The organism is Burkholderia sp. Se-20373, assembly GCF_017104705.1.
Taxonomy (GTDB): Bacteria; Pseudomonadota; Gammaproteobacteria; order Burkholderiales; family Burkholderiaceae; genus Burkholderia.
In genome coordinates, this window is record NZ_JAAGPH010000025.1 from 1 (window position 1) to 57671 (window position 57671).

Consider the following 57671-nt stretch of genomic DNA (forward strand, 5'->3'; position numbering starts at 1 on the left):
CGACGCCGTCGGCCGCACCGGCCCCGGCCGCCGAGCCGGCTCCGCCGCCCGCGCCGGCCACGACGGAAGCCGTCGAGAATCCGTACGGGCTCGGTGCGCTATGGAAGAACGGCGATTTCGTCGCCCGTTTCGTGCTGATCCTGCTGGTGATCATGTCGATGGGCAGTTGGTACATCATGATCACGAAGTTCCTGGAGCAATTGCGCGCCAATCGCCGCGCGAAGCTGGCGGATGCGCAGCTCTGGACCGCGCCGTCGCTGGCCGAGGGCGCCAAGCTGCTCGACGAGGCGTCGCCGTTCCGGTTCATCGCCGAAACGGCGATCGAGGCCGGCGAGCATCATGAAGACGCGCTGCTGGAAGCGGTGGACCGCAACACGTGGATCGACGTGTCGGTCGAGCGCTCGATCACGAACGTGTCGAACCGGATGCAGGACGGGCTCGCGTTCCTGGCCACGGTGGGCTCCACCGCGCCGTTCGTCGGGCTGTTCGGCACGGTCTGGGGGATCTATCACGCGCTGACGGCCATCGGCATCGCCGGGCAGGCGTCGATCGACAAGGTCGCGGGCCCGGTGGGCGAGGCGCTCATCATGACCGCGATCGGCCTCGCCGTCGCCGTGCCGGCGGTGCTTGGCTACAACTTCCTGGTCCGCCGCAACAAGTCGGTGATGGAGCGGGTGCGCAACTTCGGCGCGCAGCTGCATACCGTGCTGCTGGCCGGCAATCGGCGCCCGGTACGCGCGTCGTCGTCGCCGGCCGCGGCGTCGCTCGCGAACTGACCGGCTGACGGAGACGCGCGATGGCCATGAACGTCGGGCAGGACGATAGCGACGAGGTGATCGCCAACATCAACACGACGCCGCTCGTCGACGTGATGCTGGTGTTGCTGATCATCTTCCTGATCACGATTCCGGTCGTGACGCACACGATCCGGCTTCAGTTGCCGAAGGAGACGGTGCAGCCGCTGCAGACGACGCCGAAGAGCATCGAGATCGCGGTGAACCGCGATGGCGATTTCTTCTGGGGCGAACAGCTGGTGGATGCCACGACCCTGCTCGCGAAGCTGAAGGACGTGTCGCAGCAGCAGCCGCAGCCGAGCGTCCACGTGCGGGGCGATCAGAACACGCGTTATGAGTTCATCGGTCGGGTGGTCACGATGTGCGAGCGCGCGGGGATTGCGAAGCTGTCGTTCATTACGGAGCCGCCGGCGCGCGGGGGATAGTCGCGCAGCGGAATCGAGGGAAGCAGGGGGCTGGCGGCAAGTGGTGGAGCGCTGACGCTGGTCGACCGCGAAGCATGGGATCCGCGTAAGCGCTGAAGCGCTAACGTGGATCGACCGCGAAGCATGGGGCCCACGTAAGCGCTAAAGCGCTAAAGCGCTAACGTGGGTCGACAGGAGTCGACGATGGGAATGAATGTGCCTTCGGGCGGGAGCAATGCCGAACCGGAAGTGATGGTCGATATCAACACCACGCCGCTGATCGACGTGATGCTGGTGTTGCTGATCATGCTGATCATCACGATCCCGATTCAGATGCATTCGGTAAAGATGGACCTGCCGGTGGGGAATCCGCCGCCGCCGGCCGCGCCGCCGGAAATCGTGCAGATCGACATCGACTTCGACGGCACGACGACATGGAACGGCGCACCGGTGCCGGACCGCGCGGCGCTCGAGTCGAAACTGACCCAGGTGGCGGCGGAACCCGTGCAGGCGGAGATCCATCTGCGCCCCAACAAGCTGGTGCCGTACAAGGACGTGGCCGCGGTGCTCGCCGCCGCGCAACGCGTGGGCGCGACCAAGATCGGCCTGATCGGTAACGAACAGTTCATGCAATGACGACACGGACGAGCCGATGAACCCGCGACGACTGAAACGGATGATGGCGGTGACGGCGCTCGGCGCGGCGGCCCTGCTCGGACGCCCGGCGCTGCCGGCGGACGCGCTGCGGCCGGACGTGGCGAAACCGTTGGCGGCCGCGCAGGAGCTGTACCGCGCACGCAAGTATCGCGACGCGCTGAGCAAGATCGCGCAGGCGGCCGCCGTGCCGAACCGGACGCCATACGAAACCACCGTCGTGGAAGAAATGCGCGGCGCGGCAGCGATGGCGGCCGGCGACTCGGGTACGGCCGCGCAAGCGTACGAGAGCGTGCTGAACGCGGGGCGGCTCTCGGGCGACGACGAGCAACGGACCACGGCGGCGCTCGCCGGCATCTACTTCCAGCAGAAGAACTACCCGCTGGCGATCCGCGTCGCGCAGCGCTACCTGAAGGCGGGTGGCTCGGATCCGGAAATGCGCACGCTGCTCACGCAGTCTTACTACCTGTCAAACGATTGCGCTCCGCTCGTGAACCAGTTGAAAGCGAGCACCGACGCGCAGGCGAATGGCGGACACGCACCGGATGAAGGGCAGTTGCAGATGCTGGCGACCTGCGCGCAGAAAGTGAAGGACGGCAACGCGTATCGCAGTGCGCTCGGGCTGCTGGTCGCTTATCACCCGAGCCCCGCGTACTGGGACGAAATGGTCACGGCCATTCGCGGCAACCCCGGGTATCTGCCGACGCTCGACCTCGACATCTACCGGCTGCGGCGGGCGACGGGCTCGCTCACGACCGCCAACGCATACATGGAAATGACGCAGCTCGCGCTGGTGGCGGGCTCGCCCGCCGAGGGCAAGCAGGTGATCGACCAGGGGTTCGCATCCGGCGTACTCGGCAAGGACGCGCAGGCGGACCGCGAGAAGCGGCTGCAGACGCTCGCGGCGAAGCGCGCGCAATCGGGCGCAGACGCCACGACGCCGGCAGCGCCGATCGATGCGGGCATGAACCTCGTCTTCGAGGGTCATGCGCAGCAGGGGCTGCCGATGATGGAGCAGGCGATCGCGAAGGGCGGGCTCGAGCATCCCGACGCGGCGCGGCTGCGGCTCGGCGAGGCGTATTACTTGGCCGGCCAGAAGGCGCGTGCGGTCCAGGTGCTGCGCACGGTCAAGGGCACCGACGGTTCCGGTGATCTGGCACGGCTCTGGACGGTGGTGGCCTCACGGTAACGCAACGGAAGTACACGGCCGCGCGCAACGCGAGCGGTCGGAAAGCGGTGTGCCGCCGCGATCGCACCCATGCACGACGGGCAGGTCAGCCGATGGAAAGGGGAAACCTTGTTAATTAGTAAACCGAATGAAATGGGCGAGTGCCGCGCGGCCGCACGGCGCCGGTGCGCGGCCGCACCGCGCGGTGCTTGCACGTCGCGACAGCGTGCGGCGGGGGATCGTGCCGGGCCGGCTGCGTCACGGCATCGGTCGGGGCTTGACGACATCAAACCGATTTCGACTGCGAGGGACCGTCTTTCCATGGTTTTGCCCCCTGATGAGTCGGTGCTCGTCGCCGTGTCGCTCGGCAACAAGATCCGGGCGTTGCGCCAGCGCCTGAAGCTCACGCTCGACGAAACGTCGACGATCGCCGGCATTTCGAAGCCGTTCCTGTCGCAGGTCGAGCGCGGGCGGGCGACGCCGTCGATCACGTCGCTGGTGCGGATCGCGAAGGCGCTGGGCGTGACGATGCAGTACTTCATCGACACGCCGACGGAAGCGCGCTCGGTATGCCGCGGCAACGCGCTGCAGTATTTCCAGTTCACGAACTCGGCCAGCCGGTTCGCCAGGCTGACGAACCCGGTGGACAGCCGCAAGCTCGACGCGATTCTCGTCCGGATGCCGTCGGGGCAATTGCCGTCCGAGATGACGACGCATGCCGGCGAGGAGTTCGTCTACGTATTGCGCGGGCAATTGGCGCTGACGCTGGAGGATTGCACGTTCACGCTGAACGAGGGCGATACCGCGCATTACGAATCGACGATGCCGCATGCGTGGCGCAATACGGCCGACGAAGAGGCGGTGATCGTCTGGGTCGGCACGCCCAGGCTGTTCTAGCGAAGGTGGCCGGCAGGAAGGAGAAGTACCCGGTCGACGGAAGAGGGGGCGGTACGGCGCGCACACAGGTTCGCGTTGTACTAAACCCGCTGTTTGTCGAATCGGGAAGAAGCAGGCAATGCGCTCAATGTAGGTGCTTAGTATGACGAATCAAAATAGAACAAGACGGTGATGCTGAATGGCGCTGGTGCTACGAGGCCGATCCGTTCGAGTCGTGGCAGTCGATAGCGTGGCAATCGCGGGTTCCGGTACACGGGCACCCAGGACGCGCAAGGAATTCACAAGGTTCCGGCGCACAGCAGGTGGGGTCTTACTACGAGCGAGAGGGAACAAGATGAAGCAGAGAGTGTTGGCGTTGGCCATCAAGAGGATAGTCTGGGCGGAACTCGCGTTGACGGCCGTACTGGCGCCGCCGGCGTTCGCCCAGAGCCAGCCGGCGCCGGGCGCCGTCGCGATCGCGGATGCGGTCGCGAGCGGCGCGCCCGTGACCGTCGCACAGGCGGGCGACACGGCGGGCAGCGCCGCCGCACCGGACGCTGCGGCACCCGGTGCAGCGGCCGACGCGACGCCTGCCGCACCCGCCGCGAACGGGCAGGGCAAGGTCGCGCAGATCAAGCGGTTCGAAGTGACGGGCTCGCTGATCCGGCAAGCCGACAAGACGGGTTTCCAGCAGGTGCAGACGATCACGCCGAAGGAAATCCAGGCCAGCGGCGCGGTGACCGTCGCCGACTTCCTGCGCGATGCGGCAGCCAACTCGGCGAACAGCTGGGGCGAAGGGCAATCGGGCAACTTCGCGGCCGGCGCGGCCGGCATTGCACTTCGCGGCCTCTCGGAGAAGTACACGCTCGTGTTGGTCGACGGCCAGCGTGTCGCGCCGTATGCGTTCTTCTCGAACAGCGTCGATTCGTTCTTCGACCTCAACACGATTCCGCTCAACGACATCGAGCGGATCGAAATCGTGAAGACGGGCGCCGTGTCGCAGTACGGTTCGGACGCGATCGGCGGTGTCGTCAACATCATCACGAAACACAATTTCCGCGGCCTGCAGCTCGACGGCAGCCTCGGCAGCGCGATCAACGCCGGCAACGGCGACGGCACGATGAAATTCGGCGTGCTCGGCGGCTTCGGCGACTTGAACGCCGACCGCTTCAACGTGACGGCCGCGCTCAGCTACTACAAGTCGAACGGCTTCACGCTGGCCGATCGGGATTCCACGCGCAACCAGGACTTCACGGGCAAGCCGGGCGGCTTCTCGCTGCTCGCGCCGTCCTACTGGAACATGCCCGACGGCAGTGCGCAGGCGCTGACCGGCGGCTGCCCGTTCGGCGGCTCGGTTCATCCGGCCGCGCCGAATTCGCTGTCGGCCGGGTTGCCGGGCACCATCTGCGGGTACAACACGGCGGAAAGCACGTCGATCCTGCCGATGACCGAGCGCCTGAACGCGAAGCTCCATGGTGACTTCAAGATCGACGACAAGACGACCGCGTTCGCCGACTTCATGGAGAGCTACAACACGACCACGACCAACGACGGCCTGTGGAACAACGTGATCGGCAACTCGCAGAACCCGGCGCTCGTCTGGAATCCGCAGACGAAGCTGCTGTCGCCGTTCAACTACACGGTGCCGGTCAGCAACCCGTACAACACGACCGGCGCGGCCACGCCGCTCACCTATGCGTTTCCGAACACGGTCGCGCAAAAGACCTGGGCCAACTACTGGCGGGCGGCCGCCGGCATCAAGGGCTCGTTCACGTTGCCGTACGGCGACTGGGACTGGGCGACGTCGGTCAGCCATTCGCAGAGCACGGTGTCGAACGTGTTCACGAACCAGCTGAACGTGAACGCGCTGAACAACATCTACCAGAACGGCACGCTGAATTTCGCGAACCCGGCCGCGACGCCGAACGCATTCAACGGGCTGTTCCAGGAAGCGAACAACCTCGGCATCTCGAAGCTCGACACGATCGATGCGACGCTGTCGACGCCGAACCTGTTCCATCTGCCGGCCGGCGACGTCGGCATCGGCTTCGGCGCGCAGTTCACGCACCAGAGCGAAACGCTGACGCCGGGCTCCGAATACCTGAGCGGGGCCGTCGTCTCACCGGACCTCGAGACGGTGGATGGCCAGCGCAACGTCGCGGCCATCTATTACCAGATCAACATACCGATCATCGAGAACCTGACGTTCAGCCAGGCAGGCCGCTACGATCACTACACCGACGTGGGCGGGGCTTTCTCGCCGCGCTTCGCGTTGCGGTACCAGCCGATCAAGGCGCTCACGTTGTATACGTCGTACAACCGCGGCTTCCGCGCGCCGACCTTCGTCGAGGACAGCAAGTCGCAGACGCTCGGGATCCAGGTCGATCCGGCCACCGGCCAGAACTACACGTCGATCACCGTCGGCAACCCGAACCTCGCGCCGGAACGCACGCGCAACCTCAATATCGGCTTCCAGGTCTCGCCGAGCCGTTACACCGACCTCGGCTTCGACTGGTACAAGATCCGCATCGACAACGTGATCGGCCAGGGCAAGCCATCGCAGGTCGTGACCGACCCGACGACCGGCCAGTTGCTGTACAAGGTGATTCCGTACCAGAACCTCGGCTACCTCGACACGAACGGCTTCGAAGGCACGTTCCGCCAGGGCCTGCCGCTGAAGGGCTGGGGCACGATTACGCTGTCGGGCGACTGGGCTTACGTCAACAGCTACAAGATCGGCTTCCCGGGCGCCGCGCCGGTCAACGGCGCAGGCAACAACTTCACGATCACGCAGCCGTTCGGCGGCAGCTTCCCGCGCTGGCGCGGCAATACGACGCTGGACTGGAACTACCGGAAGTTCGATGCGGCGCTGACGTGGCAGTTCACGGGCCCGTACGCGCAGAACCTGATGCCCGAGCCGAGCAAGGTCGGTTCGTACAGCCAGTTCAACCTGATGGTGACGTACACGGGCTTCAAGAACTGGACGATCTACGGCGGCATCGACAACCTCTTCAACCGCACGCCGCCGTACGACCCGATCTTCGCGAACGGCACGCTGAGCCAGAGCGGGTACGACACGTCGGTGTACTCGTACATCGGCAGGTTCGCGCAGGTCGGCGCGACGTACAAGTTCTGATGGCGATCGCGATGCACTGACAGGTTTGGGACAGGCCGCTCCACGTCCACTACCCCCCTTTTCGGGGCGGCCTTTTTTCACCTGGCGCCACGACGGCCCGCAACCGGGACGCGCGGCGGTGCAGTTCATCCGATCGTGACCAGCACGAACCATCCGCGGGACGCGGCCGTATGCGGCGTCCGGCACGGGCATCGATTGCGTGCAGGCTTCGCACCCGCACGCTTCCGGACAGACTGACCATGAGACTGTTGAATGGGCGACGGGCACGCGTGCCGCGCCACTCGCACCTGACGCGCACGCACGGGCGGATGCGTACTGCCACGCGCGCCGCGCTGCTCGCGTGCGCCGTGTGGCTCGTGTCGGGCGGCGTCATGCCGCAGGCCGCGCTCGCGGTGCCGGCGATTTCGCAATACGACCATCCGAAGTATCCGCCGGGCTTCACGCATTTCGACTACGCGAATGCGGATGCGCCGGACAGCGGCACGCTCCGGTTCGAGAACTACGACGAAGCGCAGAGCTACGATTCGCTGAACCCGTTTCTCGTGCGCGGCGCGCCCGCACCGGACATCAAGAACCTGATGTTCGACACGCTGATGCAGCGCAGCTGGGACGAGCTCGCATCCGAATACGCACTGATCGCCGACGACGTCGACATCGCGCCCGACGGATTGTCGGCGACGTTTCACATCAACCCGGCCGCACGCTTCTCGAACGGCGACCCGATCACCGCGGCCGACGTCAAATATTCGTTCGACACGCTGTCGAGCCCGCAGGCGTCGCCGCTGTACAACGCGCAGTTCGCGATCATCAAGCGCGCGATGGTGGTCGACGGCCAAACGGTGCGCTTCGAATTCAAGCACGCGGAGCGCGACGCCGCGCTGATCGCGGGCGACCTGCCGGTGTTCTCGCCGAAGTGGGGGCAGCGCGCGGATGGCACGCGGCCGCCGTTCGACCAGATCGCGAACGTGCCGCCGATCGCGAGCGGCGCGTACCTGATCGACCAGCGCAGGAACGACAAGCAGATCAGCTACGTGCGTAACCCGCACTACTGGGCAGCGAACCTGCCGTCGCGACGCGGCATGTTCCGCTTCGCGCACGTGTCGTTCAAGCTGTACCTGGATCAATACACGGCGCTCGAAGCGTTCAAGGCCGGCGACATCGACGCGCGCATGGAATACAGCGCGACGCAGTGGGCGCGCAAGTACGTCGGCAAGAATTTTCGCAACGGCATGCTGACGCGCGGCGAGTTTCCCGACGGCCCCGCGCAGATGCAGGGTTTCCTGATGAACATGCGCAAGCCGATGTTCCAGGACGTGCGGGTGCGGCATGCGCTCGCGCTGGCGTTCGATTTCGACTGGATGAGCCGGATGATGTTCTACGGGCAGTATCGCCGCACCAACAGCTTCTGGGAGGCGAGCCCGTTCGCGGCATCGGGCATGCCGAGCGGGAAGGAGCTGGCGCTGCTCGAACCGTTCCGTTCGACGCTGCCGCCCGAGGTGTTCGGCCCGATGGTCCGGCAGCCGTCGACGCTGCCGCCGAACTCGCTGCGCGCGAACCTGAAGGAGGCGCGCGACCTGCTCGCGCAGGCCGGCTGGCATTACCGCGACGGGGCGCTGCGCGACGCGAACGGCACGCCGATGACGATCGAGATCATCGACGACCAGCCCGGCATGGACCGCCTGATCCTGCCGTACACGCAGGCGCTCGCGATGCTTGGCATTCAAGCCTACCTGCACGAGATCGACAGCGCGCTCTACCTGAAGCGGCTCGACAATTTCGAGTACGACATGACGACCTACATCTACCTGCCGGTGACGATTCCGGGTGCGGAGCTGACGCGCCGCTTCGGCAGTGCGGCCGCGTCGCAGCCGGGCTCCGAGAACTATCCGGGCGTGAAATCGAAGGCCGTCGATGCGCTGATCCGCGCGGCGCTCGCGGCCGACACGCTCGACGATCTCGAGACGGCCACGCACGCGCTCGACCGCGTGCTGATCAACCTGTACGCGCTGATTCCGCAGTATTACCTGCCGAATGCGCGGATCGCGTACAAGGCGACGCTCGGTCATCCGTCTATCGTGCCGGACTCCTATCAATACGAGGACTGGATCATCGACTACTGGTACGTGAAGCAACCGGCGGCGAAACCCGCGCCGGCCGCCTGACGGAGGAACGACGATGCTGGCATACATACTCAGGCGCTTGCTGCTGATGATCCCGACGCTGATCGGGGTGGTGACGATCACGTTCGCGGTCACGCAGTTCGTGCCGGGCGGCCCGGTCGAACAGGTGCTCGCGCAGTTGCGCCACGGCAGCGCGCGCGGCGGGGAGGCGGGCGGCGCAGGCGGCTACCACGGCAGCCAGGGCGTCGACCCGCAGCAGATCGAGCAGATCCGCAAGCAGTTCGGCTTCGACAGGCCGCCGCTCGAACGCTACGTGCTGATGCTGAAAAGCTATGCAACGTTCGACCTCGGCCAGTCCTATTTCGCGCACCGCAGCGTGTGGGCGGTGATCCGCTCGAAGCTGCCGGTGTCGATCACGCTCGGGATGTGGACGGTGATCCTCACGTACCTGGTGTCGGTGCCGCTCGGCATCGCGAAGGCGGTGCGCAACGGGTCGCGGTTCGACACCGTGACGAGCGTGCTGGTGCTGGCCGGCTACGCGGTGCCGGGCTTCGTGCTCGGCGTGCTGTTGCTGATGCTGTTCGGCGGCGGCACGTTCTGGCAGGTGTTCCCGATGCGCGGGCTCACGTCCGACAACTTCGACGACCTGACGCTGATCGGCAAGGCGCTCGACTATCTGTGGCACGTCGTGATGCCGGTGACGGCGTCGGTCGTCGGCAACTTCGCGATCGTCACGATCCTGACCAAGAACACGTTCCTCGAGGAAATCGGGCGGCAGTACGTGCTGACCGCACGCGCGAAGGGCGCGCCGGAGCGCGACGTGCTGTGGAAGCACGTGCTGCGCAATGCGGCGATCCCGTTGCTCACCGGGCTGCCGGCCGCGTTCGTCGGCGCGTTCCTGAACGGCAACCTGCTGATCGAGACGCTGTTCTCGCTCGACGGCATGGGGCAACTGTCGTACGACTCGGTGATCCGCCGCGACTATCCGGTCGTGCTCGGCTCGCTGTTCCTGTTCACGCTGATCGGCCTGCTGACCAAACTCATCGCGGATATCTGCTATGTCCTCGTCGACCCCCGTATCCAGTTCAACCGCCTGGACCACTGACCCGGCCTGCGCCGCGTGCGCGGCGTCGCCGTCGCCGTGGCGGCGCACGTGGCTGCGCTTTCGCGCGCAGCCGCTCGGCTACTGGAGCCTCGTGATCTTCGCGGTGCTGTTCGCGCTCAGCCTCGGTGCGGACCTGCTGTCGAACGACCGGCCGCTGATCGTGCGCTACGAAGGGCACTATGACTTCCCGATCGTGAAGGACTATCCGGAGACGGCGTTCGGCGGCGACTTTCCCGCGATGACGAACTATCTCGATCCGTATATCCGCACGAAGATCGAGTCGCACGGCAATTTCGCGATCTATCCGCCGAACCGCTATCGCTACGACACGATCGACTATTTCGCGTCGCGGCCGTATCCGGCGCCGCCGTCGTCGAGCAACTGGCTCGGCACCGACCAGTTCGGGCGCGACGTGCTTGCGCGGCTGCTCTACGGGTTCCGGCTGTCGGTGCTGATGGCGTTCGCACTGACCGTATCGGGCGTGCTGGTCGGCGTGCTGGCGGGCGCGCTGCAAGGCTTCTACGGCGGCCGCACCGACCTGGTCGGGCAGCGCCTGATCGAGATCTGGAGCGCGTTGCCCGACTTGTACCTGCTGATCATTTTCGCATCGATCTTCACGCCGTCGCTGTGGCTGCTGTTCATCCTGCTGTCGATGTTCGGCTGGCTCGTGCTGTCCGATTACGTGCGTGCCGAATTCCTGCGCAACCGCGCGCTCGACTATGTGAAAGCGGCGCGCACGATGGGGCTGACCAACGCACAGATCATGTGGCGCCACGTGCTGCCGAACAGCCTCACGCCGGTGATCACGTTCCTGCCGTTCCGGATGAGCGCGGCGATCCTGTCGCTGACGAGCCTCGATTTCCTCGGCCTCGGCGTGCCGCCGCCGACCCCGAGCCTCGGCGAGCTGCTGCAGGAGGGCAAGAACAACCTCGATGCGTGGTGGATCTCGGTCGCGGCGTTCGCGGCGCTGGTGGTCACGCTGCTGCTGCTCACCTTCATGGGCGATGCGCTGCGCAACGCGCTCGATACGCGCACGCGCGGTTCGGCATTCGGCGGAGGGCGGTGATGACGAGACCGTTGCTGCAGATCGACGGGTTTTCCGCGCATTTCGGCGCGAGTGCGGCCGTACAGGACCTGAGCCTGTCGATCGGCCGCGGCGAGCGCGTGGCGCTCGTCGGCGAATCGGGATCGGGCAAGAGCGTGACCGCACTGTCGATCCTGCGGCTCGCGCAGCAGGCGACGCTGTCGGGGCGGATGCTGTTCGACGGCGAGGACCTGCTCGCGAAGACCGAGCAGCAGATGCGCGGGATTCGCGGCGCCGACATCGCGATGGTGTTCCAGGAGCCGATGACCGCGCTCAATCCGCTGTATACGATCGGCAAGCAGATCGCCGAGAGCCTGCGGCTGCACGAGGGGCTGCGTCCGGGCGATGCGCGCGAGCGCGGGATCGCACTGCTGCGGCGCACCGGGATTCCGGAGCCGGAGCGACGCATCGACAGCTTCCCGCATCAATTGTCGGGCGGGCAGCGGCAACGCGCGATGATCGCCATGGCACTGGCGTGCCGGCCGCGGCTACTGCTGGCGGACGAGCCGACCACCGCGCTCGACGTGACGGTGCGCCAGCAGATCGTCGACCTGCTGATCGAGCTGCAGGAGCAGGAGGCCGCCGCACGCGGGATGGCCGTGCTGCTGATCACGCACGACCTGAACCTCGTGCGGCGCTTCGCGCAGCGTGTGGCCGTGATGGAGAAGGGCGTGCTGGTGGAGACCAACACGACCGCCGCGCTGTTCGCGGCGCCGCAGCATCCGTATACGCGCCGGCTGCTGGACAGCGCGCCGCAACGGGCGGTCGAGCCGGTTGCCGCCGGCGCGCAGACGATCCTCGACGTGCAGCACCTCGCGGTCGACTACCGCATCGCGGCAAAGGGCTGGCGCTCGGTGCTCGGCAAGACGACGTTCCGCGCCGTGCACGACGTGCAGCTGAGCCTGAAGCGCGGCGAAACGCTCGGGATCGTCGGCGAGTCGGGCTCGGGGAAATCGACGCTCGCGTCGGCCGTGCTCGGGCTGCAGCGGCCGGCGTCGGGCGGGATCGAGATCGATGGCATGCCGCTGGCGTCGCTGCGCACGACGCAGGGCCGGCGCACGCTGTACGGGCGCATGCAGGTGGTGTTCCAGGATCCGTTCGGCTCGCTGTCGCCGCGCATGACGGTCGAGCAGATCGTCGGCGAGGGGCTGGGCGTGCATCGGCCGCAGGTGGCCGGCGACGCGCGGCGGGCGCGGATCGCCGCGTTGCTGCAGGAGGTGGGCCTGCCGCCCGAGGCGATGCTGCGCTATCCGCACGAGTTTTCCGGCGGCCAGCGGCAGCGGATCGCGATCGCACGGGCGCTGGCTGTGGAGCCGGAACTGCTGGTGCTCGACGAGCCGACGAGCGCGCTCGACGTGTCGATCCAGAAGCAGGTGCTGAATCTGCTGACGAATCTCCAAAAGAAGTACAAACTCAGCTACCTGTTCATCACGCACGATCTGGCCGTGATGCGCGCGATGGCCCACCGGGTCATCGTGATGAAGGCGGGGCGCGTGGTCGAGGCGGGCGAGACGCTCGACGTGCTGCACGCGCCATCCCATCCGTATACGCGGGCGCTGCTCGCGTCGTCCATGCTGGCGCCTGAGCGCGGCCCGCAGGAGCAGCAAGAGAGAACCGATGATTGATGAGAACCGGGCGCCGGGTGCCCGAGCCGTGCAGGCGGCGCAGGGGTTGCGCAGCGACGCCGATTTCTGGTCGCTGCGCATCGTCGACGAGACGATTGACGAGCACGCGGTGCGCAACGACGTCGCGCAGCCGTTTTCGCGCACGCGCGAGCGCGGTGCGATGCTGACGGCCTGGGCCGGCACGGGCGCCGGCTATGCGGCGACGCCCGACCTGTCCCCGGCCGGGCTGCAGGCGGCGCTCGACATCGCGACCGCGCGGGCCCGGGCCAGCGCGCCGTGGGCGCTGGTCGATCATCGCCACGCTGCGCGTCCGCAGGCGAGCGGCACCTATGCGTCGCCCGATGTCGATGCGGCGCTGCCGTCGCGCGCGGAGTGGATCGAGCGTCTCGCGCACGAATGCGCGGCGGCAAACCTCGGCGCACGCATCGTCGAGCGTTCGGCGAGCGTGATGATCGTGCACACCGAGCAGTGTTACGTGACGAGCGACGGCGTACGGATCGACCAGCGCTTCCGCTTCCTGATGCCCGAGCTGCAGGCCGTCGCCCATGGCGACGGCGACACGCAGACGCGCTCGCTCGGCCAATCGGGCACGCTGGCGCAGGGCGGCATCGACGTGCTCGCGCGCTACGGCTTCGACGGCGCCGGCGCGCGCGTGGCCAACGAGGCGCTGCAGTTGCTCGCCGCGCCGAACTGCCCGACCGGCCGGCGCGACCTGCTGCTGATGCCGGATCAGATGATGCTGCAGATCCACGAGTCGATCGGCCATCCGCTCGAACTCGACCGGATTCTCGGCGACGAGCGCAACTTCGCCGGATCGAGCTTCGTCAGGCCGGAGATGGTCGGCCACTATCAATATGGCTCGCCGCTGCTGAACGTCACGTTCGATCCGGAGCCGACGGCCGAAGCCGCGTCCTACGCATTCGACGACGACGGCACGCCGGCGCGCAAGCAGTACCTGATCCGCAACGGCGTGCTCGAACGGCTGCTCGGCGGGGCGCTGTCGCAGCAGCGCGCGGGCTTGCCGGGCGTCGCCAACTCGCGCGCGTCGAGCTGGAACCGCGCGCCGATCGACCGGATGGCGAACCTGAACGTCGAGCCCGGTGACCAGTCGCTCGATGCGCTGATCGCGGGCACCGAGCACGGGATCCTGATGCGCACCAACACGTCCTGGTCGATCGACGACCACCGCAACAAATTCCAGTTCGGCTGCGAATTCGGGCGACTGATCGAGAATGGCCGGCTCACGCAGGTCGTCAAGCGTCCGAACTACCGCGGCATCTCCGCCCAGTTCTGGCGCAGCCTGCGCGCGGTCGGCGATGCCAGCACGTTCGGCATCTACGGCACGCCTTACTGCGGGAAGGGCGAACCCGCGCAGATCATCCGTGTCGGGCATGCCGCGCCGGCCTGCGTGTTCGCCGGCGTCGACGTCTTCGGAGGCGCGTGATGACGGGATTCGATCCGATGGCCCGCCAGGCCGGAATCGACTGGCACGCGTATTTCGCCCGGCTCGCCGACGACGCGCAGCGGCTGACCACGCCGACCGAAACTGTCCTGCTCGGCTTTTCCGGCGAAACGTCCGACTTCATCCGTTTCAATGGCGGCAGGATTCGCCAGACCGGGCGCGTCACGCAGGGGCGGCTGTCCGTGCGGCTCATCGACGGGGCGCGGCAGGCGCACTCGGCGCTGACCGTCTGCGGCGATCCGGCGGCCGATCTGCGCGAACTGGCGGACGCGCTTGCCGTGCTGCGTGACGGCCTGCGCGATGCGCAGGACGATCCGCATCTGCTGTTCGATACCGCGTCGTGGGTGCAGGAAACGCGCCGCACCGGGCGCTTGCCGAATGCGGACGCGCTCGCGCGAATCGTGGCCGAATGCGCGCGCGGGCTCGACTTCGTCGGCTTTTACGCGGGCGGCACGCTGGCGCGCGGCTTCGCGTCGTCGACCGGCAGCCGCGGCTGGTACGAGGTCGAGAATTTCAACTTCAGCTGGTCGCTGTACGACCCGAGCGGCCGCGCGATCAAGACCGTCTATGCGGGCGACGACTGGCGCGATGCGGCGTTCGCGGCGAAGGTCGACGCGGCCGCGGCGCGGTTGCCCGTGCTCGGCCGCGCGCCGAAGGCGCTTGCGCCCGGGCGCTACCGTGCGTATTTCGCGCCGGACGCCATTCACGAGATGACGAGCCTGCTCGGCTGGAGCGGCTTTTCGGCGCGCGCGGTGGCGAGCGCCCGCAGCCCGCTGCATCGCCTGTACGCCGGCGAGGTCGCGCTCGATCCGCGCGTGTCGATCACCGAGGATTTCTCGCTGGGGATCGCGCCGGCGTTCAACGCGGACGGCTACCGGCGCGACAGCGTGCCGCTCGTCGTCGAAGGGCGGGGCGCCGGGCAGCTCGTCTGCGCCCGCACCGCACGCGAGCAAGGGGGCACGCCGAACGGTGCGGACAACGCCGAAACGCCGCAGTCGCTGACGATCGCCGGCGGCACGCTCGCCGATGCCGACGTGCTGGCCGCGCTCGACACGGGGCTCTACGTCGGCAACCTCTGGTACCTGAACTTCTCCGACCCGATCGCATGCCGGATGACGGGGATGACGCGGTTCGCGACGTTCTGGGTCGAAGGCGGGCGCATCGTCGCGCCGGTCGACGCGATGCGGTTCGACGACAGCTTCTATCGGCTGTTCGGCTCGGAGCTCGAGCAACTTGGCGCGGCACCGGCGCTGCTCGCGAGCGACGACACGTACGGCGAGCGCGCCACCGGAGGCGCGCAGCTGCCGGGGCTGCTCGCGCGTTCGTTCGAGCTCACGCTGTAGCGCGTTCGCGGACCCTCGCCGATGCCGTCATTCTTCATCGACCGTCCCGTCTTTGCGTGGATCGTCGCGCTCGCGATCGTCGTGGCGGGCGTGCTGGCCATTCCACAACTGCCGATCGCGCAGTATCCGCGCCTGGCGCCGCCACGGGTCGTGATCACCGCGTCCTATCCCGGCGCGTCGACCGAGACGGTCGATGCCGACGTCGGCAGCATCATCGAGGAAAGCCTCGATGGCGCCGACGGGCTGCTGTACTACGAGACCAGCAGCGACGGCCACGGCAACCTCGAGATCGACGTGACGTTTTCGCCCAGCACCGATCCGGACATCGCGCTCGTCGACGTCAACAACCGGTTGAAGCAGGTCGAGCCGCGGCTGCCGCAGCAGGTCGTCCAGCAGGGGATCGGCGTGTTCAAGGCGGCGAACACGTTCCTGATGCTCGTCACGCTGACATCGACCGACGGCACGCGCGATTCCGCGCAGCTCGGCGACTACCTGAACCGCTACGTGCTGCGCGAGCTGAAGCGCGCGCCGGGGGTGGGTGCGGCCGAGCTGTGGGATGCCGACGAGGCGCTGCGGGTCTGGCTCGATCCGGTCAAGTTGCGCGAATACGATCTCGGCGCCGACGACGTGATCACGGCGATCAGCGCGCAGAACGCGACGGTCACGGCCGGCGCGATCGGCGATGCGCCGTTCGTGCGCGGCCAGCAGCTCACCGCGACGGTCGTGGTCAAGGGCCAGCTCACGTCGCCCGAGGAGTTCGGCAGGATCGTGCTGAAGTCGAAACAGGACGGCTCGGTGGTGCGTGTGGCCGATGTCGCGCGCGTCGAGATCGGCCGTGACGACTATTCGTTCTATTCGCGGCTGAACGGCCGGCCGGCTGCGACGGTCGGCATCCAGCTCGGCCCGCGCGGCAACGCGCTCGAAACGTCGAATGCAATCCGCGCACGGCTCGCGGAACTCTCGCGGACGCTGCCGCCGGGCGTCGCGGTCGAGATTCCGTTCGACGGCGCGCACTTCGTCAAGATCGCGATCCACGAAGTGGTGCTGACGCTGGTCGAGGCCGTGGTGCTGGTGTTCTGCGTGATGTGGCTGTTCCTGCGCGACCTGCGCTACACGCTGGTGCCGACCGTCGTGATTCCGGTCACGCTGATGGGCGCGTTCGTCGCGATGTGGGCGTTCGGGCTGTCGATCAACGTATTCACGATGTTCGGCCTCGTGCTGGCGATCGGCATCCTGGTCGACGATGCGATCGTCGTCGTCGAGAGCGTGCACCGCGTGATGGAGGAGGGCGTGTCGCCGCGCGACGCCACGCGCCGGGCCATGAAACGGATCGGCGGGGCGATCGTCGGCGTGACCGCGGTGCTGACCGCCGTATTCGTGCCGATGGCATTTTTCCCGGGCAGCGTCGGCGGCATCTACCGGCAGTTCGCGGTCGCGATGATCGCGTCGATGCTGGTGTCGTCGTTCATGGCGCTGTCGCTCACGCCCGCGCTGTGCGCGAACCTGCTGAAGCCGGTCGCGCGACACGATGGCGGCGCAGGCCGTGCGCGGCGACGCGGCATCGGCACGCGTCTGGCCGACCGGTTCGGTGCGGCTTTCGCGCGCGCCGAAACCGGTTATCGCCGCGTCGCCGTGTTTGCGGTGCGCCGCACCGGCATGGTCGTGGTGGTCTACGCGGCGCTCGTGGTCGGATGCGGGCTGCTGTACTGGATGATGCCGGGCGGCTTCCTGCCGACCGAGGACCAGGGGCAACTGCAGGTGATGATCCAGTTGCCGGCCGGCGCCACGCAGGCGCGCACGCTCGCGGTCGTCGAGCGGGTGGAGGCGATCCTGCGCGGGGAGCCGGCGATTGCGAACGTGACGAGCGTGATCGGCTGGAGTTTCGTCGGCAGCGGGCAGAACGTCGGGATGGCGTTCGTGGAACTGAAGGACTGGGCGAAGCGCGACGTCGATGCGATGGCGTTGCGCGACCGGCTCAACGGGCGGTTCAGTGCGATCCTCGACGGCAACGTCGAGGCGGCGCTGCCGCCTTCGGTGCGCGGCATCGGGCATTCGGACGGCTTCACGTTCCGGCTCGAGGATCGCGGCGGAGTCGGGCTCGATGCGTTGAAGGCGGCCCGTGAGCAGCTTGCCGAACGCGCGAAGGCGAGCCCGTTGCTCTCGGCCGTGCATTTCGAGGACCTGCCGGATGCACCGCGTATCGAGCTCGATGTCGATCGCGCGAAGGCGTATGCGCTCGGCGTGCCGTTCGAGCGGATCGCGGGGCTGCTGGGCGGCACGTTCGGCTCGAACTACATCAACGACTTTCCGGCGTCGGGCCGGATGCGGCGGGTGATCATCGAGGCCGATCCGGAGGCACGCGCGACCGATACGCAACTGATGGCGCTGACCGTGCCGAACCGTACCGGCGACATGGTGCCGCTGTCGGCCATTGCCGCGCCGCACTGGACGATCGGGCCGGTGATGCTGAACCGGTACAACGGCTATCCGTCGCTCGACATCAGCGGCCGGGCGGCGACCGGCACGAGTTCGGGCGCGGCGATGGCGGAGATGGAGCGGCTTGCCGCTGCGCTGCCGGCCGGGATCGGCTTCGACTGGGTCGATGCGGCGCGCGAGGAGCAGGTCGCCGCGCGGCAGACGCCGCTGCTCGTCGGGCTGTCGGTGCTCGCGGTTTTCATGGCGCTGGCTGCGCTGTACGAAAGCTGGACGATTCCGCTGTCCGTGCTGACGATCGTGCCGCTCGGCATGATGGGGGCGATCGCGGCGGCGCTCGCGCGCGGCATGCCGAACGACGTGTATTTCAAGGTCGGGATGATTACCGTGGTCGGGCTGGCGGCGAAGAACGCGATCCTGATCGTGCAGTACGCGCGTGACCTGGTCGTGCATGGCGTGCCGTTGCGGCAGGCGGTGGTCGACGCGGCCGCCGCGCGATTCCGGCCGATCGTGATGACGTCGATGGCGTTCCTGCTGGGCGTCGTGCCGCTCGTGCTGGCAACGGGCGCGGGGGCGGAAAGCCGACGGTCGATCGGCACGGGCGCGTTCGGCGGCGTGCTGGCGGCGACGGTGTTCGGGCTCGTGTTCGCGCCGGTGGCGTTTCGGGTCGTGGCGTCGGTCGGGCGACGTGGCCAGCGGGTGACGGTGGCGAAGCGGGACGATCGTCAGGCGGAGGTGGTGGGGGAGTGAGGTCGCTTCGACAGGTGATTGTCGAGCGTTGTGTTGATTAAATGCGATTGCCGCGCAGCCGGTTCACCGACATTTCAATTCAAGGAGACGAATTCAGACCATGTCCTACGTTCTGTATTACTCGCCCGGCGCGGCAAGCATGGCCGTGCACTGGATGTTGATCGAACTCGGCGTGCCGTTCGAAACGCGCCTCGTCGATATCGATACCGGGGCGCAGCATGCTCCCGAGTACCTGCGGTTGAATCCCGCGGGCCGAGTGCCGACGCTGGTCGTCGACGGCGTGCCGCGGACCGAATCGGCCGCGTTGCTGATGCTGCTCGCCGAACGTCATCCGGAGCCGCGCCTGGCTCCGCATCCGGGCTCGCCTGAACGTGCCGAGTGGTTCGAGATGATGATCTATCTCGCCAATTCGGTCTTGCCGGCGATGCGAAACTGGTTTTATGCGGAGACGGATGGTGACCCGCGGTGCGCTGACATGGTGAAGGTTTTTTCACAGGGGCAAGTCGAGGGGGCGATGGCGCATCTCGACACGCTGCTGTCCGATGGCCGTTCGTATTTGATCAACGACCGGTTGAGCACGGTCGACTTCCTGGCGCTGATGCTCATGCGCTGGACGCGCAACATGCCGCGTCCGGCAACGACGTGGGTGAATCTGACGCGCTATATCCACGCGCTTCGCGCGTTGCCGACGTTCCTGGAATTGAATGCGCGCGAAGGACTGACGGAGTGGATGAATCCGGTTTCCTGAGTGTGTCGAGGGCGCTCAAAAGTGCGGCAGCGGCCGGTTGAAGGCTGCTTGCCGCGAGGTTTGGGGCTGAAATATCGTATTTGACATAATCAACATTATCGACAATTTCGCTTGTAGCAGCCATATCCTAATGTCGTGTTCTAGCCATTTAGAAATGTCGTGTTTTGGCCTGTAGGTTGATCGTCTGCACCCTTGGGAGCGCCGGCGATGAACGCGACTGGGACGATCACCATGACGATGCGCGAACTGGACCGATTCAAGGTCATTCAGGACGTAGCCGACGGCACGCTCAAGACGCGATCGATGTCGGGACACCGGGCGAAGGACGCTAACCGCAGTCAGGACCCGAGTGCCGCCGATTGATGACTGTTCCGTTTCCCTCCGCGAGCTTGACGGAACAATCAGACCCAAGCCGCAAGACAACCGACGCGTGCTTGTCAAACGCACAGCAGCCCGAGCGAGATGGCCTTCGTCACCGCATGACGACGGCCCTTGGCATTGAGTTTCCGAACGACATTGCCGATATGAAAATTCACGGTTCGCTCGGTGATGCCGAGAATCTCGCCGATCTCCCAGCTCGTCTTGCCGGCGGAACACCATTGCAGGCATTGCCGTTCGCGTGAGCTCATGCCCGACATCCGCGTGGTGCCCTGCCCTTTGGTTTCCCGCGCGATCATGGTGACCTTTTCCTCGATGTACGCACAAAGCAGACTGAGTTTCGCGGTCTGGCCGAGGTCGTGCGCCGGGATGCCTTCAGAGCCGTCGGATGCCACACTCAGCACGCCGATGTCGCCGCGATGGCCGCGCACCGGCAAGCTCAGGCCGTGAACGAGACCGAAGCGACGCGCGTCCGCTTCGAGGCACCGCTGCTCGCCGGAGCTGTACATCGCGCGCTCCCATCGCAGCGGCAGCGAGGACGTGCGTGCGTGGGCGAGTATCGGGTCGATGTTCGCGTAGCGGCGCTCGGTGTAGACATCCTGCCAGGCCGGGCAGTTCGAGATGATGTGACTGAAGGCGGTCTCGCCGGCGGACGCGGACGAGACAACCGAATACATATAAGTTTGGTATCCGGCCTCGCGGCAGAAACTTCCCACGTGGGCCCCGAGTTCCTCCATCGTCTGCGATTGAAGGATAGGCATGAATTCGTCTACCAATTCAAACTCCGTATTGACTCTTCACTGATCTCGAACGCAAGCACGCATCAACACCATCGGAAACACCGCGCTCGCCCGCCGACAAGCGGCGCCCGCGCGGGTCGATCCGGTATTTCATGGCCGGTACTCGGGGCGAGTCCGGCTGGTGCCGACGGTACGGGAGCGGTTAGCTGCCCGACGCACTTTCGCGCAGCTCGCGCACCTGCTCGACACGTTCATGCACGGCGGCCGACGCGACCGGCCCTGCCTTGAGCAGGACGCGATCCACGGTAATCGGCTGCAGGTCATTCCTGTCGACGACCACGGACTCCAACACCCGACCGCTCTCCCGATCGATCTGCTGAACCGCGACACCGTCGTTGACGAGGTACTTGCTCCCCCAATCGAACAGCACGACCAGCAGCGGGAACAGGTCGATGCCCATCTGCGTCAGCACGTACTCGTAACGCGTGGGCCGCGTCATGTAGCGCCGGCGCTCCAGCAGGCCCTGATCGACCAGCCGTTTCAATCTGCGCGTCAGCGTATTGGTTGCAATCCCGACACTGCGCTGGAATTCGTCGAAGCGTGTGCACCCCTGCAACGCATCCCGCAGGATCAGGAGCGTCCACGATTCGCCGATGCAGTCGAGTGCGCGCGCGGTCGGGCACTCCATCGATTTAAAGCTGGTCGTTCTCATGGCGTGAAGGCTAACATCGTGACTTCTAATATGCAAGTAACTATCCGGACGGATGCCCTGTGGCGTCAACGGCATGCCGGACGGGCGTGTCCGGCACGCCTTTGGATCAGGCGTCTGCCGGCGGAGGGCCGAATATCAGCGCGGCGTTCGTTCCGCCGAAGCCGAAGGAATTCGACAGCGCGTACCGCACCGGCCGCGACTTGCTGCGGTTCGGCACCAGATCGAGGCCGTCGCATTCGGGGGCCGGGCGATCGAGGTTGATCGTCGGCGGTGCGACCTGGTCGCGGAGCGCCAGCAGCGCGAACACCGCTTCGACGCTGCCGGCGGCGCCGAGCAGGTGCCCGGTCGACGCCTTCGTGGCGGACACCGACGCTCCACCGGACAGATGCTCGCCAAACACGCGTTTCAGCGCGGCGATCTCGGCCAGATCGCCGGCGGGCGTCGACGTCGAATGTGCATTGATGTAGTCGATGGCGTCCGGCTCGATGCGCGCGCGCTTGAGGGCGGCCAGCATCGCGCGGGCCGCGCCGTCGCCATCATCCGGCGGCGCGACGATGTGATAAGCGTCGCCCGACATGCCGTAACCGATCACTTCCGCGTAGATCCGGGCGCCGCGCGCCAGCGCATGCCCGTATTCCTCGAGGACGACCATGCCGCTGCCCTCACCCATCACGAAGCCGTCGCGGTCGGCATCCCACGGCCGCGACGCCCGCTCCGGCGTGTCGTTGAAGCCCGTGGACAGCGCTTTCGCCGCGGCAAAACCGGCGATCCCGACCTCGCACACGGCGGCCTCCGCGCCGCCCGCGATCATCACGTCCGCGTCGTCGAGCGCGATCAGGCGCGCCGCATCGCCGATCGCATGGGCACCGGATGCGCATGCCGTGACCGTTGCGTGCGTCGGGCCGCGAAAGCCGTACTTGATCGAAATCTGGCCGGCGGCCAGGTTGATCAGGTTCGACGGAATGAAGAACGGCGACAGCCGCTTGCCGGGCGCGCGCTCGATTTGTCGCGATCCAGCCTCGATTCCCGGCAGGCCGCCGATACCCGCCCCGACCATGACGCCGGTGCGATTCTGCAGCGCCCGGTCGTCCGGATGCCATTGTGCGTCGTCGAGCGCTTCCGCGGCGGCCGCGATCGCATAGACGATGAACGGATCCATTTTCTTGACTTCCTTCGCCTCGACCCATTCGGTCGCATCGAAGCCGCCGTCGCGCGCATTGCCGGCGGGAATCAGCCCGGCGATCTTGCAAGGCAGATTCGACGTGTCGAAGCGATCGATGGTCGTGATGCCGCTTCGACCGGCGAGCAGGTTCCGCCACGAGTGTTCGACACCGACGCCGAGCGGAGTCACGAGGCCGAGCCCCGTCACGACGACGCGCCGCAATCCCAGCGGATGAGGCAGTTGGGGAGTGTTGGCATTCATTGAATTCTCCAGTTGGTTCGCGGTGAATGACCTTGACGCGGGCTCATCGGCTGACCTCGAGTTCGACCGCCTGGTTGCAGAAGCGGCCGCCCAGCACACACGCCGACACGAGCACCAGCGCGGACGTCGCGACCGGGAGGACGATCGAGTGCGGCTGCAGCAACGAGGTCACGATCGGGGCGACGCCCCAGGCAAGCGCATTGATCGACGAGACGACGCCCAGCACCTGCCCCTGATCGTCGGCAGTGGCGCGGTTCGACGCGATGCTGAGCAGCGTGACGTAGCAGTTGGAGACGGCGAGCGCGAGCAGCGGCACGGCCGCCCAGAGGCTGACGGGGGCGTCGACCAGCATCACCAGTGCGATCAGGACCGGTTGCGCGATCAGGCTGCCCATGAGGTTCTGGCGCGGTGAAAACGCCTTCGCCAGTGCGGGAATGATGAACAGCAGCGACACGGCGAAGCAGGCCGAGTAGAACGACAGCAGCATCGCTTCCCAGAACGCGTCGAATCCATACCGCAACAGGGAAAAGGCCGACATGTAGTTGAAGAAGATGTAGTAGCCGGTCAGGAACACCGCGAGGATGACGAGCGGCGTACGGAGTACCGGCGATGCCGCATTCGCGACGATGCGCCGCCATGCGCCGGTGCGTCGCGCAGGCGTGGTGCCGTCGTGTGCGCGACGATCGGTGAAGAACGCGATCACGAACGCGAGCGTGAGCGCCGCCAGGGCGGCACCGATGACGAACGGCAGCGCGACGCCGAACGCACCGCCGCCCGTGCCGGAAAACACCCCACCGATGACCGGCCCGATCGCGAATCCCACACCGTTCGCCGCCGTGATCATGCTGAGGTTGCCGGCTTTCGTGTCGGGCGTGCTGATGTCGATGACGGCCGCCTGCGCAACCGGCAGGCTCGCGGCGGTCAGACCGCAGATCGCGCGGCCGACGAGCACCCCCCACAGACTGCCGGCGTACACGCCGGCAGCGGTGCCGAGCATGCCGAGCGCGTTGCCGCCCAGGCACAGCAGCAACACCCGTTTGCGGCCGTACCGATCGGACATGTCGCCGAGCAGCGGCGACGCGGCGAACATGGCCAGCGGATAAAGCGCCAGCACGATGCCGTAGATCTGATAGCGCGTGGCCTCGCTCACCGACGCTGCAAACAGGCCGGTTTCGTTGTTGAGCAGCATCGGCGTCAGCGCGGGAAACACGATGCCGATGCCGGCGGCATCGACAAAGATGGTCAGGAACAGCGAGGCAATGGCAAGTTTGGATGTCTTCATGGTCAGCGTGCGGACGGACGGGCAACCGTCCGTCCGGGGTCAGGGAAAGGGATCAAAGCGCCGCGAGCCGGTCCAGGCAAGCCGCGGTCGTGTCGAGCAGCCAGTTGCCCGAGTCGTCGGCGGCCGGCATTTCCAGCCGGCCGAGTTCGTCGAGATACGCGGCGTGTTCGACGGGCCGCCCGCTGCCCACGCCGTCGCCGAGCGCGCTGTACAGCGGCAACATCCTGAAGAACGGATCGGATTCGGGCGTCTCGTCGCGGGCGCGGGCCACCCATTCGGCGGCCGGTATCCCGCGCAGCGTCGATCCGTTGCGCAGCCGCGCCACGATCGCGCGAAAATCCAGATCGTCGATATGGACATTGCGCACGGCCGACATCAGGGTGACCTTGCTGCGACGGACGATGTAGCGGGCCACGTGTTCCGTCGGCATGACCGGCACCGCCACGGGAAGATCCGGGTAAGCGCCCATCGCCACGCATTTGTTGCTGAACGCGACGAAATGGTTCTGCCGTTTCAGGTTCGGATCGCGGTCGTCGATCAGCAACGGCAGCCGATAGATCGACGTGGGATAGCCGTGCAGTACCGATTGCGCGAAGCAGGCTTCCGCCACGAACTTCGAGCGTTCGTAACCCGACGACAACGCGCGGATCGCCGCGTGGTCGAGCCAGTGTTCCGGCAGCGATCCCAGCTCCGTGTACTGCGTCGAAATGTAGTGCACGTGGGCGACTTTCGCGGCCGACGCAAACGCCAGGACGTGCCGGCTCGCGCCGACGTTGCCCTCGCGCATGAAGGCGTAGTCGGCCGCGTGATTGACGTGCGCCGCGCAATGCACGACCTGCGTGACATGGGTCAGCAACTGCGCATGGTCGTCGTCGTCCATGCCGAACCGCGGCAAGGTTGCGTCGCCGCGGCAGATCCGGACACGCGCGACGGGCAGCGCGCCGCCGAACATGGCACGGTAGCGGGCGTCGAGACGCGCGCGCGCGTCGGCGTCGTCGTTGCCGCGCACCAGCATGTAGACGTCCGCGTGCGTTTCCTCGAGCAGCATCCGCAGGAGCCACGCGCCAAGGTGCCCGGTCGCGCCGGTCAGCAGATAGGCGTCCGTCGCCTTTGCCGCCGTCCCCGTGAATGCCGGCAGCGTCGCGGCGGCCGCCAGATCCGCCGCATACGGCGCATCCTCCTGCCGGCTGACGGCGTCGTTCGTCGTCGTCGCCCCGTCGGGCCGGTGCGCACACGCGGCAAGGAAACCGTCGATCGTCGGGTTGGTCAGGAAGCGGCTGAAGTCGACCTTCAGCGCGAGTTCGCGTTCGGCGGCGAGGACCATGCGCGTCAACGACAGCGAATCGCCGCCGAGCTGGAAGAAATTCTCGCGGGTCCCGATCGAGGCCAGGTCGAGCTGCGTCTTCCAGAGCGTGCACAAGGCCGCTTGTTCCGGCGACAACGCCTCCGCCGCGTCGGCGGGACGCCGTGCATCGGCGTCCTGCTCGATCCGGGCCAGCACGCGTTCCGTGAGCGCCTTCCGGTCGACCTTGCCGCTGCTGTTCGACGGAAATGCGTCGAACGGCATCAGGCGCCACGGCACCATGTAATCCGGCAACCGCGCTTTCGCACCGGCCAGCACGGCAGGCTCGTCGAACCCGTCCGCAATGACGCAGCCGACGATCTGCCGTCCGACCGACGAGGCGGCGCCGACATCGACCACGAGTGCGCTCGCGTGACGGACGCCCGGATGCGACATCAGCACGTGTTCGATCTCGCCCAGCTCGACCAGCAGCCCGCGCAGCTTCACGCGGAAATCGTTGCGGCCGATGTAGTCGAGTTCGCCGTCGCGCCGCCATTTGACGATGTCGCCGGTGCGGTACATGCGCGTCGCACCGTCCTGATACGGATTGGCGGAGAACGCGTCGGGCGTCTTGAGCGTGCCGATGTAGCCGCGCGCCACGCCGCTGCCGCCGAGGTACAGCTCGCCGGGCACGCCGGGCGGCACCGGGCGGCCGCGTGCGTCCAGCACCCAGCAGCGCACGCCGTCGCATGCGAGGCCGATCGATGCGCCCGGCCCGTCGGGCACCTCGGTGCATGCATGATGCGTCGCATAGATCGTCACTTCCGTCGGCCCGTACAGGTTGTTGAGCGTCGTGGTCGTGCCCGACGCGAGCCACGCGCGCACCACCGGCTGCATCAAGGCCTCGCCGACCGAAATCACATGGCGCAGCGTCGGGCAGCGGGTGAGCGGCTCGAGCAGCAGGTTCAGCAGCGACGGCACGGTGCTCATCATGGTCACGTCGTGGCGTACGCACACGGCGGCGTGGCCGGCCGGCCCGTCCGTTTCCTCCATCAGCACGACGACCCCGCCCGTCATCAGCGGCAGGCAGAATTCGGGCACTGAGATATCGAACGTCAGAACCGTCCCTTGCAGGAACCGGTCGCGCGCCGAGAAGCCGAAATGGCGCTCCATCCAGCGCAGGCGCTGGGTCAGGCCCAGATGCTCGACCAGCACGCCCTTCGGATTGCCGGTGCTGCCGGAAGTGAACAGCACGTAAGCGAGCTTGCCGCCGCGATCGGCGTAGTCGCCGTTCGGTTCCAGTCGAGCGTGATGCTGCACGCGGCCGGCTTGCACGACGTCGCAGTCGATCGCCGAGTGGTCCGCGCGGAGCACGACGTTGCACAGCCCCAGCGCGTCGCGCTCGGCGAGCGCCTGCCGCACGTCGTCGGACAGCCGGTGCCGTTGCGTCAACACCATCGCGCAGCGGGCCGTGTCGATCATGTAGCCGGTGCGCGCCGCCGGATGCTTCAGGTCGAGCGCGACGTACGCGGCAGCGCATTTCCAGATCGCGAGGATCGCGATGATGGATTCCGGGCACCCGAAACGCGGCATCAGGATGCCGACGGTCGTCTCGCTGCCCACGCCCTGGCGGTGCAGCGTATCGGCCACCGTATCGGCCAGCGCGTTCAATTCACGATAGGTCAGCCGTCGTTCGCCCCATTCGATGGCGACCGCGTCCGGCGTCTCTTGCGCGCGCCGTGCGAACTGCTCGTGCACGCATGCCGTGTCGCTCGGATCGACATCCCGCGTGTCGCGCGGCACCGGGCCGCACCCGGATGCCAGCAACCGCAGCTGGTCGGCCGGCAGCATCGTGATCGAGCCCACTTCGCGTTCGGCATGACCGGGGTCGGACAACGCCACCAGCAGCGTCGCGTAATGCTCCGCAATCTGTTCGACCGTCGCGCGGTCGAACACGGCATCGGCGTACTTGAGGTCGATCGCCCAATCGTGCTGACGTTGCGTCACCCACGCACTCAGGTCGAATTGCGCTTCCTGCTGCGTGATGTCGAGCGGTGTCGCGTCGCACCGTGCACCGACGTCGACCACCATCTCGGAGGCATCGAAGTAGTTGAAATACGTCTGGAACAGCCCTGCCGAACTGCTGGCGGAACGCAGGCGTTCGTCGCGCATCAACAGCGCGAGCGGGACGTCCTGGTAATCGACCAGCTCGAACAGTGCACGCCGGACCCGGTCGAGCGCCGCCGTGACGGTCTGGTTTTCGTCGACTTCGCTGACGAGCGGCAGCACGTTGACGAAATGGCCAACCGTGTTGCGCCAGCGCTGTGCCGAGCGACCGTTGAACGCGACGCCCGTGATCACGCGATTCTGGTTCGAGTATCGCGCGAGCAGCAACAGCCACGTGGCAAGATGCACGGCCGCGCGCCGTCCGCCCGGCATCGCGTTGAGCTGGTCGGCCAGGCGCCGCGACACCGGGACGCGCACCGTGCCGCCGGTCTTCGCGCCCTGCTCCGTGCGCACCCGATCCACCGGCAGGTCGACGCTGACGGGTACGCCGTCGCCGTCGATGATCCGCTCGACGAAGAATGCGCGTGCGGCCGTCAAGGTCGTCGCATCGAGTGCCCGTTGCGTGGCCACGAAGTCGCGATAGGGTGCATCGGAATCGACCAGCGGTGCCGTGGTGCCGCACATCGCCTGAAGAAGCTGGACGCCCACGATGAAAATGGTCGCGGCATCCATCACGAGGTGATTCGACGTCACGACCAGATACCATTCGCGCGGCGACACGCGCAGCACGTTCACGCGCGTCGCGAAGTCGGTCGCGAGGTCGGGCGACGCGGCCAGCAACGCCTGGATCCGGGCGTCGACGTCGGCACCCGATGCGGCGTCCTCGGTCGCGATCGCGCAACGCGAGAGCGTTTCGTCGAGCGAATGAACGACGTATCCCGGCTCGTGCTCGACTTCGTCGAACGTCGCGCGCAGCAATTCGTGTTCGCCAAGCAGCTCGCGCCATCGCGCCGCCAGCCGATCCAGGTCGAGCCCGTCGCCGGCCACGCGCCAGCCGACCGCGCAGTTGTAAGCGCGGCTGTCGCGGTGACGGATCTGCTCGTACCAGATCGCGAACTGATTGTACGAAAGCGGTACACGGGACGGTGCACCGCCCTCCTTCACGGGCGCGGCCTCGGCGTGAGCCGTCGCCGTCGCCCGGCTCATCGACTCCACCAGCCGGTCATGGATATCGGCGAGAGTCGCGCTGTCGAAGAACAGGCTCGCGGGCAGGCTCAGCCCGAGTCGCCCCTGCAGTTCGCTGCGAATCCGGATCGTGCCGACCGAATCGAGCCCGAGTTCGTCCAGCGTCGACGTCCTGGCAATCTGGTGCGGCGCGTGGCCCGTTTCCGCGGCGATCAGCCCGGTCAGCAGCGCGAACGCGCCGTCGGCTGTCGTCGCGGCCGACTCCGGCCCGATCGCGGTCGCGGTCGCGTCGCGTGTCGCGACCGGGTCGCCCGATCGTGCGGGCGCTTCCGGGACGACGCGATAAATCGCCAGATGCGCGCCGTGCCCGATGCGGCCCATCGCGGCGGTCAGTGCCGCGCAGGCGGCTTGCGGGGCGAGCGGTTGCAGCCGTCGCAGCGCGCGCGACGGTGCGCGCCCCCCCACCCGCTTCAACATGCCGGTGTCCGCCCACGGCCCCCAGTCGACCACGACGGCCGGCAGGCCGAGCGAAGCACCGTGCGCGGCCAGCCGTTGCAGCCCCGCGTTCGCGATCGCATACGAAATCTGGCCCGGCGATTCGACCAGCGACGCCAGCGACGAGAAATACACGATGAACCCGATCGAAGGCTGCCCGCACGCGTAGTCGTGGAGCACCGACGCTCCGCGCAACTTGGCGCCGAGAACGGTGCCGAGTTGCGCCGCGTCGGTGTCCAGGATGTTCCGGTCGGCGGTCGCGCCGGCCAGGTGAAAAATGCCGTCCAGCGCGCCCGCATGGGCAGTCAGCCACGCACCGTCCACCTCGGCGGCGGCGAGATCCGCGACGAGCAGTTGAATCGTCGCGCCGGACCGCTCGCGCAGGCCCGCCACCCATCGGTGATCCTCGTCGTCCGGCGTCAACGCGCGTCGGCGCATCAGCACGAGGTTCCGGCATCCGCAATCGTCGACGAGATGTTCGACGAGATGTTTGCCCGCCCCGCCGAACGCACCGGTCACGAGGTAGCGGCCGTCGCCGCGCGGCCGCAGCGCGTTGCCGCCGTCGACTTCCGGCAGGCCGGCCACGGTTTCGCGGCGCGCCAGCCCAGCGTCGTCGATACGCCATAGCGGTGTCGCGATGCGCCGCGACGTGATGCCCGGCTTGACGTCCCGGACCGCCAGGATCGCGTCGACGACGCGATCGCCCGCGACGGCGACCTCGAGCATTGCCGCGTCCAGCGTGGGCAGTTCGGCCTGCAAGTGAACCGCGAGCGCCTGCATCGTCGCCGCGCCCAGCACGTCCGGCGCGGCATGACCCGTCTCCGTCACGAGGCAGACCTGTAGCGGCTGTCCCGGTTGCCGGTCCGACACCGTCTCGATGCTGCGCCGCACGTCTCGAACGAAAGCGGCGACCGCGCCGTAGGACGCTGCGCCGGACAGCCACGCGTGAGGCGCCCAGACGACGATCGTGCGGACTCGCGCGCCGTCCGCCTGCGGTTCGTCGATCGGCTTGCCGTCGCGATGCGACGCGCCCGGCAACGCGAGCAAGCGGCTTGCCGCGCCGCGCGCGGCAAGCCCTTCGTGCCAGCGATCGGGCGCCGGTGCATCCGCCGGTGCGAGCAACAGCCACGTTTCGTCGGTCAGCGATGCGCCGGCCAACACCGCCGGGACACCGTCGCGCACCCATTCGACCCGGAAGTGCACGTCATGGCGCTCGGCGGCGCTTGCCGACAGGCGCACGCAGGTCACGCCATGCAGTGTTGCAACGTCCCGGCCGGATTCGTCCTGGACGAGCACGTCGCCGACCAGCATCGTGTCGCTCGACTCCCGCAGCACGGCCCGGCAAGTCAGCGCCGACGACCAGCGCGCGTCCGGATCGATCCGGATCGATTCGAGTGCGACGGGGGCATAGGCGCTCTCCGGACGGCCTCGGCATACACCGAGCGACTGGAAGCACGTGTCGATGAACGCACTGTGACTGAGCGGCAGGGCCGGCTGCGCGTCCGGCGGTGCGATGCGGCAGCGTACCTCGGTGTCGCTGACGCGCTGGTAGGCGGCGATCCGCTGGAACAGCGGGCCGTACTGGACGCCCCGGCGCGCATATTCGTCAAAGAACGCGTCCGGGCGCGCCCATTCGCCCGGCTGCTCGTCGAAGCGGCCGCTCGACGGCGGCAGCGGCGCGTGTTCCGATGCGACGTGCACGCGCGCCAGTTCGGCATCGCCATCGTCCGGCAGCCGATAGACGATCGTGTAGCGGCCATCGTGCGCGGGACCGGCCACCTGGCAGGCCACCTCGTGCGTCGTCGCCGGATCGTCGAAGGCGAGCGGTCGGCTGACCGTCAGATCGTCGAGCTGAATCATCGCGCCGGCAGGACCCTGTCGGCGCGCTCGCGCGATCGCCTGCATCGCGAGCGCGACACCGGTCGACAGGTAGAACGCGCCGGGTACGATCGCCCGGCCGTGAATCCGGTGCTGATTGATCCAGTCGAGCGCGGGCGTGCCGAGGTCGACCTGCAAGGTCGCGCGAAAGTCGATGCCCGACCAGGCCGGCGCATCGCGCAGCGGCTGTGGCGGCGCGGCACGGGTGCTCGCGCCGGAGACCGTGTGCGGCCACGAAGCCGGTTGCAGCAGCGTGTGGTCGAAACGATATGTCGGCAGTTCGACGAACGGCCCGGCGGCCCGCGCATCGCCGAATGCCTGCATGGCCTTCCGGATGTCCAGTGCGCCGCCTTCCGCGAGGCGCCCTGCGGCACGCAGGAACGTTTCGTCGTCGGCTCCGCGCCGGTCGATGCTGGGCAGGCACGCCAACCCGCGCCGTGCCGCCCGCGCGGTGGCCGCGACGAGGCCGCAGAGCACCGGACGCGGCCCGATTTCGAGCACCGCGTCGACGTCGTCGCCGACGAGCCCGGCGGCGGCCGCCGCGAAATCGACGGGCCGCACGATCTGTTCGGCCCAGTAGGCCGGCGAACCCGGTGCCCCGTCCATTTGCACGGACCCGACCCACCCTTCGACGGAACTCACGAAGCGGACGGACGGTCGCGCCACCGCGACGCCGCCGGCCAGGAGACGCGCCGCATGCGCGGCAAATTCGTCTGCCGCGGATTGCATCAACGGCGTATGAAACGCGCCCTGCGTGTCGAGCGGCAGGGTCGTCAGGCCTTGCCGCCGGGCATGCTCCGCGGCGGCCAGCACGGCCGCCTCGGACCCGGCGACCACGGTCGATTCCGGTGCGTTCAGCGCCGACAGCCACAGCGCGGCCGACGGCAGGCCCTGATTGACCTCGTCGATCAGGGCCTCGACGATCTGCCGCGGCGCGGCGATCGACAGCATCTTTCCGGGGCTGACCGTACACGCCCGCTCCATGGCATCGGCGCGCGCCAGCACCAGGCGGGCCGCCGTGTCGAAGTCGAATGCGCCGGCGAACCACGCCGCCGCATATTCACCGACACTGTGCCCGAGCACGGCGTAGGGCCGGCAACCGAGTTCCTGCCAGAACCGCGCGAGCGCGCATTGCAGGACGAGCAGCGAGAGCTGGGACGTCCGCTGTTCGCGCACGAGCGGCAGCGTCGCGCCCTCAGCCTGCCCGGTGGCCAGCATGCGCGGCAGCAACGGCGTGCTCCAGCCGACGATGCGGTCGACGTGATCCGCGAATTCCGTGAGCAACGCGCGGAATCGCCGGTTGGCGTCGAACAGGCTGCGAGACATGCCGGCGTACTGGCTGCCCTGCCCGGTGAAGACCATCGCGACGCGCTGCAGCCGCGTCGTCGGAACCGGTGCGGCGCAACGCTCGCGCAACCGGTCGACCAGTTCGGCCGGGCTGCCGGCCGCGACCGCGATCGACGCATGCGGCCACACCTGGCGGTTCGCCAGCGCCGCGTCGCACAGTGCGTGCAGGTCGATATCGGGCGATGCCTCGATCGCATCCGCATAGGCGTCAGCCAGCGCCTGAACCGACGCCGGCGTGCGCGCCGACAGGAACAGCAGGCTCGCGCCGCTGCGGCGCTCCGCCGCCGGCGCGGCCGCACGATGGGCGCGCGACTCGCCCAGCACGACGTGCGCGTTGGTGCCGCTCATGCCGAACGAGCTGACACCCGCGATCAGCCGCCCGTCCGGATCGTCCGGCTGCCAGCGCGTGGCAGTCGCAGGGATCACGCCCTGGAAGCGGGCAAGCGGCAGATCCTCGCTGATCTCGTCCGCCATGCAATGCGGCGCGAGTTGCCGCGCGGACACGCACAGAGCCGCCTTGATCAGGCTCGCGATCCCGGCGCTCCCCTCGCAATGGCCGATATTGGCCTTGACCGCCCCGAGATACAGCGGATGCACGCGCTTGCCGAACACGTCGGCGAGCGCCGACAGCTCGATTCGATCGCCGAGATCGGTGCCGGTCCCGTGTGTTTCGACATAGGAGACGTCGGCCGGCGTCAGCGCGGCGCTCGACAGCGCGTCTTCGATCACGCGCCGCTGGGCGGCCTGCGAAGGCGCGGTGATGCCGTTGCTGCGGCCGTCGCTGTTCACGGCGCTGCCGAGCAGGTTCGCGTAAATCCGCTTGCCGGCGAGCGCGGCGTCCGATTGGCGCATCAACACGACGGCGCCGACGCCTTCGCCGCGCGCGAAGCCGTCGGCGTGTCGCGTGAAGGTCTTGCAGCGACCGTCGGCGGCCAGCATGCCGGCCTGCGCCAGATCCACGCTGTAATCGTGCGTGAGCATGAGCGACGCGCCGGCCACGATCGCCGCGTCGCATTCGCCCGCGGCCAGCGCGCCGAGCGCCTGGTGAACCGCGACCAGCGACGACGAGCATGCGGTATCGACGACGAATGCAGGGCCTTCGAGGCCGAGGTGATAGGCGATCCGCCCCGCGGCCATGCTGCCCAGCGCACCGCGGCTCAGGAAGCCGTTGTAGTCGTCGCTGCTCGCCATCCGGCGTGCATAGTCGAGCGTGCTCAGACCGACGAACACGCCCCAGCGCTGCTTCCTCAGCGACGACGGGTCGATGCCCGCGTCCTCGATGGCGTGATAGCTCGTTTCCAGCAGCAATCGATGCTGCGGATCCATGTAGATGGCCTCTTTCGGCGCGATCGAGAACACCGCCGGATCGAATGCCCACGGCGAGCGGGCAAGGAAGCCGCCGTGCAGCGCTTGCGGCGGCGTCGCGGCGCCGTCCGCGCCGAAACGGCCGGCCGGCATCGGCCCGGTGGCTTCCCGCCCGTCCAGCACCACGGCACGGAAAGCGTCGAGCGAATGGGCGGTTCCGGGCAACTCGCACGCCATGCCGACAATGGAGATTTCCTCCGGTACCCGTTCACGCTGCTTCATTGCTCGACTCCGTCGTTGCGTTGTGTTTTTCCGTTCCGTTCTGCGCGTCGATCTGTTGCAGCATGCATTGCACCGAACGGCAGGCGCCTTCGAAAAAGCCCTGCAGGTCCGAATAGGCCTCGCCGCAGATATGCACGCGCCGGTTGGCCGGATCGGCGCCGATGCCGAAGGCGGCCAGTTGCCGAATCACGTCCGCCGAGCGGTAGCCGGGACGCCAGAAATGCACGCCGGCGCCGAACGGCGCCATGCTCCAGTCGCGGATGCCCCACTCGAGGATGCGCGGCGTGTCGTCGCGCGAGAACGTCTGCTGCAGCGTCCGGACGAGCGCCGCCTTCAGGCGCTCGCCCCGGTTGCGATACGGGGCCGACTGCCAGCCGCGACGGCCTTCTTCCGTGTCGATCAGGTTGGCCCAGTACTGATGCCACGGTTCGTCGCTGTAGAACATCGCCATGCCGTACCGTTCAGGCTGGCTGGGGTGGACCTCGAAATGAGCGGCCCGGACCATCGCGCCTTCGCCGCTGCCTGGCGGCGTGTCGGCGTTCCACCATGGGTCCTCGACCACGCAGCATGCCCACGTGATCGGGAACGGGACGACGGCGTCGAGGCTGGCGGTCACGGCCGGCGGCAGGCAGCGGGCAAGCGCCCGGAGCGGGCGCTGCGGCAGCGCGAGCACGACGCGCCCGCACCGGACGACGGCGCGGCGTCGCTCCGCGGTCGACACCTCTTCGATCGTCGCGGCGATGGCGCCGTCGGGCTGCTCCGACAAGTCGACGAGCGCGTGATCCACGACCACGTCGACGCCCAGTGCGCGCACCGCGCGCCCCGCGTAGTCGATCAGCGTCTGCATGCCGCCGACCGGCAGGTAGGACGGACGCTCGAGCAGGCGTAGATCGAGCAGCGTCGCGATCCATTCCGCGGCATTCGGATTCGCGTTCTTGAAGTTGTAGAACGCCCCCTTCTCGCGCGTGAACTCGACCGCTTCATGGCTCAGTACGTTCGACAGCACGTTCCAGATACCCTGCTGGTAAAGCGGCATGCCTCCAAACCGGGCGTCCGTGCGGAATCTCGCCAGTGCCTCGGCCCGGCCGGGCCGGTCGAAGCGGTCGCCGTCGAGGTCCCACTGGTCCGCGACGATCACGCGCACCGCATGCATCAGCAGCGCCCAGGGCGGATCGTGCGCGCGCGGATCCGCCAGCAGCGCGCGCTCGTCCTCGGTCAGCTTCGCCGCACACGGACGGATCGACGAACCTGCCTCGTGCGACGAAATGGGTTGCACGGGTACGCCGAGCGCCTGCACGAAGGCGTCGACGAGCGGTTGAAGATCGGGCTCGATTCGCACGGCGCCGTATTCCGCACGGAATGCGCCGGCGAGCATCTCGTCGGTCTGCACCCGGCCGCCGATGCGCGACAGCATCTCGACCAGCCGAACCCGCAGTTCGGGGTGACGCTTCTTCAGTTCATAGGCGGCATACAGGCCGGCCAGACCGCCACCGGCGATCAGTACATCGGTATCCAAATGAATTCTCCGTCTGGAAGACCCGGTGCCGCGTGCGCCATTGCGCCCGGCGACCGGGGTCGTTCTCATGCCGTTGCAAGCCGCGAGTGGATTTCTCGCGAAAGAAGGTCGATCGTGTAGTACTCGAACATGTCTTCGGCACGGAGGGACACCCCGAAGGTGGTGCTGAGCCGCAGCGACAGCGCCTGCACGCCCAGCGAATCGAGCCCGATCTCCGCGAACGGTTCGTCCCGGTCGATCAACGCATCGCTGCCCAGTCCGATCAACTGCGCCAGCGCGCGGCCGATTTCGGATTCGACGTCGTTGGCCGGCACGTCATCCGCCCGGGTGCGCTCGCTGGCCTGGCGGCAGAGGTCGACGAGCGCGCGCCGGTCTGCCTTGCCGCTCGTCGCCTGGCGCGGGATCTCCGCGACCGCGACCCAGTCCTTCGGCAGCCAGGCGGCCGGCAGCGCGTGGGCAGCGGTTTCGCTCAGCGCGCGCATCCACGCGGTGTCGTGGCCGTCGGCCAGAACCACGATGGCGGTCAGCCGGTCGCCGACGACGAGCGCGGTGGCGTCGCGCACCATCGGCGAGCGCAGCACCGCGGATTCGATCTCCGCCAGTTCGACGCGCTGGCCGTTGATCTTCACCTGGTCGTCCACGCGTCCCACGCAGTGGACGAGGCCGTCCGCATCGACCCGGCAGATATCGCCCGTCAGGTAGATGCGCGAGTACACCGGCAGGTCGCCGGTCTCGAACAGCGGATTCGCGATGAAGCGCCGCGCCGTTTCCGCGGCGTCGTTCACGTAGCCGTTGGCCAGTGCCGCGCCGCTGATGCAGAGCTCGCCCTCCTCCCCCGGCGTCGTGGGCACGATCGCGTTGGTCACGCCGTCCGCCGCGGTTCGACGCAGGTAGAAGCGCGTGTGAGAGACCGGTGCGCCGATCGGCAGCGAATCCCGCGGCGCGTCGTCGAACGGCCATGCGCTCGCCATGATCGTCGCCTCCGTCGGCCCGTACACGTTGTGGACGACCGTGTCGGGCAACAGGCGCCGGGCGCGTTCCGCGAGCGACGGACGGAAGACCTCGCCGCCGACGCAGATCGCCTTCAGGCTCGTGCATTGTTCGAAGCCCGGCGTTTGCGTGATGAGGTTGAACATCGTCGGCACGGTCGTGATGTGCGTGGCCGCATGCCGCCGGATCGCGGCCACGATCTCGACGCTGTCGATCCGGTGCGTGCCGCCGAGAAAGCACACCGTCGCGCCGATGGTCAGCGGCGCGAGCAGCTCGTGCATGGAGGGGTCGAAACACGGGTTGATGCTTTGCAGCCAGCGATCGTCCTCGCGGAAGCCGAGGTAGTCGATGATCCAGCTGAAATGATTCCACGCGGCGGCATGCGAGACGGCAACGCCCTTCGGCAGCCCGGTGGAACCGGACGTGAAGATGACGTAGAGCGGATCGTGCAGCTCGGCATCCAGCCCGAGATTGTCGGACGACAACTGGCTCGCCCGATTCAATGCCGCGTAGACGTCGCTTTGCGGCACGCCGCCGAGCTGCGTCATCGCGCGACCTTCCAGGGCCGTCAGCACGAACGCGATGCGCGCGCGCTGGACCATGTGACGCATCCGGTCCTCGGGGCACGCGGCGTCGACCGGCACGTAGACGGCCCCGCACTTCAGGATGGCCAGCAACGCGACGAGCCTGACGGGATCGTGATCCGTGCACACGCCGACGGCCTCGCCGGCGCGGATGCCGACTTCATCGCGCAGGAAACGCGCCAGCCGGTTCGCGCGCGCGTTCAGCTCACCGTAGGTCACGCTTTCGCGCTCCGAGAGGGCCGCGATTCGATCGGGTGCCGCTGCGGCGCGCTGCTCGAAGGCCAGATGCGGGATGCGGGGTGAATAGATGGATTCAGTCATCGCAGGATTCAGGACGAAGGGATTGAACGATCGAAGCGACACAGGCGACGTGCGGCTCCGAGAGCATTGAAAAGTGATTGCCGGGTACTTCGATGCCCTGCACGCGATGCTGCAGCGCGTGCGCATGCCAGTCGGGCAGCAGCGGCTCGCGCGCGTGCAGGCATGCCACGCGCGCGGCCGGGGCCGCGGCGGTGCGGTGGGACTTCAGCAAGGCCAGGCACGTGCGGCGCATGTCGAGCACCTCGCGCAGGCGGGCGGCGGGCATGCGCCGACGCAGGCAGGCGTCGATTTCGCTGTCGCTCGGCGATTCGGCGAGGACGCGATCGGCCTCCGCCGGCGGAAACATCGCCTTGAGCAGCGTGACGCGCTCCGTGCGGTCGTCGCTCACACGCTCGCGTGCCGCCAGGGCCAGCGACGGATCGAGACTGACCACGACGCCGAGGCGCTTGCCGCGCCGCTCCAGCAGGGCGGCCATTTCGCGCGCCACCACCGCACCGAACGAGTGACCGCCGATCCAGTGGAAAGGCCGGTCGTCGATCTCGCACAGTGCATCGACATAGCGGTGCGCGAGGTCCTTCAGGTCGGCGGCCTGCGCGAGTTGCGCCGGCACCCCGCGAAACGCCCGGACGATGAACGGCAGCCGCGCGGCCAGCGGCGCGAACGGCACGACGCTGCCGTCGGCGCCGTGAATCAGGGTCAGCACGGCATCGCTTGCATCGCGCGCCGCGCGTCCGGCGAGCACGCGCGTGACGTCGACGATCGGATCGACGGCCAGCTGATCGGCGAGCTCGGCTGCGGTGTGACGCCACCTGTCGCCGATGGCGGCCGCGAGCGCCGGCGCGCCGGCAACGCTCACCTGCCACGCGTTCGCCTGCGTCGGGTCGTGCGGCCGAAGCAGGATGGGGCCGTGCGCGCCGCCGCGGACCTCGAGCTCCCATTGATCGATGGCGGCGCCGGCGTCCGCGCCCCCCGCCGCGTCGAGACGATCGGCGACCCGTCGGACCAGCGTGCGGAAAGCACCGGCGATCTCGGGCGATCCGATCGTGATCGCCGGCGGAGCAGCGCCGACGGCCGAGCGTCTGCGGATCGTGATGGTCGCGTCGTTGCCGCCATCGACGCCCCGTACCCCGGCGCGGCACAACGCCGCGAGAAAACCGTAATGGAGCGGCGCTCCGAGAACCTGGGCCAGGCTGGCCCGCAGGCGCGGGGCGATATCGTCCGTCCGCATCATTCTGTATTTACCCGATTTGCAAACCGCACGTTTCTTTGAACATGCTAAAAATATATTAAATATCAAATCACCGTTGCGGAATGTGATTAGACAATCAAAATCCGTTGTCGTGAACCTGCAATATCTGACAGATATCCCTGACACAAACATCAGGTGTCATCGGCGTGAATAAAGCTGTCTGTTCTGACAGCGATCATTTCGAGAAAATAGTCGATACAATCCTCCCCCGCTCCACCCTGATACGTCTTGAAAATCAATTAAATCAACATCGGACCATCGAGAGGTTTTAAATGGAAGTGAAAGCACCTGAGAGCGAATCGGCCCGGTCGATTCGGCAAGAAATCGCGTCGTTCCTGCGCAGCAAAAGCAATCTCCCCGTCACCGCGGAACACGCGACGGAGAAGCTTCTCGCCAAATCGCTGGACCTCGACGAAATCTCGCGCCGTCGCGAGGCGTTCTCGACGCATGCGGAGATCGACAGCACCGCGGTGCTGGCGAACTACGAACTTCTACATGGCGTGAAATACCTGGATCGACTCATAAACTGCGAAAAGCAGCAAATCGATGCAAAATGTATTGTCGCCATCTTCAGAGGGACGGAAATCTGCCTGAATAACATTTCCGTCCTCGCCGACCGGATCATCGACGACCTCCGCCATTCCCGCTTCGGCGACGTGTCGGTCAAGATTTCGTGGATGAATCACTTCAACGATTCCCTGTACCGCTTTTCGCAGTTGCTGGTGCAAACGGATCTCGGTCGCAATGGCGGGGACTTCCTGTCGATCGAGGATTCATCTACCTATCAGGCGGCCGCGAAAAAAACCGAAGCGATGTACGAAGCGCTGAAATCGGCGCCGGAAGCGGTCGGCGACGTTTCGGAGAAGGACCTCGACGATCCGCAGCGCTTCACGTTCTTTCACACCTTCGTCAATACCAATTACGAAACGATCTGGCTGGCCGTGCTGCGCCACGTTCGCGTGCCGGGTGTGTTTCGTCTCGAGGGCGAGAGCGCCGAGCAGTTCTATCAGCGGGTCGTGCAGAACGACGAGGTGCGCGATGCGGTCACCTGCGTCGACCTCAAGGATCCGACGTATCTGATGCAGTTCCGTGCGTACCACCAGATCAGCGAAGTCCTCGTGGGCCTCGTCAACGACGTGATCGCGGATTCGATTCTGGCGCTCGTGAACGAAGCGAACGAGTCGTTCGAGCATGAGGCGACGTCGCTGGCGCTGTGCAACAAGTTGCTGCAGATCGTCACCGACAACATCAAGCCGATCGTGCGTACGCTGAGTCCGAAGGCTTACTTCGCGATCCGGCCGGCGCTTGGCATCACGAGCGGTTCGCACTCGCACAATCTGCGCAAGGGGCTGTTCCTGACGATCTACCCGCTGCTGGTGCGTTCGCTCCGCCTGCGGCTGATGCAATTCAACGACACGGCCGCGCGCGACGACGACGCCGTGCTCGAGCAGGCGCAGCAGGTGCTGCGCCTGAACACGCAACCGGCGCTCGCCGCGATGATTCGTCAGACGGTCTACGTGTACCAGTACGTGCGGACGTGGCGTGACGAGCACATTCAGTTCGTCAAGACGCAGATCGGCGTCAGTCCTGAAGACAACACGCCGACGGCCTCGATTTCGGGCGCCGAAAACGCGGCCCAGACCGCGCACAACTTCCGCAACTCGCACATGAACGATCCGATCGGCCCGCTTTACGAGGCGACGCTCGGCAAACGACCGCCCGCCCCGTTCTCGATCGTCCATCCGGGACGTTTTGACGAACACATGGCGTTCTTCACGGCGAATGCGGTCAAGGCGATGTATGCCGACGTGCAGCAACGCGCGCAGCGCAAGCGCGACCGCGGGGTCCGCACGGGGGGCGCGTCGTGACGACTTTGCCGCTGGTGATGGTGACGGGCGCGAGTTCCGGCATTGGCGCGGCGGTCGCGCGTGCGTTCGCGGCGCTCGGGCATCCGCTGCTGCTGGTGTCGCGGCGGTTGGCCGAGCTGCAGGCGCTCGATTTGCCCAACGCCGCATGCGTCGCGGCGGACGTGACCGACGAGCGTGCGGTGCGGGCCGCGGTGCAGGCCGCCCAGGCCCAGTTCGGCGGTGTCGATTGCCTCGTGAACAGCGCTGGCACGATGCTGCTCGGCGAGCCGCTCGAACAATCGGCCGACGAACTGCGAACCATGCTGGACGTGAACGTCGTCGGGACGATGAACGCGATTCAGAGCGTGCTGCCCGGCATGATCGAGCGGCGGAGAGGCAGCATTTTCAACGTCAGCTCGATCACCGGCCGTCAGGCCTTTCCATTTCATTCGGCGTATTGCGCATCGAAATTCGCGGTGCACGGCATGTCGGCCGCGCTGGGCGCCGATCTCGGCCAGCACAATATCCGCGTGTCGACCATCGCGCCGGGCGTGGTCGACACGCCCCTGCTCGACGCCACCACGTCGGAGTCCGCCAAGACGATGTTTCGCGAGTGGATGAGTTCGCTGGCTTCGGTTCTGCATCCCGACGACGTCGCACGCGCGGTGTGCTTCGCCTATGCGCAACCTCAGCACGTCTGCATGAGGGAGATTTTCCTGACGTCCACCGCGCAAACGTCCTGAAGCGAACCCGCTCGCGATGCGTCGTGAGGTGTCGGGCAGACGGATCGGGCCTGGGCTGCCGCAATCGCGAGCGAACTGCCGGCGGAGGGTGCCGGCTGGCCCGATCCCGCCGGTCGAAAACCCTCGAAACCCGACTCGATGAATTGCGCCCCGAAGGCCGGCTAGCGATCCGGCTTTTGGGGCGCTTTTCATGGAGCGCTGTCCGCCGGTCGCGGACAGGTGCCCCACTCACCTGCCTGCCGCCTCGCAAAGACTGTCCATCCGTATCCGGCGGGCGCTGCTGACCGCGGCATGCTCGGCTACCGAGACTGACGCGTTTGCCGACGGGTCAGTTTTGAAATTAAATCACGCTATTGTGATAAGAAAAGTTATCCAGACGCCAGTGTTGCGTTATCCAACTGCGTGTTCCGCGGCAGACGAATCGGCTCGTCAAATCGTTCGATAATCGGTCGCCTTCGGTGAGGTCGCGCCACGCTTGAGCATTCGCGCAGCGCATCGAGGTATCGAGGTATCGAGGCATCGAGGCGCTTGAGCGAGACGTCGAGCGCCGATTGGGCGGGCCGCCGCCGCGATCCCCGGCCCGTGGCCGCCTGCTCCGCGCGTCCACGTCCCGACGGGCTGCCCTGACCGCAGTCCCTCACCCCACCCCGCATTTGTTCCCCCGACGCAAGACTGTTGCTCCACGGTGGGTATTCGAGATCGCGACCGGCGCGCCTACAGTTCGCCCATCGGATTCACGGATCCGGTCGGCACCGAAGCCGGGAACCCTTCACCTATCGAGGCAAATCATGAGCGCATCCAAAGTCATCATCATCACCGGCGCATCGCAAGGCATCGGCGCGGCAACGGTCGACGCATTCCGGGCCCGCGGCCATCGCGTCGTCGCAACGTCACGTTCGATCGGGCCGTCGAACGATCCCGACCTCGTCACCGTCGCGGGCGACATCGGCGACGCGGCTGTCGCACGGCGCGTGGTCGACGCCGCGATCGAACGCTTCGGCCGCGTCGACACGCTCGTCAACAACGCGGGCATCTTCATCGCGAAACCGTTCACGCAGTACACCGCGGACGACTACGCGCAGATCACGAACGTCAACCTGAGCGGCTTCTTCCACGTCACGCAGCATGCGATCGCCGCGATGCAGAAACACGGCGGCGGCCACGTGGTCAGCATCACGACGAGCCTGGTCGATCACGCCAACAGCAACGTGCCGTCGGTGCTCGCGTCGCTGACGAAAGGCGGACTGAATGCGGCGACGAAGTCGCTCGCGATCGAGTATGCGAAGGCCGGCATTCGCGTGAATGCGGTGTCGCCCGGGATCATCAAGTCGCCGATGCACGCGCCCGAATCGCACGCGACGCTCGCGTCGCTGCATCCGGTCGGCCGCACGGGCGAAATGAGCGACATCGTCGACGCGATCCTGTACCTGGATTCGGCGCCGTTCGTCACGGGCGAGATCCTGCATGTGGACGGCGGCCAGAGCGCCGGGCATTGAGGCGCGGCGTCGACACCGCGAGCCGGCGCGCCTAGCGCGATGCGCCGGCCCGTTTGGCGCGTGTCGCGGCCGGCGGCCTGGCGGGCGCTTGCGCCAGATGCTCGACGAGAAAATCGACGAACACGCGCACGCGCGACGACAGAAAGCGCGCATGCGGGTACAGCAGCATGAACGGCCGCGACCGGCCGCCGAGGCCGGGCAGCACTTCCACGAGCGTGCCGGCCCGCAGATCCTGCTCGACGATGAAGCGATAGGTCTGGAACAGGCCCGCACCGCTGCGCGCGAGCGTCACACCGGCAAGGTAGTCGCCCGACGTACCGTAGCTGCCGGTCGTCGCGACGTCGATCCCGTCCGATCCATCGCTGAACAACCACGGAATCGCTCGCCCGCTGCTCGGCAGCTCGAACTGGATGCATTCGTGCGCATGCAGGTCGTCGACGGCGGTCGGCATGCCCGCGCGCTTCAGGTAGCCGGGCGTCGCGACGATCACGAGTTCGGCATCCTCCAGCTTGCGGGCGATCAGGTTCGAATCGGCCGGCGCGCTGCCGCGGATCGCGAGATCGTAGCCTTCCTCGGCGAAGTCGATGTTGCGGTTACTCAGGTGGGTGTCGACGCGCACGTCCGGATACCGCTCGCGAAACGCCGGCAGCAGCGGCAGCACGCGATAGTGCCCGTACGGTGTCGGCATGCTGATCCGCAGCACGCCGGCGGGCGTCGCCTGCTGGCCGGTCGCCTCGCGCTCCGCGTCGACGAGTTGCGACAGCGCGTCGCGACATTGCTCGAAATAGCGGCGGCCGGAATCGGTCAGGCGGATCTGGCGTGTCGTGCGCACGAACAGCCGCACGCCGAGACGCGCCTCGAGCCGCGCGACCGAGCGACTGACCGCGGCCGGCGTGACGCTCGCCGCGTTGGCCGCCAGCGTGAAGCTGCCGAGTTCGGCGGCGAGGCAGAACAGCTCGATGCTGCCCAGCAGCAGATCGTCGAATTGGCGTTGCATGAGGCGATTCCTGTCGTCTCCGGCGCGTGGCGCGCGATGGAGACGAGTGTGCATGAATCCCGCACGGGAAACCAGCGCGCGTGCATCGCGTGATTCGTTACACCGCGTCGTGAATCAATTGCGCGGCTGACATTTACCGGCTTCGGCCGCCTGACTACAGTGACTCGCAGGCAGCACCGATCGCCTGAACCCTTTTCCCGCAAGGAGCATGACATGACCGTCGAACAGAAGCTGGCCGACCTCGGCCTCGCGTTACCCGAACCGCCGAACCCGCTCGGCAGCTATACGGCCGCCAGCGAAGCCGGCAACCTGCTGTTCGTCTCCGGACAACTGCCGCTGGTCGACGGCAAGATTGCCTATACCGGCCGCGTCGGCGAGCAGTTGAGCGTCGACGAAGGCAAGCATGCCGCCCGGCTCGCGGCGCTGAACGTGCTCGCGCAGATTCGCCGCCACCTGGGCGGATTCGAGCGCCTGCGCAAGATCGTGCGCGTCGAGGGGCATGTGAGTTCGGCCGACGGCTTTTTCGGGCAGCCGGCCGTGATCGACGGCGCGTCGGACCTGTTCGCCGCCGTGCTGGGCGAAAAGTCGGGCCACGCGCGCTCGGCGTTCTCCCAGCGCCAGTTGCCGGCCGATGCGGCCGTGATCCTCGTCGTGATCGCCGAGATCGACCCGGCCTGACCGATCGGCCGCCCTGCGGGGCGGCCCGCCATTCCCGGGGCGTTTTCACCTGCCCTGCCCGGATGCGTCGCGCGTCGTATATCGGGGGGCGATCGCCGGAAAGCCTTCTCCCGCAAGGCTGTACACGTATCCAGATACATTGAAATACAAAATATCGGATGCGATTTAATCGAATGCGCTTGACTGAGCGGGTCGTCTCGACGAAACTCCATCGCATGCGATCGAATCGCATCTGAAACAAACCACCCAACTGACGGAGCAAATGATGAGCAAGATCGAAAAAGTGCTGTACACGGGCAAGACGCATACGACTTCGGGCGGCCGTGACGGCGCGGCGCGCAGTTCCGACGGCCGCCTCGACATCCAGTTGTCGTCGCCGGGCAGCGCCGGCACCGGCACCAACCCGGAGCAGCTGTTCGCGGCCGGCTGGTCGGCCTGCTTCATCGGTGCGATGCAGCTTGCGGCGCGTGCCGCGAAGGTGACGCTGCCGGCCGATCTCGCGGTCGACGCCGAAGTGGATCTCGGCACCGCCGGCAATGCGTACTTCCTGCAGGCCCGGTTGAACGTGAGCGTGCCGGGGCTCGATCGCGACGTCGCGCAGCGCATCGTCGATGCGGCGCACCAGACCTGCCCGTATTCGAAGGCGACGCGCGGCAACATCGACGTCGACATCCGTATCGCTTGAACGATGCAACAGGCGGCCTGGCGCCGCCTTCCCGAATACCCGATTTCCTTTCTTTCTTTTTGAGGTGAATGATGAATACCCGACTGATCGCCGCCCTTCTCGTCGCTGTTTCGGCCACGGTGGCCGCACCGGCGTTCTCCAGCGAATCCACCGTGACGCGTGCGCAGGTGCGCGCCGAGCTCGCGCAGTTGCAACAGGCCGGCTACCCGCTGAATCGCGCGACCGACGCCACCTATCCGAATGATCTCCAGGCTGCACTCACGCGGATCCATGTCGTCGATGCGGTCGCCAGTAACGAGCAGGCGTCCGGCTACGGCAGCAACGGCGAGGCGGTAACGCAATCGGGCCGCCGGCATGCGCTCAGCGTGGCCGACCGCTCGGTGTATTTCGGCCATTGAGCGCGACGCATCGTCGATACGCGAACCCTGCATTTCTTCTATTTCTCTTCTGTCGAGGTAAATCATGAAAACCCAATTGATCGCCGCCCTTCTCGTGGCCGTTTCCGCATCCGCTGCCGCACCGGCGTTCGCCGATGCAGCCGCCGTGTCCCGCGCACAGGTGCGCGCCGAGCTCGTCCAGCTCGAACAGGCCGGGTATCGGCCGGGCCGCGCGAACGATCCGCACTATCCGGACGATCTGCAGGCCGCGCTGACGCGCATTCACGCGAACGACACCGCAGTGGCCGACGCAGCGACGTCCGGTTACGGCAGCGATGCCGCCGCCGCGACGCAGTCGGGCAGCCGGCATGCGACGCGAATCGCCGAACGCTCGATCTACTTCGGCCATTGAACGACACCGCGAACGGCGCCGGTGGCCGGCGCGCAACTACTGAATTCCATTTTCTTGTCGAGGTGAATGATGAAGACCCAACTGATCGCTGCCCTTCTCGTTGCCGTGTCGGCTGCCGTTGCCGCGCCGGCGTTTGCCGGTGACGGCACCGTGACGCGCTCGCAGGTGCGTGCGGAACTGGCCGCGCTGCAGAAGGCCGGCTACCTGCCGAACCGGCCCAACGACCCGAACTATCCGGACAATCTCCAGGCCGCGCTGCGCCGGGTTCACGACACCACTGCAGTCGCGGCCGAGTCGCAGGCGTCCGGTTACGGCAGCGACGCCGGCAGTGCGACGCAGTCGGGCAGCCGCAGCGCGGTTCGCACGGCCGAGCGGTCGATCTACTTTGGCCATTGAGCATGGCGCGTCGGAATCGTCGCGCAAGGCCGGACAACGTGTGGGAGCGTGCGATCGAAGCCGCGCAAAATAGTTGCTTCCGCAATCGCAATCGCGCAACGGCCCCGCAACGGGCCACTGCGGGCCGGCCGCATCGATCCGGCGTTCGAAGCGATACACGATGGCGGCCGGGAAGTTCATCCACGTGACGCCGATCCTGACGGCACGAATACGCATGGCCTCTAGATGGCGCGCCGGAACCGGGCCGCGCGGCCCACACGTGAACGAGTAGAACGCGCCGTCGGCAGCCAGAAGACGCGCGAACGCGCAATGAACGAGCGCGGCGGCCTGTTCGACCGGCATCGCGACGAGCGGCGGCCCGCTTACGATCGCATCCGCGCGCGCCCCGTCGAAGCAGTCCCCTGTCAGCCGAGCTGCGCCGCATCCATCCGCCTGATCCGCAACGCGGGAAACCGATGTCGCAACGCGTTCGCGAAAGCCGGATCGGCTTCCTCCAGCACGAGCCGGTCGCTCGCGACGCCGCGCGCGGATGCCGTCGATCAGCGCCGTCCTTCGTGCGGGCTGCAGCCTGCCCAGCGGCGCGACGCGGCGCAGCAGGGCCGTCACGCAGGCTTCCGGCCACCGGTTGCCGAGCGCGTCATGCAACAGGCCGCCCGCGACGCTGCCGAGCGCCGTGACGACGATGGCTTCCGGCCGTGTCCATGCGCCCTGCCCGCCCGATCCCGGTCTATGCTGTGCGATCGAAACCTTCAGACGAGGAGCAGCCGATGTCCGATGCAACGACCGGAACCGCGCCAGGCCGTGCGCACCCGCTCGACCGAGTGGTGTGGAATGCGCTGACGGGCAGGCAGCGCCGCTTTGCGGTCGGCCACGACCGTGCATGGCGGTTTCCGGCGGCCGTCGCGCCGTTTGCCGCGATCGAGGATACGAGCGCGGCATCCTTCGACGCGTTGCGCGCGCTGATCGCCGCTCACGGGCCGGCGGCACTGGTCACGCCGGACGAGATCGAGCCGCCGGCGGGATGGTCGGTGATCCGGCGCGCGAATCTGTTGCAGATGGTCTGGCAGCGGACGCTCGACCCGGCGCCTGAATCGGGTTACGTCACGCTCGGCGAAGCCGATGTGCCGGACATGCTCGCGCTGACGACGGCCGCGCAGCCCGGCCCGTTCGGCCCGCGCACGTTCGAGCTCGGCCATTACCTCGGCATTCGCAGCGAAGGCCGGCTGGCCGCGATGGCCGGCGAGCGGATGCAGGTCGACGGGTATACGGAGATCAGTGCGGTCTGCGTGGACGCCGCGTTCCGGCGGCAAGGGCTGGCGGCGCGCCTGATGCGGGCGTTGATTGCGGAGATCGATGCGCGCGCGGATACGCCTTTCCTGCACGTCCTGACGTCGAACCAGGTGGCGATCGAGCGCTATCTCGCACTCGGTTTCGCCGTCCGCCGCGAGATGAACCTGCTGGTGCTGGGCGACGGGCACGCATGACGACGCGGCCGGCACGCGGGTCGTGCCGGCCGCAGCGTGACCCGGCGTTTATTCGTCGGTCGACCGGATCAGGTTGCCGCGCAGCGTGACGATCGCCTTCTGCATCTTCGCGAATTCGTCCGGCTTCAACCCGGTGGCTTCGACCAGGTTCATGTCGAGCCCCTTCTCGCGCACGCGGCGCCCGCTTTTCGTCAGGCTGACGAGGACCTGGCGTTCGTCCGACGGATCGCGGTGCCGCTCCAGATAGCCCATCGCCTCGAGCTTCTTCAGGATCGGTGTCAGCGTATTGGATTCGAGGAACAGCTTCTCGCCGAGCTGGCCGACCGTCTGGTTGTCCTGCTCCCACAGCGCAATGATCGTGATGTATTGCGTATACGTGAGGCCGAGCGCTTCGAGGATCGGCTTGTAGGCCTTGCCGAACGCAAGATTCGTCGAGTAGATCGCAAAGCAGAGGAACTCGGACAGCTTCGGATCGGTGTCGGATGGGGTTTCGGTCGGTTTCATGAACGTCCTCCAGCGACGCGAACGGCCGCAGATGGACGCATTATATATCGCGTGCGATATTATCGGAAGCATGATAATCGGTCTCGATGAATCGGCGCGCCGTCAGTCCGCCCTGCGGCGCTTGCCGGTCCGGGTACGGCTGACCGACAGCAGCGAGCATTGCACCGGATGCGCGATTTCGGTCGCGAGCCCGCCCGCGGCAAACAGCAGGATCATCAGCCAGCGTTTCATGCGTCCTCCACGACCGAGAGGCTCGCGCCGTTGGCGACCGTCGCATCGAGCGCATACGGGTCGACGCCGTCGAGGCAGCCGAGATTGACGCGCCAGCAGGCGGGGTCCATGCGCGTTTGATGGAACGGATAGATGCCGCAATGGCTGCAGAAATAGTGACGGGCCGTGCGTGTGTTGAACTGGTAGCACGTCAGCGCGCCCTCGCCTTCGACGATCTTCAGTTCGCTGGCGGCGAACATCGGGCTCATCAATGCGCCGCGCCGGCGGCACAGGCTGCAGTTGCAGCGCGTCGCCGGCGTCACGGCCGTTCGGACTTCGAATTGGACGGCCCCGCAATGGCAGGACCCTTTGAACCAGGTTGCAGACATGGTGCACTCCCGAAGAGGTCATGTCTGCTTTATAGCGGAGGCCCGAAGCTGCGTTGTATCGCGATGTATCCGCGGTTCGTGCAGATACAGAACATTGCAAATTAGCCGCGGGCGGTGACAAATCGGCGCGGCGATCAGGGTGCGTTCACCGATCGCCGGCATGTGGCTGCGGCCCGTTGCCCGCGATTCGTGCGCTCAATCCAGCACGTGCTGCAGCCGCTCGATCGCCGCCCGCGTTTCGCGTTCGAGCGCGGCGAACAGCTCGGCCGCCGGCAGCGACCGCACGAGCGGCGCCGCCTGCCCGGCCCACTGCGCGCCGTAGCCGAACTCCCCCTTTGCCTTCGCGGCCGCGTGCAGCGCCTTGCCTGCGTCGTACGCGATCGGGTACGCGGGCGTGGCCGGCGCGTGCGGGTCATCGCCGAGCGCGGTCAGCCGGTTCGCGAGGCCGCGTGCGATCCGGCCCGAGATCGCGGCCGTGAACGTCGTGCGGCGGGCCGCGTCGCCCAGCAGCGCACGGCGATAGCCGTCGTCGATCGACGTCTCCGGGCACGCGACGAACGCGGTGCCGAGCTGGGCGGCCTGCGCGCCGAGCGCGAGCGCGGCGGCGATCCCCTCGCCGTCCATGATGCCGCCGGCGGCGATCACCGGCAGCGGGCATTCGCGCACGATCAGGCGCGTGAGTGCGAACGTGCCGAGGCGATCGTCATGCGCGGTCGAATCGAACACGCCGCGGTGCCCGCCCGCCTCGATCCCCTGCGCGACGATCGCGTCGATGCCGGCGGCGGCGATCTGGCGGGCCTCGTCGAGATGCGTCGCGGACGCGAACAGCGTGACGCCCGCACGCTTCAGCGCGGCGATCACCTCCGCGGACGGCAGCCCGAAATGAAAGCTGACCACGGCCGGTTTTTCTTCGACGAGCAGCGCCTGCATGGCTTCGTCCGCGACGAAGCTCGTATAGATCTCCGACAGCGTGGCGGGCGGCGTCGCGCCGTATTCGCGGAACACCGGCGCGAGCCAGTCGAGCCATGCGCGTTCGACGGCCGCGTCGGCGTGCGCCGGCTGGTGGCAGAACACGTTGATGTTGAACGGCCGGTCGGTGAGCGCGCGCGTGTCGCGGATCATCTTGCGGGCGCCGTCGGCGTTCGTCGCGCCCACGCCGAGCGAGCCGAGCCCGCCCGCATTCGACACGGCGGCCGCCAGCGCCGGCGTGCTGACGCCGGCCATCGGCGCCTGGATGATCGGGGCGCGCATGCCGAGCGTGCGCAACAGCGTCCGGTTGTCGGTCGATTGATTCATGTCGCTCCTCTCCTGCAGGATTCGTCATCGAAATGCGTCGGCCGGATGCGGGCCGACGCGCGTGTGTCGGGTTCGGATCGGTGCGCGTTCGTCGTGCGTTGCACGCGACCGGTCATGTGAGCGTCATGTTGGAAACGGTGGGTCACCGTGCGGTGCGGCGGTATCTGCAATGCTGGCGATGCACGTTGTTTCTGCTTTTCGGCGCGCACCGGTCACTGCGCTCATCCTACGCCAGCCCGCGTTCCGCCGGCCAGCCGCTATCGGCCGCGCGCCCAATGCGCGAGCCCCGCGCAGGCCGCCAGCAGCGCGCCCGTCACGAAGAACACCGAATGCAGCCCGAGCGCGACGCCGATCTGCCCGCCGATCACCGGGCCGACCACCTGCCCGCTGAACTGCGCGGACTGCAGGTAGCCGAGCATCTGCCCGGTCGCGCGCTCGTCGACCGATTGGCGCACGAGCTTGCCGATCGACGGCAGCAACCCCGCGAGCGACATGCCCATCAGCCCGCGCAGCGCGGCAAGCTGCCACCAGTGCGTGACGAACGCCTGCGGCACCATCGCGAGCGCGGTCAGCAACAGGCAGCCGATGATCACGTTCCAGCTGCCGATCCGGTCGGCCAGCGCGCCGAGCCGTGCGGCGGTCAGCATGCTGCCGAGCGCCGAACACGCCATCACGACGCCGGCGACACGCGCAAGGTGGTCGCCGCCCACGCCGAGGCCGCCGATATAGACGGTGATGATCGGTTCGATCGACATGTTCGCGAGCAGCACCATCATCGCCGTCACCAGCAGTGCGGCGACCGCTGCACGATTCGTGCGGTGCGGCGTGCCGGCCGCGGCGCTCGAGGTGCGCGTGCTGGCATCGGTGCCGGCATGGAAGTCTTCCTTCACGACGAAGATCGTCAGCAGCGCGGCGACGGCGATCATCGCGCCACCGGCGAAGAACGTGCCGCGAATGCCGACCCAGCCCGGCAGCAATCCGCCGACGAGCGGCCCGACCAGGTTGCCCGCGAGCGCACCGGTCGACAGGATGCCGAGCGCCCAGCCCGCGCGCTCGCGCGGCGCCTGCGTGCCGACCATCACGGTCGACGCCGACGCGTAGCCGCCGACCAGCCCCGCAAGCAGCCGCAGCGCGACGAGTTCGACGACGTTGTGCGCGACGCCGATCAACGACATCACGATCGCCATGCCGATCGCGGCACGCACGAGCATCGGCTTGCGGCCGAAGCGGTCCGCGAGGCGGCCCCACAGCGGCGCGGTGACGGCCGTGCCGAGAAACGTCGCGCCGAACGCGACGCCCGACCACTGGATCACGGCCGATTGCGCATCGACGCCGAGTTGCCGCACGTACAGCGGCAGGAACGGCAGCAGCATGCTCAGGCTGACGAGCGTCGTGAACGAGCCGAACACGCAGACGGCGAGATTGCGTCGCCAGTAGCGCGTGTTGCGTTCGGCGTAGCTGGCGGCGGGTTGCTCGGCCCGTGCCGTGGCGGGGGCATGCGAGATCGTGCTCATTGCGCGCTCCCCGTCGAGGCCAGCTGTGCGGGAAGCCACTGCGCGACGAAGATGGCCGGCGACGGCGCGAATGCGAAACGGGCGCTCCCGATGCCGGTGAGCACGCGGTGTGCCAGTCCGAACGCGCGGGCGCGAGGCTGGACGGGAAGCGCTTGATGCATGTCGACCTCCATTCGCTGAACGGGCGCCATGCGCGACCGTTGGTTGAAGGAAGTCTAGATTGAGCTGGTTATCGGGAGAATCCCCGTCACACGAAAGCCATTCTTCCGCATCGCGGTTCAATCGCCGTCGGTAATGGCCGCCAGCCGCGCGAAATGCTCACGCAGGCGCGGCGCCGCGAAATCGACGAATGCGCGCACCTTCGGCACCGCAAGGCGTCCGTAAGGCGTGACGAGATGGATGGGCAGCGGCGCGTGCTCGCTGTCGCTCAGCACGATGCGCAGCGTGCCGTCCCGCACCGGTTCGGCGACGTGATACGAAAAGAGCCGCGTGACGCCGTGCCCGGCGACGGCCGACGCGACCGCGCCGCGGATCGTGTTGATGATGAAGCGCGGCGCGAACTGGACGACCTGCGGCAGCGCCGACGGCGTGGACGGCGGGAAGCTCCACGAGTCGAGGCCGAAATGCGTCATCGAGATGATCCGGTGCTGCGCGAGATCGGCCGGCGTCTCGATTGCCGGATGCTTCGCCAGGTAATCGGGCGACGCCACGACGACCCGCCGTACCGCGCCGACCGGAATCGCGACCAGCGTCGAATCGGACAGGTGCGCGATCCGCAGCGCGACGTCCATTCCTTCGTCGATCAGGCTGACGGGACGGTCGAGCAACTGCAGCCGGATCGACACGGCCGGATGGCGTTCGATGAATTCGTCGAGCAGTGCGCGCAGCACGTCCTCGCCCGCGGCGACAGGCGCGGTGACCGTCAACAGGCCGCGCGGCGCCGAACGTTCGTCGGCGACCAGCATGTCGGCTTCCTCGAGATCGGACAGGATGCGGCGGCACGCGGCCGCGTAGCGTTCGCCGGCCTCGCTGAGCCGGATCGTCCGCGTCGTGCGGTACAGCAGCGCGGTGCCCGTGTGTTCTTCAAGGAACGCGATCGCGCGGCTGACCGCCGCCGGCGACCGGCCGAGCTTCCGGCCCGCGCCCGCGAGGCTGCCCTCGTCCAGCGTGGCGACGAACACCTTCATCGCATCGATTCGATCCATGGTGTGTCAGCGGGTGCGAGCGGTCGTGGAGTGGGCGGTGGGCAAGCGAGCGTGCAGTCTACCGCACGCGGGTGACGCGCTTTGCGCGGGGGATACTGCGCTTGCCGTTTTGGCCCTACAATGCGCGGGCGAAGAAACCGCATGATCGGCCGTCAGGGTGCCGCGTTCATCGAACGCAGCGTCCGACATTCAAGCGGTTCCGCTGAATAACCAACAACATCCAACAGCACACATGAAAAGAAGAACATTTCTCGCGCTGCCCGCCGTGACAGCGTCCGGCATGCTTGTCGGCTGCGCCGACGCCAACATCGGCCCCATCACCAATCGCATGATGAAGGACCCGGAATACCGGGAGACGCTGTCGGCGTTTCTGATCAGCGCGGACGGAAAGAAACTCGTCGTGATCGGCAAGCAGTACCACTACATTTTCGATGTGCCGCCGGCCCTCGCCGTCAATCTCACGGCACCCTATCGCTCCAAGCTGTATACCGATTTCGACGATTTCGAGACGCACGGCGACAAGATCTCGGGGCGTTACGTGTTGCGGCTCGCGCGCGAGGACGCACCGGCCGGCTCCGAGCTTCGCGAGCGTGCGCTTGCGGACGGTTTCAAGGACGGGCGGTTTGAACTGACGGAGAGAGGCACGATCACCGGAAAGCGTTACCAGCCGAACGATGTCACGCCTTCGTCGATCCCTCAGGCGTTCAATCACGCGTACAACGTCACGGTGATCGAGCGACCGTCGATGCTCGGTAAGGGGGCGAAGATCGCGCTGTCGCCGATCACGATTGCAGCCGATGGTGCGCTCGGGCTGCTGGGTGTCGCGCTGGCGCCGATCGCACTCGTTACGATCCTCGTCCTGGCCCACTAGCAGGCTGTTGAGAAACGCTTTTGAGTGGCATCCGCACCCCACATTCGGGGTGCTTTACCCCTTACCCAAGTCGCGCGAGCCGCGTGTAGGACGTTTTAAGAGGTCGGCAGTTTTCGGCGCGACCCTCTCGCAACGTTTTTCAACAGCCTGCTAGGGCCATTGCAACGCGGCGACCGCGTCGCGCATCAGCGGAATCCATCACCAGACGAGCTCCGCGATTGTGCGACCCATGTCGCGACCGGCCTGTCGGTGCGCGTGGAAAGCGAGCGCGGCCAGCACGCGAACAAGCGCCTGGCGCTGCAGGTGCTGCAGGTGCGGTTGTTGCAGGAAGCTGACCGTCACGCGTCCGATGTGCGCCGGCAGCGGCGGATGCAGCACTTTGCGCTGGAGCGCGGCAACCCCGTGCGCGTGTTTTACGGGGCGGCGTTTTTGCCGGCTGACTTGAGCACGACGGCGTGGCCGCCGGCGGTAGTTGCGCCGGTGGTCTCTCAACGGGCCTCATGGTTTTCCCGGCCTGCCGGTTGCATGAGCGCGCACCCGGTTCCAGTGCACGACCGCGCGCCACGCAGGCTGCGCGGGCCTGCCTCACGCGTGCCGGCCGCCGCGTGTTCCGCACCCTTTCTGCGCAGGAAAGGACGCTTGAAACATCCGCAATTATCACGTGCCGCGGATTTGCCCACCATGTGTCCAACGATCGGTACAGCCCGCCTGCCCGGCCCTTTCACGGCCCCCGCGGTGCGTGCCGCCACGTCGTGCGACCGGATGCAGCGCGCCGGTCGCGAACGGCCGGGCCTCGCGCCACGGCGTATCGATAATCAGGAGACACAATGAACAGCCATTCCCTCGATCTCGGCGGCAACGCGGGCGGACCCGCGCCCGCACGACCGCCGTCCGCTGCCGCCGGCGCCGGCGCCGATGCGTCGGCCCGCCCCGCCCGCCGCGTCACGCTCGGCGATTTCATGGACGACCTGCCGGTCGGCGCGTTGCACCGGTTCGTCGTCTGGGTGATCGGCATCGGGCTGTTCTTCGACATGTACGAGATCTTCCTCGTCAGTACGATCGGTTCCGCGTTGCAGAACGAATATGGGTTGAGCCGGCAGAGCACCGATTTCAAATTGCTGCTGGCATCGGCGTTCATCGGCATGTTCGTCGGCGCGATGTGCCTCGGCAGCCTCGCCGACCGCATCGGCCGGCGCAAGGCGTTCCTGCTGACGCTCACGTGGTACAGCGCGTTCTCGCTGGTCGGCGCGTTTTCGGTGAATGCCGACATGCTCGTTGCGTGCCGGTTCCTGACCGGCATCGGCGTCGGCGCGATCTATCCGGTTGCCGACAGCTTCCTGTCCGAGATCCTGCCGAAGGAAAAGCGCGGCAGGCTCGCCGCGTGGGCCTATACGACTTCCTATGTCGCGGTGCCGCTCGTCGGGTTTCTTGCACTATGGTTGAACCCGCTTCATGTCGGCGGTGTGGCCGGCTGGCGCATCATCCTCGCGATCGGCAGCCTCGGCGCCGTGTACGTGCTGCTCGTCCAGCATCGGCTGCCGGAGAGCCCGCGCTGGCTGCTCGCGCAGGGTCGCACCGCCGACGCGCATGCGGCATTGCGGCGCTTCGCGGAAGGCACCGGCGTGCGCGTGCCCGAGCAGTTCGCGGAGCCGGTCGAGCCGCAACGGCCGCTCGGGCTTGGCGAGCGTATCGCGCTGCTGCGACGCGAACCGTACGGCGCGCGCTACGTGATGCTCGCGATCTTTCACCTGTTTCAGGGCTTCGGTTATTACGGGTTCGGTACGCTGGCCGGCACGGTCGTGAAAAGTCGCGGCTTCGACGTGACGGACAGCACGCTGTTCATCGCGCTGTCGTTCATCGGCTATCCGATCGGCTCGCTGCTGTCGATTCCGCTGCTCAACTGGATCGAGCGCCGCACGCTCGTGATCGTGTCGATCCTGTCGATCGCCGCGTTCGGGCTGTGCTTCGCGTATTCGGGCAATACCGCGCTGATCGTCGGCTTCGGGTTCCTGACGACCTGCGCGTCGAACGTGTTCAGCAACGCGTATCACGTGTACCAGGCGGAGATTTTCCCGGCGCGGGTGCGCTCGACGGCGATTGGCAGTACCTATGCGCTGTCGCGCATCGTCAGCGGTGCGCTGCCGTTCATGTTGTTGCCGGTGCTCGGCGGTTATGGCGCGGGTGCGATGTTCGGGGTGATCTCGGTCGCGCTCGGTATCGTCGCGGTTACGCTGCGGGCGCTCGGGCCGCTGACGACGCGGCGCAGTCAGGATGAGATTAATCCGGTTTGAGGGGTGGGCGGTGTTGGGGGCGCGGAAACGTGCTCCCTCGTCACGATTGATGTTTCGCGGTATCTGGCGCTTGCCGATCCATTGACCTGTTTTCGATTGACCGTGTGCCGCAATCGCGTTGAGAACCCTTGAATGGTCAAAGCATCTTGTCGGAAACAGGGGCTCGGAGGCAGCCCCGCCTCACCTTGCCGACATGAAATCGAACAGCTTCGCGATATCGGTCGTCAGCACGGTGCCCGCCTTCACCCCCACCCACAGCGTTCTCGTTGCCCACGCGTCGTCGAGCTTCACGACCCCGAGCCGCGCCGCGCGCTCGCCGGTCACCGCATCGCGCGGCAGGATGCCGATGCCGAGCCCTGCCTCGATCATCCGGCTCACGCCGTCGAAATTCGATACCTGGATGCGCAGCTTCAGCGAGCGCTCGACCGCGAACGCGGCGTCGGTCATGCGCGCGAGCAGCGAACTGCCGTCACTGAGCCCCACGTAGTCCTCGTCGAGCGTATCCGCGAAGCGGATGCTGTCGCGCGCGGCGAACCGGTGCGTGCGCGGCACGAGCAGCACGAGCTCGTCGCGCCGGTACAGCCGCCGCTCGATGCCGGGGGCCGGCACGTTGTCGGCGAACACGCCGAGATCGGCCTTGCCGGCCGCGAGCGCGTCGACGATCTCGTGGCTCAGCCGCTCTTCGAGGCTGACCTTGATGCCCGGATGGTCGGTGAGGAACGCGGCGAGATCGGCGGGCAGGAACTGCACGATCGCGGACGTATTGGTCCACACGTGGATATGGCCGCGCACACCGGCGACGTAATCGCTCATCTCGTGCGCCATCCGGTTGACCTGCTCGATCACTTTCGCCGCATGGTCGAGCAGCGCGCGGCCCGCGGGTGTCAGCTCGACACCGCGCGCATGCCGGACGAACAGCGCACTGCCTGTCACGCTTTCGAGCTCGGCGATGCGCTTGCTGACCGCGGACAGCGTGAGCTGGCCGTGTTCGGCCGCTTTCGTCAGGCTGCCGTGCTCGGCGACGAGCGCGAACACGCGCAGCGACTGCAGATCGAAATGAAGCGGGTTCACCATGTCGTGGGTCCTGGGAAGGCCGTGCCGGCGCCTGCCGTCGGCGCGGCGGCCTGACGCCGATCATACGCCCGGCCGCCCCCGCGCGATACGGCGCGCCTAGCGCGGCGCGATCGACAACAAGGCGGAGAGCATCGCGCCGTCCGGCGCCTCGAGATCGTCGAGCACGTCGAAGTGCTGCATGCCGGGCAACCCGACGTGAACGATTCGTTCGCCGGCCGCTTCGCATGCTGCTGCATAGTCGCGTGCTTGCCGGACGAGTTCGGGCAGCTCGGCTTCGCCGACCGCCACGACCGTCGGCGCGCCGGGCCCGACATGGCGCAACGGGCTGTACGCTTCGATTTCGTGCGCGGTGAGCCGCAGCTTGTCGTTCAGGCAGCACAGCGAGATCGGTTCGAGATCGACGAGCGGGCTGATCGCGAGCGCCGAGACGACGGCCGGATGCGCGCGGTACACGGCCGTCAGGTGGCCGCCCGCTGAATGGCCGCTCAGGTGGATCGGCCGCTTCGCGGTGCCGAGGCCGTCGG

44 protein-coding genes and 1 pseudogene (1 of these 45 running past the window's edge) are annotated in these 57671 nt (G+C 67.2%); 26 read left to right on the forward strand and 19 right to left on the reverse strand.

Features of this window, described 5'->3' with window-relative positions:
• The 15 genes from G3N96_RS11445 to G3N96_RS11515 form a co-directional block, all read left to right on the forward strand.
• Nucleotides 1-776 (forward strand): MotA/TolQ/ExbB proton channel family protein (locus G3N96_RS11445; protein WP_206137281.1); only part of this gene is annotated, 776 nt, incomplete at its 5' end.
• Nucleotides 777-796: 20 nt separating this feature from the next.
• Complete coding sequence (locus tag G3N96_RS11450) at nucleotides 797-1219, forward strand: biopolymer transporter ExbD (RefSeq protein WP_124583458.1); 423 nt, start codon at nucleotides 797-799, stop codon at nucleotides 1217-1219.
• Nucleotides 1220-1402: 183 nt separating this feature from the next.
• Nucleotides 1403-1834, forward strand: a complete 432-nt coding sequence (locus tag G3N96_RS11455; RefSeq protein ID WP_089440151.1) for a biopolymer transporter ExbD — start codon at nucleotides 1403-1405, stop codon at nucleotides 1832-1834.
• A gap of 40 nt (nucleotides 1835-1874) precedes the next feature.
• Nucleotides 1875-3041: a tetratricopeptide repeat protein gene (locus G3N96_RS11460; protein ID WP_241022598.1), complete on the forward strand. Its 1167-nt coding sequence runs from the start codon at nucleotides 1875-1877 to the stop codon at nucleotides 3039-3041.
• 300 nt (nucleotides 3042-3341) lie between these two features.
• Nucleotides 3342-3917 (forward strand): XRE family transcriptional regulator, encoded by a 576-nt coding sequence (locus tag G3N96_RS11465; RefSeq protein ID WP_124583462.1) that lies wholly within the window; start codon nucleotides 3342-3344, stop codon nucleotides 3915-3917.
• A 334-nt stretch (nucleotides 3918-4251) separates the two neighbouring features.
• The gene (locus G3N96_RS11470; RefSeq protein WP_206137282.1) at nucleotides 4252-7032 is read left to right on the forward strand and encodes a TonB-dependent receptor; all 2781 of its coding nucleotides are present in this window, start codon (nucleotides 4252-4254) and stop codon (nucleotides 7030-7032) included.
• 239 nt (nucleotides 7033-7271) lie between these two features.
• Nucleotides 7272-9194 (forward strand): extracellular solute-binding protein, encoded by a 1923-nt coding sequence (locus tag G3N96_RS11475; protein ID WP_206137283.1) that lies wholly within the window; start codon nucleotides 7272-7274, stop codon nucleotides 9192-9194.
• 13 nt (nucleotides 9195-9207) lie between these two features.
• On the forward strand, nucleotides 9208-10257 hold the full coding sequence (locus G3N96_RS11480; protein WP_089494911.1) for an ABC transporter permease subunit: 1050 nt from the start codon (nucleotides 9208-9210) through the stop codon (nucleotides 10255-10257).
• Nucleotides 10211-11323 (forward strand): ABC transporter permease, encoded by a 1113-nt coding sequence (locus G3N96_RS11485; protein ID WP_206137284.1) that lies wholly within the window; start codon nucleotides 10211-10213, stop codon nucleotides 11321-11323. The genes G3N96_RS11480 and G3N96_RS11485 overlap by 47 nt, the downstream gene beginning before the upstream one ends.
• The gene (locus tag G3N96_RS11490) at nucleotides 11323-12966 is read left to right on the forward strand and encodes a dipeptide ABC transporter ATP-binding protein (RefSeq protein ID WP_206137285.1); all 1644 of its coding nucleotides are present in this window, start codon (nucleotides 11323-11325) and stop codon (nucleotides 12964-12966) included. The genes G3N96_RS11485 and G3N96_RS11490 overlap by 1 nt, the downstream gene beginning before the upstream one ends.
• Nucleotides 12959-14410 (forward strand): TldD/PmbA family protein, encoded by a 1452-nt coding sequence (locus tag G3N96_RS11495; RefSeq protein WP_206137286.1) that lies wholly within the window; start codon nucleotides 12959-12961, stop codon nucleotides 14408-14410. Before G3N96_RS11490 ends, G3N96_RS11495 begins: the two co-directional genes overlap by 8 nt.
• On the forward strand, nucleotides 14410-15771 hold the full coding sequence (locus tag G3N96_RS11500; RefSeq protein ID WP_206137287.1) for a metallopeptidase TldD-related protein: 1362 nt from the start codon (nucleotides 14410-14412) through the stop codon (nucleotides 15769-15771). Before G3N96_RS11495 ends, G3N96_RS11500 begins: the two co-directional genes overlap by 1 nt.
• Nucleotides 15772-15792: 21 nt before the next feature.
• On the forward strand, nucleotides 15793-18954 hold the full coding sequence (locus G3N96_RS11505) for a multidrug efflux RND transporter permease subunit (protein WP_206137288.1): 3162 nt from the start codon (nucleotides 15793-15795) through the stop codon (nucleotides 18952-18954).
• A gap of 100 nt (nucleotides 18955-19054) precedes the next feature.
• Nucleotides 19055-19702 carry a glutathione S-transferase gene (locus G3N96_RS11510; protein WP_206137289.1) on the forward strand — a complete coding sequence of 216 codons (648 nt, stop codon included), beginning with the start codon at nucleotides 19055-19057 and terminating at the stop codon, nucleotides 19700-19702.
• Nucleotides 19703-19909: 207 nt separating this feature from the next.
• Entirely contained in the window at nucleotides 19910-20065 is a 156-nt protein-coding gene (locus G3N96_RS11515; RefSeq protein WP_206137317.1) for a hypothetical protein, read from the forward strand.
• Between the two features lie 74 nt (nucleotides 20066-20139).
• On the opposite strand, the gene G3N96_RS11520 is transcribed toward G3N96_RS11515, so the two are convergent.
• The 8 genes from G3N96_RS11520 to G3N96_RS11555 form a co-directional block, all read right to left on the reverse strand.
• Nucleotides 20140-20856: a LuxR family transcriptional regulator gene (locus G3N96_RS11520; protein WP_124584253.1), complete on the reverse strand. Its 717-nt coding sequence runs from the start codon at nucleotides 20854-20856 to the stop codon at nucleotides 20140-20142.
• A gap of 166 nt (nucleotides 20857-21022) precedes the next feature.
• A complete protein-coding gene (locus G3N96_RS11525) occupies nucleotides 21023-21532 on the reverse strand; it encodes a helix-turn-helix domain-containing protein (RefSeq protein WP_089425478.1) in 510 nt (169 codons plus the stop codon).
• A 106-nt stretch (nucleotides 21533-21638) separates the two neighbouring features.
• Nucleotides 21639-22922, reverse strand: coding sequence for a beta-ketoacyl-ACP synthase II (gene fabF, locus G3N96_RS11530; RefSeq protein WP_206137315.1), 1284 nt, complete (start codon nucleotides 22920-22922; stop codon nucleotides 21639-21641).
• 76 nt (nucleotides 22923-22998) lie between these two features.
• Nucleotides 22999-24237 carry an MFS transporter gene (locus G3N96_RS11535; protein ID WP_206137290.1) on the reverse strand — a complete coding sequence of 413 codons (1239 nt, stop codon included), beginning with the start codon at nucleotides 24235-24237 and terminating at the stop codon, nucleotides 22999-23001.
• A gap of 52 nt (nucleotides 24238-24289) precedes the next feature.
• On the reverse strand, nucleotides 24290-34018 hold the full coding sequence (locus G3N96_RS11540; protein ID WP_206137291.1) for a non-ribosomal peptide synthetase/type I polyketide synthase: 9729 nt from the start codon (nucleotides 34016-34018) through the stop codon (nucleotides 24290-24292).
• The gene (locus tag G3N96_RS11545) at nucleotides 34005-35534 is read right to left on the reverse strand and encodes an FAD-dependent oxidoreductase (RefSeq protein ID WP_241022596.1); all 1530 of its coding nucleotides are present in this window, start codon (nucleotides 35532-35534) and stop codon (nucleotides 34005-34007) included. Before G3N96_RS11545 ends, G3N96_RS11540 begins: the two co-directional genes overlap by 14 nt.
• Nucleotides 35535-35599: 65 nt before the next feature.
• Nucleotides 35600-37429 (reverse strand): amino acid adenylation domain-containing protein, encoded by a 1830-nt coding sequence (locus tag G3N96_RS11550; protein ID WP_206137293.1) that lies wholly within the window; start codon nucleotides 37427-37429, stop codon nucleotides 35600-35602.
• Nucleotides 37422-38660, reverse strand: coding sequence for a thioesterase domain-containing protein (locus tag G3N96_RS11555; protein ID WP_206137294.1), 1239 nt, complete (start codon nucleotides 38658-38660; stop codon nucleotides 37422-37424). Before G3N96_RS11555 ends, G3N96_RS11550 begins: the two co-directional genes overlap by 8 nt.
• 290 nt (nucleotides 38661-38950) lie before the next feature.
• Here G3N96_RS11555 and G3N96_RS11560 point away from each other — a divergent pair, with 290 nt between their 5' ends.
• The 3 genes from G3N96_RS11560 (at nucleotide 38951) to G3N96_RS11570 (ending at nucleotide 42764) form a co-directional block, all read left to right on the forward strand.
• Nucleotides 38951-40546, forward strand: coding sequence for a hypothetical protein (locus G3N96_RS11560; RefSeq protein ID WP_206137295.1), 1596 nt, complete (start codon nucleotides 38951-38953; stop codon nucleotides 40544-40546).
• A 17-nt stretch (nucleotides 40547-40563) separates the two neighbouring features.
• Nucleotides 40564-41268, forward strand: a complete 705-nt coding sequence (locus tag G3N96_RS11565; RefSeq protein ID WP_089495293.1) for an SDR family oxidoreductase — start codon at nucleotides 40564-40566, stop codon at nucleotides 41266-41268.
• A gap of 788 nt (nucleotides 41269-42056) precedes the next feature.
• Nucleotides 42057-42764 carry an SDR family oxidoreductase gene (locus G3N96_RS11570; protein WP_206137297.1) on the forward strand — a complete coding sequence of 236 codons (708 nt, stop codon included), beginning with the start codon at nucleotides 42057-42059 and terminating at the stop codon, nucleotides 42762-42764.
• A 31-nt stretch (nucleotides 42765-42795) separates the two neighbouring features.
• Here G3N96_RS11570 and G3N96_RS11575 read toward each other — a convergent pair whose 3' ends face one another.
• Nucleotides 42796-43761: a LysR family transcriptional regulator gene (locus G3N96_RS11575; protein ID WP_206137298.1), complete on the reverse strand. Its 966-nt coding sequence runs from the start codon at nucleotides 43759-43761 to the stop codon at nucleotides 42796-42798.
• Between the two features lie 213 nt (nucleotides 43762-43974).
• Between G3N96_RS11575 and G3N96_RS11580 the strand changes: the two genes are divergently transcribed.
• From G3N96_RS11580 to G3N96_RS11600, 5 genes are all read left to right on the forward strand, one after another.
• Nucleotides 43975-44439 carry a RidA family protein gene (locus G3N96_RS11580; RefSeq protein WP_206137299.1) on the forward strand — a complete coding sequence of 155 codons (465 nt, stop codon included), beginning with the start codon at nucleotides 43975-43977 and terminating at the stop codon, nucleotides 44437-44439.
• Between the two features lie 265 nt (nucleotides 44440-44704).
• On the forward strand, nucleotides 44705-45124 hold the full coding sequence (locus G3N96_RS11585; protein WP_011352035.1) for an organic hydroperoxide resistance protein: 420 nt from the start codon (nucleotides 44705-44707) through the stop codon (nucleotides 45122-45124).
• Between the two features lie 71 nt (nucleotides 45125-45195).
• A complete protein-coding gene (locus G3N96_RS11590; RefSeq protein WP_124584274.1) occupies nucleotides 45196-45522 on the forward strand; it encodes a DUF4148 domain-containing protein in 327 nt (108 codons plus the stop codon).
• A 64-nt stretch (nucleotides 45523-45586) separates the two neighbouring features.
• Nucleotides 45587-45913 carry a DUF4148 domain-containing protein gene (locus G3N96_RS11595; RefSeq protein WP_124584276.1) on the forward strand — a complete coding sequence of 109 codons (327 nt, stop codon included), beginning with the start codon at nucleotides 45587-45589 and terminating at the stop codon, nucleotides 45911-45913.
• Nucleotides 45914-45979: 66 nt separating this feature from the next.
• Nucleotides 45980-46309 (forward strand): DUF4148 domain-containing protein, encoded by a 330-nt coding sequence (locus G3N96_RS11600; RefSeq protein ID WP_206137300.1) that lies wholly within the window; start codon nucleotides 45980-45982, stop codon nucleotides 46307-46309.
• Between the two features lie 141 nt (nucleotides 46310-46450).
• Here G3N96_RS11600 and G3N96_RS39180 read toward each other — a convergent pair.
• Nucleotides 46451-46836: pseudogene (locus G3N96_RS39180) on the reverse strand (phospholipid methyltransferase); the annotation flags it as partial.
• Nucleotides 46837-47076: 240 nt separating this feature from the next.
• Here G3N96_RS39180 and G3N96_RS11605 point away from each other — a divergent pair.
• Nucleotides 47077-47793 (forward strand): GNAT family N-acetyltransferase, encoded by a 717-nt coding sequence (locus G3N96_RS11605; RefSeq protein WP_206137301.1) that lies wholly within the window; start codon nucleotides 47077-47079, stop codon nucleotides 47791-47793.
• 48 nt (nucleotides 47794-47841) lie between these two features.
• Here the strand turns inward: G3N96_RS11605 and G3N96_RS11610 are convergent, their stop codons facing one another.
• From G3N96_RS11610 to G3N96_RS11630, 6 genes are all read right to left on the reverse strand, one after another.
• The gene (locus G3N96_RS11610; RefSeq protein WP_089494888.1) at nucleotides 47842-48297 is read right to left on the reverse strand and encodes a MarR family transcriptional regulator; all 456 of its coding nucleotides are present in this window, start codon (nucleotides 48295-48297) and stop codon (nucleotides 47842-47844) included.
• A 102-nt stretch (nucleotides 48298-48399) separates the two neighbouring features.
• The gene (locus G3N96_RS39690; protein WP_277399438.1) at nucleotides 48400-48528 is read right to left on the reverse strand and encodes a hypothetical protein; all 129 of its coding nucleotides are present in this window, start codon (nucleotides 48526-48528) and stop codon (nucleotides 48400-48402) included.
• Nucleotides 48525-48896 (reverse strand): GFA family protein, encoded by a 372-nt coding sequence (locus G3N96_RS11615; protein ID WP_124584284.1) that lies wholly within the window; start codon nucleotides 48894-48896, stop codon nucleotides 48525-48527. The genes G3N96_RS39690 and G3N96_RS11615 overlap by 4 nt, the downstream gene beginning before the upstream one ends.
• Nucleotides 48897-49091: 195 nt before the next feature.
• Nucleotides 49092-50192 carry a nitronate monooxygenase gene (locus G3N96_RS11620; protein ID WP_206137302.1) on the reverse strand — a complete coding sequence of 367 codons (1101 nt, stop codon included), beginning with the start codon at nucleotides 50190-50192 and terminating at the stop codon, nucleotides 49092-49094.
• A gap of 257 nt (nucleotides 50193-50449) precedes the next feature.
• Nucleotides 50450-51706 (reverse strand): MFS transporter, encoded by a 1257-nt coding sequence (locus tag G3N96_RS11625; protein ID WP_124584288.1) that lies wholly within the window; start codon nucleotides 51704-51706, stop codon nucleotides 50450-50452.
• 278 nt (nucleotides 51707-51984) lie between these two features.
• Entirely contained in the window at nucleotides 51985-52911 is a 927-nt protein-coding gene (locus tag G3N96_RS11630) for a LysR family transcriptional regulator (RefSeq protein ID WP_124584290.1), read from the reverse strand.
• Between the two features lie 157 nt (nucleotides 52912-53068).
• Between G3N96_RS11630 and G3N96_RS11635 the strand changes: the two genes are divergently transcribed.
• Entirely contained in the window at nucleotides 53069-53782 is a 714-nt protein-coding gene (locus tag G3N96_RS11635) for a 5-formyltetrahydrofolate cyclo-ligase (RefSeq protein WP_346778887.1), read from the forward strand.
• Nucleotides 53783-53980: 198 nt separating this feature from the next.
• On the opposite strand, the gene G3N96_RS39185 is transcribed toward G3N96_RS11635, so the two are convergent.
• Entirely contained in the window at nucleotides 53981-54160 is a 180-nt protein-coding gene (locus G3N96_RS39185; RefSeq protein ID WP_241022597.1) for a hypothetical protein, read from the reverse strand.
• A 449-nt stretch (nucleotides 54161-54609) separates the two neighbouring features.
• On the opposite strand from G3N96_RS39185, the gene G3N96_RS11645 reads away from it, so the two are divergent.
• Complete coding sequence (locus G3N96_RS11645; RefSeq protein ID WP_206137303.1) at nucleotides 54610-56073, forward strand: MFS transporter; 1464 nt, start codon at nucleotides 54610-54612, stop codon at nucleotides 56071-56073.
• A gap of 180 nt (nucleotides 56074-56253) precedes the next feature.
• Here the strand turns inward: G3N96_RS11645 and G3N96_RS11650 are convergent, their stop codons facing one another.
• Nucleotides 56254-57147 carry a LysR family transcriptional regulator gene (locus tag G3N96_RS11650; protein WP_206137304.1) on the reverse strand — a complete coding sequence of 298 codons (894 nt, stop codon included), beginning with the start codon at nucleotides 57145-57147 and terminating at the stop codon, nucleotides 56254-56256.
• A 96-nt stretch (nucleotides 57148-57243) separates the two neighbouring features.
• Nucleotides 57244-57671, reverse strand: partial view of an alpha/beta hydrolase gene (locus G3N96_RS11655; protein ID WP_206137305.1) — the 3' portion only. Its footprint extends 400 nt past the window's final position; the window shows 428 of its 828 coding nt (coding positions 401-828); its start codon lies beyond the right edge, outside the window — the gene reads right to left on this strand; it ends in the stop codon at nucleotides 57244-57246.

Bases quoted from the DNA above. Each gene is read 5' to 3' on its own strand.
- G3N96_RS11450 (WP_124583458.1), top strand. From the start codon at position 797: ATGGCCATGAACGTCGGGCAGGACGATAGCGACGAGGTGATCGCCAAC.
- G3N96_RS11455 (WP_089440151.1), top strand. From the start codon at position 1,403: ATGGGAATGAATGTGCCTTCGGGCGGGAGCAATGCCGAACCGGAAGTG.
- G3N96_RS11460 (WP_241022598.1), top strand. From the start codon at position 1,875: ATGATGGCGGTGACGGCGCTCGGCGCGGCGGCCCTGCTCGGACGCCCG.
- G3N96_RS11465 (WP_124583462.1), top strand. From the start codon at position 3,342: ATGGTTTTGCCCCCTGATGAGTCGGTGCTCGTCGCCGTGTCGCTCGGC.
- G3N96_RS11470 (WP_206137282.1), top strand. From the start codon at position 4,252: ATGAAGCAGAGAGTGTTGGCGTTGGCCATCAAGAGGATAGTCTGGGCG.
- G3N96_RS11475 (WP_206137283.1), top strand. From the start codon at position 7,272: ATGAGACTGTTGAATGGGCGACGGGCACGCGTGCCGCGCCACTCGCAC.
- G3N96_RS11480 (WP_089494911.1), top strand. From the start codon at position 9,208: ATGCTGGCATACATACTCAGGCGCTTGCTGCTGATGATCCCGACGCTG.
- G3N96_RS11485 (WP_206137284.1), top strand. From the start codon at position 10,211: ATGTCCTCGTCGACCCCCGTATCCAGTTCAACCGCCTGGACCACTGAC.
- G3N96_RS11490 (WP_206137285.1), top strand. From the start codon at position 11,323: ATGACGAGACCGTTGCTGCAGATCGACGGGTTTTCCGCGCATTTCGGC.
- G3N96_RS11495 (WP_206137286.1), top strand. From the start codon at position 12,959: ATGATTGATGAGAACCGGGCGCCGGGTGCCCGAGCCGTGCAGGCGGCG.
- G3N96_RS11500 (WP_206137287.1), top strand. From the start codon at position 14,410: ATGACGGGATTCGATCCGATGGCCCGCCAGGCCGGAATCGACTGGCAC.
- G3N96_RS11505 (WP_206137288.1), top strand. From the start codon at position 15,793: ATGCCGTCATTCTTCATCGACCGTCCCGTCTTTGCGTGGATCGTCGCG.
- G3N96_RS11510 (WP_206137289.1), top strand. From the start codon at position 19,055: ATGTCCTACGTTCTGTATTACTCGCCCGGCGCGGCAAGCATGGCCGTG.
- G3N96_RS11515 (WP_206137317.1), top strand. From the start codon at position 19,910: ATGAACGCGACTGGGACGATCACCATGACGATGCGCGAACTGGACCGA.
- G3N96_RS11525 (WP_089425478.1), bottom strand. From the start codon at position 21,532: ATGAGAACGACCAGCTTTAAATCGATGGAGTGCCCGACCGCGCGCGCA.
- G3N96_RS11535 (WP_206137290.1), bottom strand. From the start codon at position 24,237: ATGAAGACATCCAAACTTGCCATTGCCTCGCTGTTCCTGACCATCTTT.
- G3N96_RS11540 (WP_206137291.1), bottom strand. From the start codon at position 34,018: ATGAAGCAGCGTGAACGGGTACCGGAGGAAATCTCCATTGTCGGCATG.
- G3N96_RS11550 (WP_206137293.1), bottom strand. From the start codon at position 37,429: ATGACTGAATCCATCTATTCACCCCGCATCCCGCATCTGGCCTTCGAG.
- G3N96_RS11555 (WP_206137294.1), bottom strand. From the start codon at position 38,660: ATGATGCGGACGGACGATATCGCCCCGCGCCTGCGGGCCAGCCTGGCC.
- G3N96_RS11560 (WP_206137295.1), top strand. From the start codon at position 38,951: ATGGAAGTGAAAGCACCTGAGAGCGAATCGGCCCGGTCGATTCGGCAA.
- G3N96_RS11565 (WP_089495293.1), top strand. From the start codon at position 40,564: ATGGTGACGGGCGCGAGTTCCGGCATTGGCGCGGCGGTCGCGCGTGCG.
- G3N96_RS11570 (WP_206137297.1), top strand. From the start codon at position 42,057: ATGAGCGCATCCAAAGTCATCATCATCACCGGCGCATCGCAAGGCATC.
- G3N96_RS11575 (WP_206137298.1), bottom strand. From the start codon at position 43,761: ATGCAACGCCAATTCGACGATCTGCTGCTGGGCAGCATCGAGCTGTTC.
- G3N96_RS11580 (WP_206137299.1), top strand. From the start codon at position 43,975: ATGACCGTCGAACAGAAGCTGGCCGACCTCGGCCTCGCGTTACCCGAA.
- G3N96_RS11585 (WP_011352035.1), top strand. From the start codon at position 44,705: ATGAGCAAGATCGAAAAAGTGCTGTACACGGGCAAGACGCATACGACT.
- G3N96_RS11590 (WP_124584274.1), top strand. From the start codon at position 45,196: ATGAATACCCGACTGATCGCCGCCCTTCTCGTCGCTGTTTCGGCCACG.
- G3N96_RS11595 (WP_124584276.1), top strand. From the start codon at position 45,587: ATGAAAACCCAATTGATCGCCGCCCTTCTCGTGGCCGTTTCCGCATCC.
- G3N96_RS11600 (WP_206137300.1), top strand. From the start codon at position 45,980: ATGATGAAGACCCAACTGATCGCTGCCCTTCTCGTTGCCGTGTCGGCT.
- G3N96_RS11605 (WP_206137301.1), top strand. From the start codon at position 47,077: ATGTCCGATGCAACGACCGGAACCGCGCCAGGCCGTGCGCACCCGCTC.
- G3N96_RS11610 (WP_089494888.1), bottom strand. From the start codon at position 48,297: ATGAAACCGACCGAAACCCCATCCGACACCGATCCGAAGCTGTCCGAG.
- G3N96_RS39690 (WP_277399438.1), bottom strand. From the start codon at position 48,528: ATGAAACGCTGGCTGATGATCCTGCTGTTTGCCGCGGGCGGGCTCGCG.
- G3N96_RS11615 (WP_124584284.1), bottom strand. From the start codon at position 48,896: ATGTCTGCAACCTGGTTCAAAGGGTCCTGCCATTGCGGGGCCGTCCAA.
- G3N96_RS11620 (WP_206137302.1), bottom strand. From the start codon at position 50,192: ATGAATCAATCGACCGACAACCGGACGCTGTTGCGCACGCTCGGCATG.
- G3N96_RS11625 (WP_124584288.1), bottom strand. From the start codon at position 51,706: ATGAGCACGATCTCGCATGCCCCCGCCACGGCACGGGCCGAGCAACCC.
- G3N96_RS11630 (WP_124584290.1), bottom strand. From the start codon at position 52,911: ATGGATCGAATCGATGCGATGAAGGTGTTCGTCGCCACGCTGGACGAG.
- G3N96_RS11645 (WP_206137303.1), top strand. From the start codon at position 54,610: ATGAACAGCCATTCCCTCGATCTCGGCGGCAACGCGGGCGGACCCGCG.
- G3N96_RS11650 (WP_206137304.1), bottom strand. From the start codon at position 57,147: ATGGTGAACCCGCTTCATTTCGATCTGCAGTCGCTGCGCGTGTTCGCG.